Genomic DNA, 57,671 nt, shown 5'->3' with positions numbered 1-57,671 from the left:
CACCTGCACAGCAAGGACGGCAGCGCCTGTCACCTGCTATTGCGACAAGGCCAACACTGCCACACCCGGCTGAGCTGGCACCCTGCTTTGGCCGAATTGCGACTGGACACCCGTCACAGCGGCAGTGCAGAAGGTCGTATCAGCCGCGCCCCCCTGCCAACTGGCAACCGCTTGCAACTGCATCTGCTGCTGGATCGCAGCACGCTGGAAATATTTGCTGCCGACGGCACGGTGGTGATGTCGGCCTGCATCTTCCCCGATGCCGACGCCCAGGGCATCAGCCTGCAGGCAGAAGGCGACATCCATATCGAACAACTGGCGTTCTGGCCACTCGGTGCCATGCCGGTACGCATGGCCACAAGCAAAGAAAGCCTGACAATATGACGCTCCCGCACTATCTGGTGTTTGGTGAAGCGCTCACCGACTTCATCCTGCAAGACGATGGCCGCTGGCAAGACTATCCGGGTGGTTCCTGCTGGAACGTGGCCCGCGTGGCGGCACGGCTGGGTGCCCAGGCAGCCTTTGCCGGGGCAGTCAGCCAGGACCGTTTTGGCGATGCCCTGTGGCAAGGCGCGCAAGCAGCTGGCCTGGACATGCGCTATACCCAGCAACTGCCCTACCCGCCGCTGCTGGCCATGGTGCCATCCACCCGGCCACCACAGTATTTTTTCATCGGCGACAACAGTGCCGACCTGCACTTCGACCCCGCCCACCTGCCTGCGAGTTGGGAGCAGTCGGTACGCATTGCGCATTTTGGCTGCATCAGCCTGGCACGCGAACCGCTGGCCAGTCGGCTGGTGCAGCTGGCCAGACAATTGGCGGCCCAAGGTTGCCGGATTGCCTTTGACCCCAACTTCCGCAACAGCATGCACACACCCGGCTACCGGGCCCACTTCAACGCCATGCTATGCCTGGCTGATTACATCAAGGTGGCGGACGATGACCTGTTCGGCCTGTATCCCGAACTGGACAAGCAGGCCGCGCTGGCCACCTTGCGCCGACAGGCCCCGCAAGCCAGCATTTTGTTCACCCGGGGTGCCGACGGCATGACACTGTTTGCCGATGGCCAACAGTACCAACAGGCCGCCCTGCCCGTTGCCGTGGCCGACACCGTAGGCTGCGGCGACACGGCCATGGGCAGCTGGATGACGCACTTGCTGCACCAGCCGGAGGCCACGCCGCAAGACTTGCTGCGCTTTGTTGCCGCCGCCGCAGCCTGCACCGCCAGACAGCATGGAGCGCATGCGCCCACGCCAGATGAAGTGGCGCAGCTATTGGCTGAACACTCTGGCTGAGCCGTACGCACCCGCAATCTGCCGCAATCAATAAAAAAGGCCATGCATTGCATGGCCTTTTCATGTTCAGCACACCCTCAGTGATGCTCACCCGCACGCTGGCGGTTTACCTCGCACGGGGTTCCGGCGGTGCAGAAAGCATCATTGGCATTGCGCTGGGCATGTTGCTGGGTTGTCTGGTTTTGCGCCGGAGTATCGGAAGCAAAGACCTGGCTGCTGCATGCCAGCAGCAGGATGGGGGCGATGAATTTGTGCATGGTTATTTCCTTTCGATTGATTGTTTATGGCTTGGTTGCTTATTGCTTGGTTGCTGTTGACTTTGAGACGCTGTCATCCCAGCTGCCGCCCAGCGCACGGATCAGGCTGAGCGAGGCCAGGTAGCGGTCCTGACGAATGCTCAAGGCCTGACGCCGGATGCTCAGCTCGCTGCGCTGGGCGTCCAGCAGTTCCAGCTGACCGGTCTGGCCGTTGCGATAGCGCGAGTCGGCCAGCGCACTGGCGCGGGCTGCACTGTTTACCGCCTGCTGCTGGGCCGCTTCCTGCTGCGCCAGCAGGCGGATGTCGCTGAGCGAGTCCTCCACCTCGGCCAGCGACTGCAAGATGCTGTGACGGTAATCCGCCATCGCCACATCCATATCGGCACGGGCCGAACCCAGCAGCGCCTGACGGCGGCCACCGTCAAACAGCGGTAGTGACAACAAGCCCTCTACCGACCAGGCACGGGCCGACCAGCGGAAGATGTCGCGCAGTTGCGAACTGGCATAGCCACCAGCCGAGGTGAGCGTCAGGTCCGGAAACCAGGCGGCTTGCGCCACGCCAACCCGGGTCTGGGCGGCCAGCAGCTTGCGCTGGGCAGCTGCCACATCGGGACGACGCGCCAGCATGGCGGATGGCAAACCGGCAGGCACCTGCGGCAGGCTGGCAGTCCAGCTGCTTTCGTCCAGCTTGAAACCGGATGCAGGCTGGCCGGTCAGCACCGCCAGCGCGTTTTCCAGCTGGGCACGCTGACGGTCCAGCGCAATGGCCTGGGCGCGAGTGGCTTCGCTGTCAGCTTCGATGCGCGCCAGCGACAGGCCGGACTCCTCTCCGGCCTGATAACGCTGGCCAGTCAGCTGTGCGGTGCGGGCATAAGACTGCACGGTACTCTGCAGCAGCTGGCGTTGCTGGTCGAGCAGGCGCAGGCTGAAGTAGCTTTGCGCCACCTGACTGGCAATCAGCAAACGACTGCCCTGCAGCAGGGCGGCACTGGCTTCGGCATCCAGCGCGGCGGCGCGACTGGCCCCGGACAGGCGTCCGGCAAGGTCGATTTCATAGCTGAAATTCGCGCCGACGCTGGTCAGCTTGACCGGCGTGGTGTTGCTGCTGTTCAGCAAGCTGGTACCGGACGGCCCAGCACCGGCCTGGGTGCCACGTGCGCTGCCGACATTCACGCCCAGTTGCGGCATGCGGTCGGCATCGGCCACGCCCAGTGCGGCACGGGCCTGTTGCAGACGGGCCGCCGCTGTGGCGAGGTCGGTATTGTGTTGCAGCGCGCTGTCGATCAGCCGGTTCAGCGTGCTGTCCTGATAAGCCAGCCACCAGTCGCCACGGGTGGCAGCATCGGCGGGAGCCGCCAGCGTCCAGCTGCCGTCGGCCAGTGTGGCCACGGGCGGGTTCTTGTAGCTGGCCGGGGTGGCCGGCAGCTGGCTGCCATCGATGGCGGGCGGCGTGGCGCAGGCGCTCAACGCAGCCGCCAGCAACAGGCCCAGGGTGATTCTGTTGATCATCTATCCGCTTCCTTATTCGACATGGTGTTGCTGGGCAGCCGGGTGTAATGCGTGGCCGTGCTCATGCCCCATGGGTGGCTGGGCGATCGGGTCCAGATGCGGTACCTCGCCGTGCAGCTTCAGCGGCTTGTTGCCGGACAGGCGGCGCATCAGCACATAGAACACCGGAGTGAGGAACAGCCCGAACACCGTGACGCCTATCATCCCGCTGAACACCGCCACGCCCATGGCATTGCGCATTTCCGCCCCGGCGCCTTGCGCCAGTACCAGCGGCAGCACGCCCATGATGAAGGCCATCGAGGTCATCAGGATGGGACGCAAGCGCAGGCGGCTGGCTTCAATCGCTGCCTGCAGCGGACTGCGACCGGCAAACTCCAGCTCGCGGGCAAACTCGACAATCAGGATGGCGTTCTTGGCGCTCAGGCCCACCAGCACCACCAGGCCGATCTGGGTAAACACATTGTTGTCGCCGTGACTCAGCCACACCCCGGCCATGGCCGCCAGCAAGGCCATCGGCACGATCAGGATGATGGCCAGCGGCAAGGCCAGGCTTTCGTACTGCGCCGCCAACACCAGGAACACCAGCAGAATGGCGATGGGGAATACCCAGCTGCCGGAATTGCCCGCCAGGATTTCCTGATAGGTCAGCTCGGTCCATTCATAGCCAATGCCCGGCGGCAGGGTTTGTGCGGCGACGCGTGCCACGGCTGCTTGTGCCTGTCCGCTGGAATAGCCGGGCGCGGCACTGCCGTTGATGTCAGCCGCCAAAAAGCCGTTGTAGCGCATCGCGCGTTCCGGTCCGAAGCTGGGCTTGACCTTGAGCAGGGCCGACAGCGGCACCATGCTGCCGTTGGCCGAGCGGACCTGCAGCTGGCCTACGTCTTCCGGCCGCGCACGGAAGTTGGCATCCGCCTGCACGCGCACGGTGTAGGTGCGGCCAAACTTGTTGAAGTCGTTGACGTACAGGCTGCCCAGATAAATCTGCATGGTGTTGAACACGTCGGTCACCTTCACCCCCAGCTGCTGGGCCTTGCTGCGGTCCAGGTCCGCCAGCAGTTGCGGCACGTTCAGCTGATAGCTGGTATACAGCCCGGCCAGTTCCGGCGCCTTGGCCGCACCGGCCATGAAGGCCTTCACTGCCTTGTCCATCGCCTCGTAACCCAGGCCACCACGGTCTTCCAGTTGCAGCTTGAAACCCCCGGTAGTGCCCAGCCCCTGTACCGGCGGCGGCGGGAACATCACCACAAAAGCGTCCTGCAGCTTGCCGAACTCGGCATTCATCGCCCCGGCAATGGCATTGGCGCTCATGGCCTTGCCGCGCCGCTCCTCGAAGGGCTTGAGGGTGACAAACACGATGCCGGAGTTGGCGCTGTTGGTGAAACCGTTGATCGACAGGCCGGGGAAGGCAATGGCGTGTTCCACGCCCGGTATCTTCAGCGCGATGTCGCTCATGCGCTGAATCACCGCATCGGTACGGTCCAGCGTGGCACCGTCCGGCAACTGGGCGAAGCCGATCAGGTATTGCTTGTCCTGCGCTGGCACAAAGCCGCCCGGAATGCTATGGAACAGCCCGGCCGTCAGCGCCGCCAGCCCGGCATAAATGGCCAGCATGACAAACTTGCGGCTGATGGCCTGCTTCACGCCCTGGCTGTAACGGGTGGCACCTCGGTTAAACAGGCTGTTGAAGCGGTCGAAGAAGCCACCCAGCCAGCGGTCCATCTGGCGGGTCAGCCAGTCTTGCGGCGCATCGTGGCGTTGCAGCAGCAAGGCCGCCAGTGCCGGTGACAGCGTCAGCGAGTTGATGGCGGAAATCACCGTGGAAATGGCAATGGTCAGCGCAAATTGCTTGTAGAACATGCCGCTCAGGCCGCCAATAAAGGCCAGCGGCACGAATACCGCCACCAGCACCAGCGCAATGGCGATGATGGGGCCGGATACTTCACGCATGGCGCGGTAGGATGCGGCACGCGGGTCCAGCCCGGCCTCGATATTGCGTTCGACGTTTTCCACCACCACGATGGCGTCATCCACCACGATGCCGATGGCCAGCACCAGACCAAACAAGGACAGGGTGTTGATGGTGAAGCCGAAGCCGTGCATGACCGCGAAAGTACCGACAATGGACACCGGCACCGCCAACAGCGGAATCAGCGAGGCGCGCCAGGTTTGCAGGAACAGGATCACCACCAGCACCACCAGTGCAATGGCTTCCAGCAGGGTATGCACAACGGACTCAATCGACGCGCGCACAAACTGGGTGGGGTCGTAGTCGATGGCGTAGTCCACCCCTTCCGGCATGGATTTCTTCAGCTCGGCCATGGTGGCGCGCACCTGATCGGAAATCTGCAAGGCATTGGATCCCGGCGCTTGCGATACCGGAATGGCTACCGCCGCCTTGTTGTCCAGCGTGGAATGCAGCGCGTATTCCGAAGCGCCCAGCTCGATACGGCCCAGGTCTCGCAAGCGCGTCACCGCACCGTCGGCACCGGTCTTGACGATGATGTCGCCGAATTCCTGCTCGGTTTGCAGGCTGCCCTGTGCGTTGATGGGGAATTGCAGCTGAATGCCCTTGGCACTGGGCGAAGCGCCGATGCTGCCAGCCGCGGCCTGTACGTTCTGTTCACGGATGGCAGTCACCACCTCGCTGGCCGACAAGCCATGCATGGCCACTTTTTGCGGGTCAAGCCAGATGCGCATGGAGTAGTCACCCGCACCGTACAAGCCCACCTGTCCCACCCCGCTGATGCGTGCCAGCCGGTCACGCACATTCAAAATGGCGTAGTTGCGCAGATAGGTCATGTCGTAGCGGCCATTGGGCGACAGCAAATGCACCACCAGCGTCAGGTCCGGGCTGCTCTTGATTGTGGTCAGGCCCAGGCGGCGCACGTCTTCCGGCAAGCGCGGTTCGGCCTGCGCCACACGGTTTTGCACCAGTTGCTGCGCCTTGTCCGGGTCGGTGCCGATCTGGAAAGTCACCGTCAGCGTCATCAGGCCGTCGGTGGTGGCCTGGCTGCTCATGTACAGCATGCCTTCAGTGCCGTTGATGGCTTCTTCCAGCGGTGTGGCCACCGATTCGGCAATCACCTTGGGGTTGGCACCGGGAAACTGCGCCCGCACGATGATTTGCGGTGGCACCACTTCCGGGTATTCCGAAATCGGCAACACCCGCAAGGACAGCAGGCCCGCCAGGAAAATCAGCAGCGACAGCACCCCGGCAAAAATCGGGCGGTCGATGAAGAATTTGGATAGGTTCATGAATGTCTTTCGCGTGGGAATCAGCTATTGGCCGCAGCAGTGGCCGGGGGCTGCATCGGCACCATGTGCGGGGCTACCGGCGCGCCGGGCTGCACTTTCTGCAGGCCGTCCACAATCACTTTCTCACCGGCATGCAGGCCCGTCGTGACAATGCGCAGGCCATCGACACTGGCGCCCAGCTGCACCTGGCGGTAGCGTGCCTTGCTGTCCTTGTCGACCACCATGACAAAACGCTTGTCCTGATCGGTGCCGATGGCCTGCTCGTTCAGCAGCAGCGCCGGATGACGCTTGGCCTGTCCCAGCCGGATGCGCACGAACTGGCCGGGAAGCAGCACGCCGTCGCGGTTGTCCACCGTGGCGCGCAGCTTGACCGTGCCGCTCTTGCCATCCACCTGGTTGTCCACCAGTTGCAACTTGGCCGGGAAGGTCTGCGCGGTGCTGGTGGCAACCTGCAGCGGAATGTCACCCAGCCGCGCACGCGCGCCACCGGCATCCGGCAGCTCGGCCAGCGCCTTGTTCACGGTTTCCTCGTCGGCATCAAAGCTGGCATATACCGGGTTCACCGACACCAGGGTGGTGAGCACTGGTGAATCCGGCCCGGCCGAAACCAGGTTGCCGGTGGTCACCAGCAGCTTGCCCACCCGGCCGGACACCGGCGCGCGGATGGCGGTGTAGCCCAGGTTCAGCCGTGCCGTCTGCAAGGCGGCCTGGGCGGCTTTCAGGCTGGCATCGGCGGCGCGGGCGGCGTTGTTGCGCTCGTCGGCATCGCGCTGGGCAATGGCGTGGTCGGCCAGCATGCGGCTGGCGCGTTCCTGCTCGCTGCGGGCGAATACCAGCTGGGACTGGGCGGCGGCCACCTGGGCGGCTGCGCGATCCACATCAGCCTGATACGGTGCGGGGTCGATAGTCACCAACAGGTCGCCCGCCTTCACCAGCGCCCCTTCACGAAAATGCACGGACTGGATGGCCCCCGCCACGCGCGAACGCAGCTCCACCCGTTCCACCGCCTCCAGACGGCCGGAAAAGTCTTGCCAGGTGCTGACATCTTGCGAAACCAGCACGGCGGCGGAAACAGGGACAGCCTGACTGGCGGCTGGCGGGGCATCCGCGCGTACGGCCTGACTGTGCAGGCCCAGCCAGGTTGCGGTGCCAAGTGCAGCCAGCACGGCAAAGGAAATAGCAGTCACGGCCAGCGGTCGCCGGCCCTTGATCGGTGGGTTCATGTGTTTGGTTCCGTAAGGTCAGCACAGATGGCCAGCGCGGGGCGCATGACCGGACAGGTAAGGCGATGCAGCGCCTGTGCCAGCGGGTGGCTGCGGCGCTGTCTTGTTGTCGGGTGCAGCGTTGTCACCAGCCAGCGCATGCCAGCCGGGTATTCATTGCCTGATCAGGGACGCAAATGTATCAGCTACCATTTTGCTGAACTAGATGCAATTTCATGCATGCCATTGTGAAATATACTCATCAATATCGGCACAAGGCATGCAGGGGGATGTCTCAACGGGGAGGTTTCACGCCTGGTTGGGGTGGTAGCGCAAGGCGTCCACCAGCAGCATCAGTGCACGGGAAGACTGGCGACGGCTGGGGTAGTAGAGATGAAAACCGGGGAACACCGCACACCAGGGTTGCAAGACTTCCTGCAGGCGGCCATCGGCGAGATAAGGCTGCACATAATCGCGGGCAGTGTAGGCAATGCCCATGCCGGACAAGGCGGCATTGAGCATCTGCGGCAGGGTGTTGATGATGAGCTGCCCACCCACGCGGATGGAAAACTTGTGCGCGCCCTGCTCGAACTCCCAGGCGTACAAGCCACCATAGGTGGGCAGGCGCATGCTGATGCAGTTGTGCTCGGTCAGCTCACGCGGGTGGGCGGGCACGCCGTGGCGGGCAAAATAGTCCGGCGTAGCCACCACGGTAGTCTGGATATCCGGGCTGATGCGCACGGCAATCATGTCGCGCGCCACCTGGTCACCAAAGCGGATACCAGCATCAAAGCGCTGCGCCACGATGTCGGTGAGACCGTAGTCGATGGACAGCTCCACCTGCACATCCGGGTAGTCCGGCAATAGCTGCGCCAGCTTGGGCAGCAGGTAGTGCTCGGCGGCAAAGTCAGTCGCGGTAATGCGGATGCTGCCCGCTGGTTTGTCGCGCTGCTCGCGCAGTACCGACAGCTCGGCTTCTATCTCGTCCAGCCGGGGGGCAAAAATGGCCAGCACCTGCTCGCCCGCCGTGGTCAGCGCCACACTGCGCGTGGTGCGGGTGACCAGCCGCATACCCATGCTCTCCTCCAGCCCACGCATGGTGTGGCTTACCGCCGAGGGCGATACCCCCAGCTTGGCAGCGGCACGGGTAAAGCTGCCCTCGCGGGCGACAACAACAAAAGTACGCAGGTCGTTCAGGTTTTCGCGGGCCATTGCTGAAAATATCTCAATCGGACTGGCGCATTATTTTGCAAGATGGCGCAATGCGCCAGCACAATCTGCCACCGCCAGCCACGGCAGGACTGTTTTGCCCGGCAAGCAGCAACCGCAGCCGGCCAGACCATTAGCGCAACACATCTTTCGCAGGCCGCGCAGCACACTTGCACCTGACCAGCCCGCACGGATAGAATGAGTAATTACTCACTTACTTACCCCGCCCAATGGCCCTCCCCCGCAGCGAAGAAAAACGCATTGCCCTGCTGGAATCTGCCGCCGACATCATGGCTGCGCAGGGGCTGGGTGCGTCCACTGCGTCGATTGCCCGTGGTGCTGGCGTGGCCGAAGGTACGCTGTTCCGCTATTTCGCCACCAAGGATGTGCTGTACAACGCGCTCTACATCCACCTGAAGCTGGATCTGGCTGCAGCGCTGCGCCAGCACATGGCTGCACATGACAGTGTGGAAGATCAGGTGCATGCGCTATGGGATGCCTACATCGACTGGGGTGTAAGCAATCTGTCCTTTTTCAAAACGCTGAACCAGCTGGTGGTCTCGGACAAGGTCACCGACGAAACCCGTTGCACGGTGGCAAGCCAGCTGTCCGACATCAAATGTGTCGCCCAGGCCTGCTCCGACAACAACGGCCTCTCCGCCCTGCCCGGCGGCTTTGCCGATGCAGTGTTCATGGCGCTGGCAGAAACCACCATCCAGTTTGTGGTGCGCGACCCAGCCAATGGCCAGGCCTACAAGAGCGCCGGCTTCCGGGTGTTCTGGTCGGGCTCGGTACGCTGACAATTGCGCCGATTTTTTTGCTCAATTAATGAGTGAGTACTCACAACAGGACTATGCCATGCACTATACGCGACTGGGCCTTGGCGGCCCCACCCTTTCCCGTCTGGCCGGCGCAGCCCTGCAAACAGATCCGGCCGGCCCCGACATGGCGCAGAACCTTGCGCGCCACGTCGGCCAGGCACTGGATGCAGGCATCAATCTGTTCGATGCCTCCAGCAGCATGGATGGCATGGCGGAATCCTTGCTGGCCAACGCCTTGGGCAAACGGCGCGCCGAAGTGCTGATCAGCAGCCGGCTTGGCGCACGGCGCACCGCCCCTCACAGCCATCCCGGCCTGTCGCGCAGTGATATGGTGTGGTCTGTCGAGCAAAGCCTGAAACGGCTGGGTACGGACTGGCTGGACCTGTGCGTGGTACCGCATGAAGACCCGTACACCCCACTGGAGGAAACCCTGCAAGCACTGGACGACATGGTGCGGGCAGGCAAGGTGCGCTACCTGGGCTTTGCCAACTGGCCCGCCTGGAAGGCTGCCAAAGCACTGGAATTACAACAGCGTCATGGCTGGGCGCCCTTCTGTTTTGGCGAAATGCACTACGCGCTGAATACCCGCAGCCCGGAACGGGAAGCCATTCCCATGCTGCAAAGCTATGGCCTGGGCCTGATTGCCAAGGCGCAGCCGAGCGGCCTGCAAGCAAGTCAAGGCCAGACAGGCTGCCCAACGCTGACAGACAGCCCGCGCAGCAATCACCGGCTTGCCGAGCTGTTGCGTGACATTGCCGATGGCCATCAGGCCAGCACCACGCAGATTGCGCTGGCCTGGCTGCTGGCCCGCGAGCCGGTTTGCAGCATCGTGCCGGGGTTCAACAGTGCAATGTCACAAAGGGACGCGTTGCACGCCACCACCTTGCAGCTGTCCGCCACCGAATTGCTGCTACTGGATGCCGCCAGCGCCCCGACGCCCTTGTTGCCGGACTGGTTTGTCGAGCAGGAGCACATGCCGACAGCACCAGCCGCACTGGAAAAAAGCTGCGCCTGAAGCCGCGGCGCTCCCTGTCACCCAGCCCCGAAAGACAAGCCCATGCCCACCCGGACGACAGAAGACGGCAGCCTGCTGCGTGATGGCCGCTACCGCAATGCCCAGCCACGCCGCGCTGGCGGGCTGTGGAACACGCTGCGCATCATGCTGCGCTTTTTTACCGACAAATCACCGCATGCGGTACCGGCCCAGCCCATCCAGCCGCTGCCCTTGAGCCCGAAACAGTTGGCAGACGCGCCAGACCACAGCCTGTGGCGGCTGGGGCATTCCACCCTGCTGTTCAAGCTGGATGGTGCTTTCCTGCTGACCGACCCGGTGTTCGCCCAGCGCGCCTCGCCCTTTTCCTTTATCGGCCCCAAGCGCTTCCATGCGCCGCCCATCGCACTGCATGACTTGCCGCAACTGGACGTGGTGATCATCTCCCACGACCACTACGATCATCTGGACCGCGCCAGCGTGCTGGCCTTGCAACACAAAACCCGTTTGTTCGTCACCCCGCTGGGTGTGGGCCAGCGCCTGCAAGCCTGGGGCATTCCGGCAGAAAAAATCCGCCAGCTGGACTGGTGGCAAGGCGAGGCTGCCGGGCCGCTGCACATCACCGCCACCCCGGCCCAGCACTTTTCCGGGCGCAGCCTGACGGACGGCAACCGCACGCTGTGGGCGTCATGGGTGATACGCAGCAGCCAGAGCCGGATATTTTTCAGTGGGGACAGCGGCTACTTCGACGGCTTCCGCCAAATCGGCCAGCGCCATGGCCCTTTCGACCTCACCCTGCTGGAGAACGGTGCCTACAACGAAGACTGGGCGGATGTACACATGCACCCCGAGCAAACCCTGCAAGCCCATCTCGACCTGCGTGGCAAGGTGCTGATTCCCATCCACAACGGTACCTTCGATTTGGCATTGCATGGCTGGACCGAGCCGCTGGAGCGCATCAGCACCCTGGCCGTACAGCACGATGTCCGCCTCTGCACCCCACGCTTTGGCGAGCGGCTGGACATTCTGCATCCGGCCCAGACGCAACCGTGGTGGCGTCAGACTGAAACCGGCAGACCACGCCTTGGCGCAATAGCCCACCCCGACCCGCTACCGGAAGCAGACTAAGCAGCGCCAATACCAACCCGGCTGCCGGACAAGACAAAACGTCCCGCTCGCGCCCATGCGCGAGGGGACGTTTACATTTACGGGTACAGAATCAGAATTCCTGCACGGTCGGACGCAATACCACTTCGTTGATGGCTACATCCGCCGGTTGTTCAATGACGTAGGCAATAGCGCGGGCCACCGAATCGGCCGGGATGGCCTCTTGCTGATAAAACGCCTCGATTTCCTCACGGCTGGCCGGGTCGCTGGAGCCAAACTTCAGCTCACTCTCCACCGCTCCCGGCTCGATGGAGGTCACTCTCACCTTGCCCGCCAGCTCCTGACGCAGGCCATCGGAAATGGCACGCACGGCAAACTTGGTGCCGGAATACACCGTACCGCCCGGCGCAAACACCTTGATGCCAGCCACCGAGGACAGGTTGATCACATGGCCGCTGCCCTGCTGCTCGAACAGGGGCAGAACGGCGGCGATGCCATACAGCACGCCTTTGATATTGATGTCTATCATGCGGTCCCATTCGTCGCTGCGCAGTTGCGACATGGGGGCAATGGCCATCAAACCGGCATTGTTGATCATCACATCAATACGGCCAAAGGCAGCGCGCCCGGCCTCCACCAGCGCCTGTACATCCTCCTTGCGGGTGACATCAGTCACCGCATGCACTGCCTCGCCACCAGCCTGGCGGATCTCCTCCACCAGAGCCTGCAGGCGATCGCCCCGGCGTGCGCCCAGTACCACCCGCGCACCCAGCGCCACCAGATGACGGGCCGTGGCTTCGCCCAGCCCGCTGCTGGCACCGGTAATCACCACAACTTTTCCTGCGATTCCATTCGACATTGCTTGCTCCATGTGATGGCGGGCCTGTCCGCCTTGCAGAGCAGTATCCAACAGCAGAAAAAACCAATAAATGAAATTGTTCGCACTTTATAATTTCAAAAAATGGAATAAATCAGCGACGGGAACCAAACCATGTTGAACCGGCTGGAAATGCTGCGCATTTTTTGCGTGGCCGCAGAATGCAACAGCTTCAAGGAAGCAGCACAGCAACTGGGCAGCTCGCCACAGGCAGTCACCCGCGCCATCAAGGAGCTGGAACAGCTATTGGGCGAAGTACTGTTCTACCGCAATACCCGTCATATCCGCATTACCGGCTTTGGTGCCAGCCTGGCTGTGCGTGCCAGACACACCGTGCGGGAAATGGACCAACTGTTCCGGCATCAAGGCCCGCAGATGGCTGATGAAATCAGCGGCTTGGTGCGGATAACCGCCCCGGCCGCCATTGGCGATGCCTATCTGACACCGGCGCTGGCCAGCCTGCTGCCATTGCACCCCGGCTTGCGGGTGGATTTGCGCCTGTCCGACGTGTTGAGCAATGCGGTGGACGAGCAGATTGATATCGGCATCCGGGTGGGTTTCATGCGTGACAGCCGGGTGATTGCCCGCGCCGTGTGTCCGGTGCCGTTTCATATCGTGGCCAGTCCGGCCTTGCTGGCGCGTTGTGGCACCCCCACCACGCTGGCCGAACTGGAAGCGCTGCCGGTAACGGTCAGCCTGGACCCGAATACCGGCAAACCCTGGCCGTGGTTTCTGGCTGATGAACAACAGTGGCAGCCGCCTGCCCCGGTATTCATGGCCAGCGATACCCGGGCCGAATGCCAGGCGGTGCTCGGCGGTATCGGTTTTGGCCAGCTGGCCGGTTTCATGGCCGGTCCGCTCATGGCCAGCGGCCAGCTGCAAGCGGTATTACCACAGCTGGCCCCCACGCCCTGGCAGCTCTATTTATACCGGCCACAGCGCGGCCCGGTACCCGCCCGTATCCGCGCAGTATTCGACCACTTGTTGCAACACTTCAGTCAGGCGGGGTTTTTCTGCTGAATCCTTAGCTGCACACACCCTGCTGCTGACTCAACAAGACAAAGGCGCAGCCGGAACCCGTCCGGGCTGCGCCGCTTTGCCTCACACCATTCTTATTACTGCTGTTTGCGATCCTGCTCGTACTCTCCCCACATGGCATTCAGAATGCCCAGTGATACGGCAAAACCGATACCCAATACCCAAGCGAAGTACCACATCCTGCTCTCCTCTCAATACGCGCTGTGATTGTTTTCCCGCACATAAGCGGCGGTCACCTTGCCGCCCATCACCTTGTAGGCCCAGCGGGTGTACACAATGATCAAGGGCATGAAGATCAGCGTAGCCACCAGCATCAACTGCAGCGTCAGCTGGCTGGACACGCTGTCCCACACCGTCAGGCTGGACGCCGGATGGCTGGACGATGGCATCACGAAGGGGAACATGCTGATGCCTGCCGTGCCAATTACCCCGGCCAACCCTGTGGCTGAGGCCCAGAAGGCAGCAAAACTTCGGCCATTACGCAGCAACAGCATGGCAGCAATACAGCCCAGATAGCCGGTGGCCGGCAGCAGCATGGTGAGGGGCCAACGCTGGTAATTGCCCAGCCAGGCCCCGGCCACACGGCTGACAGTTTTGGCCAGCGGGTCCGGCAGCTCATTGGCTTGTACGGCCGAGCTGATGACATAGCCGTCAATCCCCAGCGCCAGCCAGATGCCGGCCAGGGTGAAACCGGCCAGCCAGACCAGCCCCGTCACCCGCACCCAGCGCTGCGCACGCTGCTGGATCTCCCCTTCGGTAAGGTGGGCCAGATACACCCCGCCGTGAAAGCTGATCATGGCACTGGACACCACGCCGCACAGCAAGGCAAACGGGTTGAGCAAGCCCCAGAAGCTGCCGTCGTAGGTGGACAACAGATTGTTGTCGAAGTGAAAGGGCACACCTTGCAGCAAATTGCCAAAGGCCACGCCAAAGATCAGCGGCGGCACCGTCCCGCCGACAAACAAGCCCCAGTCCCATACCGAACGCCAGGTCGGGTTGTCTATCTTGCTGCGGTAGTCAAAGCCTACAGGGCGGAAAAACAGCGCCCACAACACCAGCAGCATGGCCCAGTAAAACCCGGAGAACGCCGTGGCATACACCAGCGGCCAGGCGGCAAAAATGGCCCCGCCACCAGTGATGAACCATACCTGGTTGCCGTCCCAGTGCGGGCCGACGGTGTTGATCACCACCCGCCGTTCGGTATCGTCCTTGCCGACAAAGGGCAGCAGCGTGCCCACCCCCATATCGTGACCATCCATGATGGCAAAACCGACCAGCAAAACGCCAACCAGCAGCCACCAGATCACCTTCAGACTTGCATAATCCAGCATGATTATTCCTTTGTGCTGTGCACGAAGCAGCACAACAACCCTGCCGCAATAGCGCAGCAGATGTGTTGTCAGCCGATATCAGTGAGCGGTTTCATGGTCGTAGCGACCCGTACCCAGGCTACCCGGCCCCTGACGGGCAAAACGCACCATCAGCATCATCTCCACCACCAGCAGCACGGTGTAGAAACCGACAAAACCGGCCAGCGAACCGTACAGCGACTCCACCGACAGCGTGGATACCGACAGCCGGGTGGGCAGCACGCCGTAGATGGTCCACGGCTGGCGGCCGTATTCCGCCACCACCCAGCCCAGCTCGCAGGACAGCCACGGCAGTGGCAAGCAGCACAAGGCCAGCTTCAGCAGGCGCGGACGGTGCTGGAAATCGCCCTTGAGCGAAGCCCAGAACGACCAGCCGAACAGCAGCAACATGGCCATGCCCATGCCCACCATCAGGCGGAAGGACCAGAACATCGGCGCTACCCGCGGAATGGTGTCGCGCGCGGCGGCGTCTATCATCTGCGGCGTGGCGGTGGCCACATCGGCGGTGTATTTCTTCAGCAACAGGCCAAAGCCCAGATCCTGCTTGTGTGCCTCCAGCACCTTGCTTGCCGCACTGTCGTTACGATCACGCCGCAGGCTTTCCAGCGCCTGCACCGCCAGCATGCCGGACTGAATGCGCAGCCGGTTTTGCGCCATGATTTCGTGGATGCCGGGAATCTGCTTGCCGACCGAGCGGGTGCCAATCAAGCCCATCACCCAGGGAATACTCAGCTGCCAGTCGTTTTCCATGCGCTTTTCATTCGGCCAGGCCAGCAGGTTGAACGACGCCGGGGCCGGTTCGGTATGCCACATGGCCTCGATGGCGGCCAGCTTGGTCTGTTGCGCCTCGCCCACCGTGTAGCCCGACTCATCACCCAGCACGATGACCGAACAGATACTGGCAAAGCCAAAAGCTGCGGCAATGCGGAAGCTCTTGCGGGCAAACTCCACATTGCGCCCGCGCAGCAGATACCAGCTGGAAATGGACAGCACGAACATGGCCCCGGTGACATAACCGGCACTGACGGTATGCACGAACTTGGCCTGGGCATCCGGGTTGAACAGCAGCGCGGCAAAGTCGGTCATTTCCATGCGCATGGTCTGGTAGCTGAATTCCGCGCCCACCGGGTTCTGCATCCAGCCATTGGCAATCAGGATCCACAGCGCCGACAGATTGGTACCGATGGCCATCAGGATGGTCACCAGCAAATGCTGCTTGCGCGACAGGCGGTTCCAGCCAAAAAAGAACAAGCCTATCATGGTGGATTCCAGAAAGAAGGCCATCAGGCCTTCAATCGCCAGCGGTGCGCCAAAGATGTCCCCCACATAGTGCGAGTAATACGCCCAGTTGGTACCGAACTGGAATTCCATGGTGATGCCGGTGGTCACCCCCAGCGCAAAGTTGATGCCAAACAGCTTGCCCCAGAAACGGGTCATGTCCTGATACACCTGCTTGCCGGTCATCACCCATACCGCCTCCATGATGACCAGCATCCACACCATGCCGATGGTGAGCGGCACAAACAGAAAGTGGTAAAGCGCCGTCACGGCGAACTGCAGTCGCGATAAATCGACGACATTATCTAGCATTGTTTTTCTCCAGTTGTTGGCTGCCCGCTGCCGGATTAAGCACCTTGCCGGCGACTGCATCGGCATCCACCGTGACACGGTAAGGCGCGATGAATGCCTTCCAGATAATCAGCAGCAGCACGACCTTGATACCGATGATCCAGGCCAGCTCACGGCTCAGCTTGCTTGATGTCTTGTTCATGGGCTGATTCCCGTTATCAGGGTAAACAGAGCCACACCAGCCACTCTGGCAAGGCCCACCCTGCATGGCAGTACTGATTGCAAGTGCCATGCCAGCGGCCAAAGGGTGAAAATTCGCTGTATTGACGGCATTTTCCGGGCTAACATGACATTTTCGTCATGTCATTAACGTCACCATGTCACCACTCGCCGCAGAAGCCAGCCTGGACACCATCAGCCGCATGCTGGATGAACTGGACGAGCCTCGCATCGTCATCACTGAACAGTTTGAAATCCTGCATGCCAACCCGGCATATCAAGCCCTGTATGGCCAGGTAGTCGGCCAGCGTTGTCATGCGGCATCCCATGGCTATCAGCGGCCATGCAATGAAGAAGGCGAATCCTGCCCGCTGCAAATGACACTGAACAGCGGCCAGCCGGAACGGGTGCTGCACATTCATCGCACCGCGCATGGTGAAGAGCATGTGGATGTGGAACTGATGCCGCTGGCCGACATCAGCGGCCACCGCCATTTGTTCATCGAGAAAATGCAGCACCTGCCGCAAGCCAGCAGCCAGCCGGTGCCGGACAAGATGGTGGGACGCAGCCCGGCATTTCGCAGCATGCTGCTATTGGCCCAACGGGCAGCGCCATCGCACGCGGCGGTGTTACTGATTGGCGAATCCGGCACCGGCAAGGAAGGCCTGGCCCGTGCCATCCACAATAGTGGCGGCGATGCCAAACGCCCTTTTATTGCGGTGGACTGCGCCAGCCTGACCGAGACCCTGCTGGAAAGTGAATTGTTCGGTTATGAGAAAGGTGCGTTTACCGGTGCACAGCAGCGCAAGCAGGGTCTGGTGGAAGCGGCCGACGGCGGCACGCTGTTTCTGGATGAAATCGGCGACTTGCCCTTGTCGCAGCAGGTGAAATTACTGCGTTTGCTGGAAAGTGGCAGCTTCCGCCGGGTGGGGGGCATCCACAGCATTCCCGCCAATTTCCGCCTGATTGCCGCCACCCATCGCGATCTGGCGCATATGGTAGCCGCAGGGAGCTTCCGCGCCGACCTTTACTACCGGCTGGCCGTGTTTCCCATCCGCCTGCCGCCGCTGCGCGAGCGGCGCGAGGACATTCCGCTGCTGGCCGCCGCCCTGCTGGAGCGTGTGGCGCCGGGCCGCCAGCTGCAACTGGACAGCGCGGCCCGGCAATGGCTGGTAGAGCAAACCTTCCCCGGCAATATCCGCGAACTGCGCAACCTGCTGGAACGCGCCAGCCTGCTGAGCGATGGCGAGCAGATCAGCCGCGAGCACCTGAGTGCACCGTCCGGCCTGCAAAGCGACAACATGCCCTTGCCCGCGGCACCGGCACCGATGCAGCCCTTCCAGTGCGACCTGCTGCCGCTGGCTGAAGTGCAGGCACGCTATCTGCAATGGGCGGTCAGCCACAGCCAGCTGGGCCGCAAGGAACTGGCGGCCCGCCTGCAAGTGACCGAACGCACGCTATACCGCCAGTTGGCAGCGCTGGAAAAGAAAACCCCCACCTGACAGGCGGGGGCAAAGAGAATGCAACCTTGGTGAAGCAGTCTCAAGCAATCTTTGTTCCAGCAGGCCGAAGCAGCACACGGTTCAGTAGCGCGAGACACAGCTGCCCGGCACAACAAGCAGCCAGACCATCAGCAGCAGCCAGCAGCCTGGCATGCCCAAATCAAAATGGCAGCATCCTTTTGATTACATTGCGTTTTTCCATCATGAAATGCGCTACACCACCGGCAATATGCAGGCCAATCAGCATGGCCAGCAGATAAGCGCTTATCGAGTGTGCCTCGCCAAACAAGGACGACAGCGCGCGATTTTTCTCCAGCAGCACTGGCAGCTCCACCGTATCAAACAGCACCAGCACATGGCCGGCCGCATTGGTTTTCAACCAGCCCAGCAAGGGCACCAGCACCATACCGGCATACAGCAAGGTGTGTACCAGTTTCTCCACCCGGTACTGCAAGCTGGCAGGAGCATTCACCGAAGCCGGTATCTTGCTCCGGTAGGCAAAGCGGCAAAACAGGCGCAAGGCTGAAAATGCCAGCACCAGCACGCCGATGGAACGATGCAGGTCCAGCAGCTCGGTCGCATCATCCAGCAGCCAGCCGCTGACCAGATTGGCAGCAATCCCAGCCGCAATCAGCCAGTGCGCCAGGATAATCAGCAAGGGGTAGCGCTTGGCCGTGTTCACGGCAAGGCCTGCGGAAGCGGATAGTTCTCCGGACATTTCCATCGACATTCTCCTTTTTAATTCAGATAGTTATGGTATTTTTTCTTGATCGGATTGGCATCACTCAAAGCGGATTTGGCTCCCGCCAGATTATTCGCCTTAATTTGCGTATCAACCGCAGCAAACTGAAATTGCAGTTTCTGCATACCTTCCTTGTACAAGGCAGGATCAGCTCGCCAGGTCTGCTCGCCGGCCAGCTTGGCATCGTTCTGCAAACGGGAAAAATTCTGGGAAAACTCAGGCATGGATTTGCTGGCCATTGCCTGCTGCATGGCCACTTTCATGTCTTTCATCAGTTTCTTCACTTCACCGGCTTGTGCAGCAGACGCCAGAGAGAAAGACAACAAGGCAATGGACAGCACGGCACAGGTTTTTTGCATGAAACGAGACATTACTTACCCCTTCTGGATGGATGGACCCATCTTAAAAGGCAGTGCTTAACGCAAACTTAAAGCAGCGCGATAGCCAAAAATCACGTCAAACCGACACCTGCCATCAGGCAGCAAGTCCCAGGCAACCTGGCTGCAAAGCGTGGGCGCACCCTGATGCGCTTGCAGCGCAAACCTAGCATAGGTGAATATGCGTATCGTTCATTCATGACGTATTCATTAGAATCATGCAGTTTCACCAACAGATGGCCTGCACCACAAGTGCCTGCTGTCAAACCCGCCGGGCACGCTACCTTGCCTATCGCATAGCATCAGCATCTGCCGCAGCATTCCGCGCGCACCACCGTCAGCCACCCTGCCGGTGCGCAAGCCGCTTTCACACAGCAACAATGGATTGAACCCACATGCTTCTGAACTCTGCTCTCGGTCACAATAAAAACCAGAAAACAGTCAACAGCTGGCTGGAGCGGCTACCAAGAGGCAATCTGCGTGGCAGTGGCGAACAACTGATCGAGATTCACGGCTTTATCTGCCAGAACGTGTCACACCCCGCGCAACGGCTGGACCTGCAACAGCAGCTGTTCGATCACGTTTGCCGCTGGCTGCACGAACTGGAAATCCAGTTCAGTGAAAATGCCTGCAACCACCCTACCCTGCGCCTGGCTCGCATGGGCAGCAAGGTTTTGCAGCACCTGCTGGAACCGCTGCTGCAAGACCTGCGCAGCACACTGAGCAGCCGTCCGCTGCTGACCTGGCGCAGACGCGCCCTGCAACAACTGACACTGGCACTATGCGTGGCACGCCGCTATGCCTGCTTCGCCCTGCGTTGTCATGTGGAATTGAATGGCAGCTTCTGGCTGGCTACCCACTACCTGTACTACAACGCCAGCCAGCACAACTGGTTGCAGCATCAGCTACCCGATGGCCAGAACATCCTGCACAGCTACCACCAGCTCCAGCTGATGGGCATTGCCGATGGCAAGAACCTGAGCCCGGGTGAAATCGAAGCGGCCCTGCTATGGACCGAACGCCTGGCAGACAAAATCACCCTGCAAGCATTGCCTGCAGCTGACACAGCCAGTGCCGGGCAGCAGTACTTGCTGGACCTGACCCGTGGTGCCCCGCCGCAACGCCTGCTGGACACAGACGCACTACCGCAACACGAACACTGCCTGTCCTGCGACCTGAGTGCCGCGATTGATGCACTCAAGGCACACACCGGTCACGGCAGCATTCCCGGCTGCGATGCCTTGTCGGTCATCGTTGCGCAACGGCTGATGGAAACTTGGCAATCGCCACGCCGTCGTCGTCACCAGCGAAAGGCCGTGATGCAATCCATGGCACTGATCGCGCAAATGCGCTCCATCCGCCAGATACTGGGTGGCGGAGCCACCCGCCCGGACATGCAAACCAGGCGGCGCGACCGCACGCCCCCTTCCCAGATTTCCATTTTCCAGGCCATCAACAAGAGCGAAAGCGGCTTGCTGCTACGCGGCGATCCGGGCTACCAATCACTGAAAATCGGCGAACTGCTGCTGATTGCCGACAAGCAGGCACTCCGCACTCCATCGCTATATACCGTGCGCTGGACTGCGGTGTCCGAACATGCCAACGAAGTTTCCTGCGGAGCCGAACTGATAGGCAGCGACCCGGAAGCAGTCGATGTCATCCCGCTGGCAGCCGGTCAGCACGTCAGCTATCAACCAGCGTTGCGCCTGCCTGCTGCCGATGGCGATAACAATGCCGACCTGCTCATCATCCCCGGACACTCCTTGCTGCGCGGCAAGGAATTCCGCCTGCGCGACCAGCGGGGTGAACACCGGGTGAAAGTGACACGCATGCACATGAATACCGGCCTGTATCAGGCCATGGAATACCAGTTGGCAAGCTAACAGCCACTTACAGCAACCCAGCTGCGGGGTTACGCTTCCTTGCCTTACCTATATATACCGCCTGCGCCAGCGCGCCTTGTCTAAGCGACGCGACACTATTTTGTTAGCCGCACCAGGCGCAAAGTCCGCCAGCAAAAGCTGCTCGCCGTACGCCCTGTACGGCATCTGGCGGCGCAGCTTGGCCCGGCAACACGACAAGCCTGTTCGCCGCACAGACTTAAGCAGCCCACAGCAGCAAACCACCAGTCACCAGCAGGCACGCAGCGGATAGCCACCAACACGCAGCGCCCTCGATGGAAGCGCGTCTCCCCTGCTAGCAGGCTTGCAACAGGGCCGAACTTTCCCCGCCGGGCAATCTCCAATCACGCCATCCACCCATCAGGCCCTGCCGTATAATGAGCCGCCCGCCAGCGCCTGCCAGCACAGCAAGCCCGGCGGGCTACAAAACCAAGGAGTACCCACCCGCATGTGGAACAGATTCACCAACCTGGGCGACCTCGCCGTCATGCTGCCGTTGGCCGTCACCATTGCCGTCTGGCTGGCTGCCCAGAAGCACTTCTCCAGCAGCCTGCGCTGGCTACTGGCCTTCGGCAGCGCCGGGCTGCTGGTCGCCATCAGCAAAATCGCCTTCATTGGCTGGGGCATAGGCAGCCGCGATTTCGACTTTACCGGCATCAGCGGCCACACCATGCTGGCCACCGCCACCCTGCCGGTACTGCTATTCCTGCTCAGCCGCGCCTGGCTACCCCGCTACAGCACCATGGCACTGGCTATCGGCTGGCTGGGCGGCGCAGCTATTGGCTACTCACGGCTGGAAGTCCATGCCCATTCCTTATCAGAAGTGGTACTGGGTTTTGCCTGTGGTTTGCTGGCCAGCAGCTGGTTTGCCAGCAAAACAGCGGAGCGCTATAGCCCGAAGGCGGCGTGGTACTTACTAGGCCTTGCACTTATCGTGTTTAACCTGCAATTTGGCAACAAGGCTCCGGGGCAGGACTTAATAACCAGACTGGCATTAATTTTGTCCAGCCATGACATCCCATACACAAGGGGTTCTTATTAGCAATACAATTTTGATAAAAGTTGACAAAACAAAAATACAAGATAGAAAATAAGTAAAGTGTGCAATAACCTAGCATATATTTAAGCACAAATTCAAAATGACATTGTCTTTTTAAACACATAAATAGAAAATTTTCGGTGCAACTTAACTCTAACAAAACTAATTCTATAAACGTGATTATGGAACAAAAATGATTCCTAAAATTATTCACCAAACATCGAAAGAATTTACTTGGGAAGAAAGGAAACTAACAAGCAGGTCAAAAAAAATAATGCCAGATTTCGAATTCAAGTTATGGTCCGATGAAGAAAATCTGAATTTGGTAAATAAGCATTTCCCTCAATACCTCCAAGCTTACCAAAATGCATGGCACGGTGTTATCAGGGCTGATATCGCGCGCTGCCTATACCTTCATGAGTTTGGCGGAATTTATTGCGACACAGACTATAAATTCTTCAAACCAATAGATAACGATTTTCTTGCAGAAAATTGCATCCTGGGGATTGAAGAAGAATTTGACAAAGGACTTAATACAACAAAATATGGCAACGCATTTATGGCATCCGAAAAAGGATTTCATTTATGGTTACCATTTGTCAAAAGTGCATTCGAACGACTGCAAAATGGAGAAAAGAACATTCTCTTCATTGCAGGCCCACACGCACTAAGCATCTACCTTAAGAATAACAATCAATATAATCAACAAATCAAACCATATCAGCAAAGCTCGATTTATCCTGACTTTAAATACTTAAAAACCAGTTTCCATAAAACAGATAAAACAATAGGAGGTCACCTCTGCTGGGGTGGCTGGAGAAACAAACCATTTTTTTCTCAGCTAAAATGTCGGGCCAGGCGGCTTATATCCTCAATAGTTTAAGTAAGAAACACACCATACTCAAAAATAGCATGGTAGTAATGACACCTTTCGATAGTAAATATTTTATCAACAAAAAAGAAAGTTGCACATTTTACGTGTTTGCACATTAAATACATATTAACTATGCGACATAAAGAAATAGATGGCATTCGCGGATGGGCAGCCTTGCTGGTCGTCGCGTTTCACTTATTCCAGGAGACATTGGGAATTATTTTCCCAATTTTTCATAGTGCCTGGTTTAATTTTATATTCGATGGCCATCTCATGGTTCTAATATTCTTTATTTTATCCGGCGATGCGTTGTCAATATCATTTTTTTCAACTTCGAAACCAAATGGAACAGTAAGAATACTACTTTCCCGCTACCTGCGCCTTACCTTCCCGATCCTAATATCCTGCCTTTTAACCTACCTACTAATGACAGTTCATTTAACATACAATATTCAGGCCAGTAGAATTGTACAAAGAGAGGACTGGCTAGGATCATTCTTAAATTTCGACCCCAGCTTTATTAACTTTGCCAAATACTCTCTTGCAGATGTATACTTTAATCACAGGACAGAAAATTCATACAATCCATTCCTGTGGACAATGTCAGTTGAAATGCTTGGTTCTATTATTATCTTCCTTAACATATTCATACTACCACACACAAAATATAATTTTAAAATAATAATAACTCAAATAATATTCTTTTGGATTTCAGCTCCGTACCTATCTTTATTTATAGCCGGTTTTTTCTTTGGAAATTTAAGGCAAAATAACTATTTTGAACATCTCAAAAAAAGCAAAAAAAATTGGATCTTTACAGTGTCATTCATAGTGTTGGCAATATTCATATCCTATGCAAGAAGTTTAAAAGGAGGGATAGAGCTGCATGGACACGTACTACATTTCAGTGGCATAGCAGACTTTGAGCAACTAAATGTTTTATGGGCTATTGCGTTTACATTTCTTTGCTACTCAAGCAACACATTACTACACTTCTTCAAGTCCACACTATCCCAATTCTTAGGGAAAATATCATTTCCAATTTACATTATACAATTTCCAATTATAGCCTCATTTACTTGCGCTGGAATACTTTACGCTCACCAAAATGGATTGAGTGATAAATTTTACCTAGTAATTTCATTCATTTCGCTTCTTATTTACGTTGTGATTTCACTACTATTCAAAAAAGTTGAAAACATATATCTTAATAAATTAAATACATATACGACTAAACTTTTGAAAGAAGATGCAGTATGAAGTTTACAATTACAATATAAATTCAACACTTTTACATTGAACGGGCTTTGTTCCACAAATCAGGGCTTTCGCCTGTCCGGTAGAATGACAGCTTGAGCAAGTCCCTTCCATCCAACTACCAAACCAACAAGTGGCAGACCTAGAAGCAACAAGGACAACTCTTTCACTGGCCCGACATAAGGACGAGCTGCAGGCTGCGACCACCGGCAAAACGGAGCGACAGCCAACTTTCGCAGATGCTGCAATCCAGTTCTGTCTCACCATCAATTGCCCATTCGGCCTGGTGCTACACCAGACCACGGGCATGATTGTGAGCATCTTGCGCAAAGCAGGACTTGACTAGACCATCCCCAACTTAAGCACAATTTCCCGCTGTCAGAAGGACCTGCAAATGCGCATTCCGGTACAAAAAAAGTTGCCTACATCTGCTGGTGGACAGCTCGAGAGTCAAGATAATGAGCAAAGGCGAGTGGAAAGTGGAAAAGCATGGCTCTGATTAGCGCCACCAGTGGCGCAAGCTATACCGGTGAATTGATGCGCAAACGCTCGAAATCCAGGCAATCGAAGTTACCGATAATCGTACCGATGATGCGCCATGATGTTGTCGGAGTTGCTGTCCCAGATTCCAGAGGTACAAGAACTGGCGGCAGTGAAGACGGTTGGGGCGCATGACACACGTCTGCGACACACAGCGATAGCAGCGCGTGGGGCTGCGAACATCATTCCACCACGGCGAAACGGCCGATTCTGGAATGGGAGTTCACTGAACAATCAGACTTGCAATGAGTCACTACGCTCGGTGAAATATCTAGGCGCACGCTCAAAAAAAGTGGAGTGGCTACCATCGTCACAGCTTGGTCGAACGAAGATTCACTACTTCAAAATACTTCCAGACCGGGTTAAGTCACGGGACTTCGACCGGCAGGTCGCGGAGTTTCAAATCCGTGCAGTGTTCTTTAGCTCTTTACAACCTTGGGCACGCCGAAAACTGTCCTCATGGGATAATGCCGCCTGAGGATTGAGATAGCTCGGCTTTCAGCTAATTTCTACAACAAGGCCACTTGAGAGTAAGAGCGTGCTCATGCCTTCATTCTACCGGACAAAAAGCCCATTCAGTCTGAATAGTTTGGTGAAATTTTACGCATCATAGCCTTAACAATACCGAAAGACTCATTCAGATCATTACGCGCGACAAAAAACAGCGAAACCATATATACAAAAACACAAAGAACAACAGAAATTAACAGCTGAACAAAGGGACTGAAACCTCCGAAGAAAGGTGACCCAAGCGAACCTGCCAAGTACATTATTGAAGCTGAAAATCCAGCTGGAACCAGCGCAAATAAAACAATCAAATAATCAACTCTAGACAAACGCGCCAACAAAAACAGATAAATTGGGAATGTTAAAAGATAAGGCAATGCGAATGCTGCTGCAAAGTGAATCGGTAACTTGTACTCATAAATCATATAAGAAAATGCAACTATAAATAGCACATTAAGCAGAGAGATATAAAAACTCCACAGTGGTCTTTGTTTTACAACAAAAACATTATCACAAAACAAAGACAATGTAATAGCCATCCCACCAAGAGATAACCACGAAAGAGCAGAAGCAGACGACTCCCACTTGGCACCAAATGCCAAGTGTATTAGCTGATTAGAATACAAGGAAACACCCGCATAAACAGGTAGGGAAATCATTGCAAGAATACGAACAACCTTGACAATAGCCTGCTTAAATCTAGCCTCATCCTCCTGAGTTTCAGCAAGAACTGAGAAAGTTACAGGCTTCAGCGGATCAGCAAGGGCAAGCTGCACTGCGAGCCGTATTCGTTTTGCAACACTAAAATAGCCAGCAACAGGCGCCCCGTAAAACCAGGAGACAAGAACCACATCACAGTTTGTAGTAATTGAATACAAAATAGTATTCGGTGCCATTCTACATAGGGTCTTTACAATATCGCTAGCTGTCGAACGGCAAAATTGGAAACTCGGCTTCCACGGAGTAACTAACCAAAGCAACGATAACGAGACAAAAGAACCCACAAGTTGTTGTGCCACTAGTGAATAAACACCAAAACCTCGCACAGCAAACACCAAACCGACAATACCACCAACAATAGAACCGGAAATTCCACGTAAAGCCATGGATTTTGTAAGAAAATTGCGAGTCAGCCAAGCCTCATGGGTGCGTGAAAGTCCCATAAAAAAAAGAACAAAACACATGGGTCTTAATACAGCAATCAATCCAGGCGCGTTCAAAATCAACGCAATCAGTGGCGCAGAGAAATAAACCACAGCAGCAGCACCGAGACTGATTAACATGGACAGCCAAAATGTTGTTGTATACACCAGGTCATTATGCTTTGGTAGTCTCATTGCAACAATTGTTACATTGTAAACCAGAACACTTTGAAGGCTAAGAACAACCAAAAATGAAAGTGTTATTAAGCCAAAGTCATGCGGACTGACATAATGTGCCATAACAATAAATATACAAAATGAAATAAGCTGAACACCAACAGACTCAATAGTGTTCCACATACCACTATTTGCAGCTTTTACGGCAAGTTCCATCAATCCGATCCAGAGAAGTTTAATAAATTAAAGTGCAGTGTCAGAAAATTCATCTGGATTTAGAATCCGCAACAGTACTTCACTCCACGTCAGGATATTTTCATCACCAACATGCTTAGCTGACAATCCATTAGAAACAGCATTTTTAATTGAAGCAGCATCGTCTGGTTCATAACCAAAACGTAGGGACTTACCTCCTTCGACAACGGTAGGACAGATTGCTGGCAAGCCATAAAAACCATATTGCATGAGCTTCATTGAAGTATCTGTTAAATACGGAGCAACCATATCCGCCTGATAAGGCGCAACACCTGCATCGGCATACTTGATATAGGGTAATGTATCCGCAAACGGCATCTCACCGTAAACAGTCACATTGGGAAATTCGCTTAAGGCTTCAGCACGTGGCCCACCACCAATAATATGAAACTGCACATCAGGGAAGGCAGGCGCAGCTATCTGGAAAAAACCGGGGTCAAACAACATGTTACCGACGGAAACAATATTTTTTCCCGCCTTATACGGAGAACCTTTGTCCGTTGCCAGTGCCTGCTTTTCAATACCATGTGGAATAAAATGAACCTTGTCCGACAACGGGAATTCCGATTTGAGTATTCTGGAAGGGATACGAATTCCATCATATGATGGATAATCACGCTGTAATGCACGTACAGCAAAAGCCGGCGTATTGATAGCCCACAAAGGGTCGGAACAGATATAAATGACTTTGACGGATGGATTCAGTTTTTTGATAAGTGGAAAAAATATTTCCGGGCCACCAGATTCTAAAATGATTACCGATGACTCACACACCCACTGTTTGAAAATCTCTGGCGCGGATGCCAGGTAAAGCTTGAAAAACAGATTCATGGCCGGCTCTAACAACGGTGAACTACGCACCGGATGCAGCAGTGTTTTCCATAAATAACAATCGACACCGTCGATATTTTCAACCTGATTTGCGCGATTCCACAAAACCAGGCGCTGATCTTTTTTCAGCTTGGCCAGATGACTGAATGAACTGGAAAAAAACCGTGTGGGTCCTAACTTTGCCATTTCTTCGGCAATAAAATGGACATTTGCTTTGCGTTTGGAACGATAATCGTGACGAGAAATCATCAAGAAGGAAGAAGATGGCATGGTTTTCATTCAAGAGTCTGGCAAATTTTGGGGAAAGTACTTGCACTGCAGGAGTTCTCAGCAACAAATGGCTATTCATAACGCTGATGATAAATAGCACAGCCTGTTCATTAAACCCAAGAAATAACTACCAATTTTAACAGTAAGTCAGGACATGGAATAGTATGGTCAAGTGATATTGACCATTTAAAATTAAAGGAAAACAGAAAAGCCAACCTTCGTAAAATTAACTCCAGACATTTATAAGAATTTTTTATAAAACTCACCAAGAAATGATAAGAATTTCAAACAAGCCTCCACTACATGCTCACAGTCGGCAGCATATCTAGCCATGTAAAGCGCAAGCAATCACACAGTCAACAAAGGCCCAGAAATGTCATTGTGTTGCAAAACAGTTGCATTGCAACAAAAAATTGCTATCAGCAAATTTATCATGCCAATGATTCATCAATAAGATCAAACAATGGCAAGGCAGCATCGTCAAATGCTATTTTCAAACAAAGAAAACGGCGAACCAACAACAACTTATTGATAAAAACACCACAATTAAACATACTTTTTTACCATTTCTTACAAGTCATCTATTGTTCTTAGCTATTTTCTATTACCACTACTTGTGTATGCACCCACTTCTTCATACCATGCGCTACCATACTTGTTGCGCTTTACAACTGTTTAAAAGTATTAAGCAACAAATCGCAGACTCTTTGGCAAGCCGTTGTTTCTAAATATAAAAAATGCTCCAATCATCGCAGTGGTTATAAACATTTCCTTACAAGACAAGCAAGACCATCTCCGCTAAATTACGGCTTGGCACCCTAGAGGCGTCACGGGAACATCCATACATGCAGTTTAACCATGACAGCAATCAAGCAGTCAGCCGCATTTGCGGATGGTAAGCACACAACCAAGGAAACATTATGGCCACACTGAAAATCGCGCTGGCAAGCACGCTCCTGGCTATGGGACTGGCTGCGGGCAATGCAAATGCAGCACTCAGCTTTTCGACCGACATCAGCAACAGCAGCAGTTTTTCGAACAGCACCAGCTTCAGTATCAACAATACGAGCAAAGTTTCTGCCGTTAGCACCTTGATAGGCAGCCCGCTGTTCGACGACAGCTACCTCAAAGATGTTACCGTCAGCCTGGTAGCACTTAGCAATAATGCCGTCCTGGCCACCAAGACTGTCAGCTTTGCTAACGGTGCAACTACTTTCTTTTCACAAATCGATTTCAGCAAGCTGCTGCTGACCAAAGGTAACTATTCCTTGAACTTCAGTGGTGACAGCTACACACCGTTTAACGGCACACTCACCCAGAACATTTATGTTGCCGCAGTACCCGAACCCGAATCCATTGCCATGATGGGCTTGGGCCTGGGTGCTTTGTTGCTGCGTCTGAAGCGCAAGAAAGCAGGCAACGCCGCCATGATGCCTGCCTGATTCAATCTTGCTGTCAAAAAAAACAGGGCCAACAACGTTGGCCCTGTTTTTTTGCAAGTCCGGCTTGCCCTAACACCGGGGAAAGCACATTTGCACTTTCCCACCGGCTCCACCTAGTATTTGTACTGCAGCTGTAACGATAGCATTCTGTCAACAAATGCAAAGCCATCCAGATTCGATTTTCTGTTCTGCCGACTCACACTGGTATCCATGGACAGTTTATTGGTGAATGCATACAGCCAGCCAGCCGAAAATTCGTTTAGTGTGTCATAACGGGTGGAATTGGAGAAATTGTCGTATGTCCGCGCCGTATGCTGACCAGACAAACGCATGGTTATCTTCTCGGTCATCAGCCAGTTAGACTGCAATCTAATACCACGTTCGTAATTTGGGTTGCGGTCATCGTTAAACACGCCCGGATGAGAAATCCAGAAACTGCCTATAAAAGACAACTTGCTAGTGGGTTGCCAGCTGAACCCGGCATTGATGTCTTCACCACTAACCTGAGATACGGCACCACGGCGCTTGGTATGATCCATGCCCAGTGAAACTGCAGATTTTTCGGTAATTTGCCAGGTAATATCACCACCCAGCGTCTGATAGTCGTAACCCAGCCTGCTAGCTAGGCTTAATGAATCATCCCTTAGGTAATCCCGCCGGCCATCAATGAAATAGAGCCTGACCGAGGAGTTTCTAGCAGTTTGATACTTGAAACTAGCCGTCAGATTATCATCATCATAATCCAGCAGCTTTTGTGACTCCATGCTGTTACGCTGGCTATCTACCCCGGCTGCCAGTTCGAAAGAATAATTCTTATCAATCAAATAACCAGCAGCAGCCTTGCCACCGTAAGCAGTGAGAAAGTTTTTTTGCGGCAGTGTGGATTGGTCAATCAAGGTATGATCGTAATGGCCGGACAACTGAGTATAAATTTTTCCGTCACCATAAATACCATTCCAATTGGCATTGCTGTGCAAATCCGTATGATTCAGATCATCCCGGTGCGTATAAAACTGACGCTCCGCACTCCCCTGTACCGATAAATTCTGCTGGCTGAATTTGTTAGCATAGCCAGCAGTTACTCCAACACTCTTTATCTGATCGGACTGTGCGGACTCGGCACGCTGTAAATTACTATCCCATACGTCTTTAACATAAGGTGAAAAAACATAGGGCGTGTCAGGAACAGCATTATTGGAAGAATTCCCAACATCAGCCAAAACCGGTGTAGATATAAAAACAAGGCTTGCAAATGCAGCACAGCCAAACACGGAATGATTATTCACCGAATCACCTCAACCGGAAACAGTCGCATTTTTTGCGAAAAACGGAACCGCATATTTCGACAACCTGGACTTCACTAACCTGCACAGTGGCATTTCTATATAGATAGAAAAAATAACCGGCAGCACAATGCAGAGAATAGCACAGATAGCAAACATGGTAACTGTATTACTATTAGCTACAATTTTTAAAAAGAAATAAATCACAACATCATGCAAGAGATAAATACTAAAACTAGCCGCACCAATCACTTTCAAAATACGACCGGAAAAGATAGCCTCTGACGTACGGGTTGAATGTGAAATCAAGAAAATGCTTAATCCAATCAGAAATGCAAAGTCAAGCCTATTATAAAACATCAAGTAATTCACACCACTATGGTATACATACAAAAAAACCAAAGGAATACACGTTGCTTGCAAGATTCCAATCAATAATTTGTACTTTTTCAACAATTCTGGCTTTAGATTAAACGCACCAAAACAAGAACCAACAAGAAAAAGATGCAATTTTGAAGAAAGAAGAAGTCCAGGGGAAACCACCCTGAAACAAATCATGACAATTGAAACCAAGACAAATAAAATCATGAAAACAAATCTTCCGCTCAAAAATGCTGAAAAAGCAAACCAGAAGAAAACAAAAAAAACATAATATTGAACTTCAGGTGAGATAGACCAGAAAACACTGACTGATCCGCCAAAGAAAATATGTCTTAGCAAATTATGCGCATCCATTGAATATACGAAATCTGGAAGTATCGTATTGGAAAGCACATAACTAAAGAAAACGATCAACCAGTATGCAGGAGCAATCCGGGAGAAACGTGCAATCGTATAGGAGACAACATTCTTTCGATTCCAATGCCGTGAAAAATACAGATGAGACATTAAAAAGCCGCTGAGTGTAAAAAAAACGCCAACCCCGAACTCACTAAACGGTAAAGATATTAAAATAGAAAGCACTGGAAATGAAAGAGCAAGATGAGTAATCACCACAAAAATGCAAGCAATCGCTCGAATACCATTTAGCGGAGCAACACCATGATCTGAACTAGTTTTCAGAAATAAATACGACATTGGTTTACCCCAAACACTTGATAAGATTACAACCAGCCAATACTACAAGCTGTCAAATTAATAATGTAAGTATTAAAATACAAAGCTCAGCAAGTTCGAATATGTACGACTAACAATTAATGCTTACCAGCTATTCAATTGCTAAATATTTTTTTGCTTATAACACTTATAAAGGAAAAAAATTATTTCCAGCGAATATCGACGCAGCAACCTCTTCGGCTCCTGGCATAAACGAAATAACCACTCACCGCGCAAGTTCCTTACCCACACGGGGGCTCGCTTCACTTTCCCAGCCATGAAATCCAGCAACGCACCTACAGCAAATACCACCCGTACTTGCAGTTTTTCCCGGTTATCAAGTATCCATTGCTCCTGGCGAGGATTACCCATTGCCACCAGCAATACATCTACCTGCAGGCTATTGATACGCTGGATTAATGCATCCTGGTCTGCCATGCCGGAAAATCCATCACAGCAGCCAACAACATCATGCATACCCATTGATTCAATTTTCTGACCGGCCTGTTCTGCAATGCCGGGTTCGGCACCCAGCAGGAAAATCCTGTACGGCTTACTGGCATGGGACAGGAAATACGGCAGGAAATCGGTACCATTCAGATTATGTGGAAATACCGGCTTCCCCAACATGCGGCAGGCAATATTCAGCGCCACACCATCATTCAGCAGCAACACACGGTCGTCAGCCAGTGCTTGCTTTATATCTGTGCATTTGACAACGGAATTGGCATTGGCAAAAAATACATTTTGCGGCCGGCCTGCATCAGCGTGCATGCGCTGCTCAATAAAGCTGACTGCTTGTTGCGGAGTGGGTGAATAGATATCAAAGCCCGCCAGCCTCTGACAAAACCATTGCTGTGCTTTCAAGTCTGCTGTATTCATACTTTATTAATCTTCTATACTGGTACTGCATCAATCACCAAGATATTTGCGGAGCACAGTCATCTGTACAGTATCGATACCGGACTGCGGCTGTACGCTAAACGGATAATTACTGCCTATCCATCTGCCTGCTGTCCAGTAAGCCCAGCCTTGCCATACTGACTTGTCTTTAACGCCATCCAGCATGACACGCAAATCAGTCAGGCAATCCTCATTAGCAGCAACACCAAATTCACCAAGAAACAGTTTTTGCCGGTGTTCTCGCGCCCATTGCGTCAGGCTTGCAAATACCTTCTTTAAACGCTCAGGTTCCACACAAGTCGAATGTGTGCCGGACGAATCGGCATCGGCATATTGGTGTACCTCCAGTACCATCCGGCCTAGTGGGTCGCGAATATTCGCCAAGGCAAGCGCATTCACTGCACCGCCGCTACCGGCAAACCAGTCATGTACGCCACTCCAGCGCCCTCCAGGCACCAATACCAGATTACTAACCCCGGCAGTTCTTAGGGTTTGCAGTACGCGGTTGGCAATCAGTGCCCACTGATCTACCGGTACAACATGTGGCTCGTTCATCAAACCAAACGCCACATATTTATCGTCTTTGAAATAGGCAGCCGTTCTGCGCCAAAAGTCGACAAATGCAGTTACCGGTATTTGCTCTGTTCCAATAGCACTCCCGCGGTAACTACCATAATTATGTACATCCAGCACAATACATAGGCCATATTTTCTAGCCGTCTCCACCACCTGCTGGATATGCTTCATTTCCTGTTGGTTCAACGGGCTATTCAGCTCCGGCTGCATTCGTTCCCACAGTACCGGCAATCGGATAGCTGTTGCTCCCGCATTAGCAAAATAAGCCAGATCCTGCTCGGCCGGATAGACATATTCCTTGAACAATATTCCTGGGACCTTACTGCTATTGTACTCAGCCCCGGACAGGTTCACGCCCTTAAGATTCGACGACGAACAATCCGCAAATACAGGCGAAATCATCAATGACAGCAAAACAGCAGATAAAAATCTCAACATGAAATTGCCCTCATCAACGAATAACAGCATCGTAGATAGACTGGTATCTCTGTGCAGCCGATTGCCAGCCATAACGTACCGAGAATTGCATCAGTGCTGCACGCTGTGCGGCATAGTTCTGGGCATGGTGCGCATGGGTCTTGAGAATGGCCTGGCTATCTTGCTGACTATCCTGTGTACACATCAACACCATGCCGGACTCACGCTCCAGACGCTTGAAGGGAGGAATGCCGGACAAGATAGGTAGCAGGCCTGCACTCATGGCTTCAATCGGAGCCATGCCGAAACCCTCATGCTCCGACAGACAGATAAAATAACTGGCACGGCCAATGGCTTCGGCAAGAGCCCCATCAGAGGGATTGGCAATAATGCTGACCTGCTCTGCCACAGCAAAATCAATGGCTTTTTGCTGTAACTGCTGCTGTGTGTAATCGTATTCTCGACCAGCAATAATCAATTTCCATTCCGGATCTTGCTTCAGCAAGCGGGCAAAGAGTGCAAGAGTCGGCTCAAGGCCTTTATTGGCAGACCAGCGACCAAAATAAATCATGGTCTTGCACACCTGCCCTGCTGCACGGCCAGCGTATTTCTCTACATTCACGCCATTCTCGATGACATGCAGGCGATCTGGAGGTGTAATCCGGGAAAATATCTGGCCATCATTTTCGCTGGTACCAATAATGGCATCATAAGCTCTGACCGAACAGCGCGTGATGGAGTTGAAGTATATTTTTTTTAGTCGGCTGGCAAACTGCGTATGGAAAAAGCCACCGTGTGTAGATAACAACAACGGCTTTTTATGCAAAAACCGTGTCAGCGCCAGATAATCAAAAAAGAAATCAACGCCATGTACATGTACAACATCAGCAGCATCCAACTGGCTGAGCACCGAGCATGCTATCGGGTAGCGGTCTGACCCCCGGTACGGGATTCTGCTTATTTTAATACCATCCAGTTCCCCGCTCGTTTCCAGTCGTCCTGAATCGCCACGGAACAAACGATCCAGCGTAACAATACGCGGATTGTGATTACCGGTGTTTTTTTGATGAAAAGCAATATTTCTGACAACATCTTCCATCCCACCCATGGATGGATAGTACTGACGCACAATATGGACAATGTTCAGATTTTTATTAGACATGGAATAAATACACTCAAAATTGTTCTGTAGCGAAATCAACTGTTCATGCTGCGGCTTGCGGCTTGAACATGACGAGCATCCACCACACTGCCAAGCAAAAGCCAGGCGAGACCGGCTGTTTTTAATGCAAATAAGGAGGTACCGCTAACTGTCAAAATCAGGCAGGAATAAACACACAAACACACCCGGAAACGCCGCCCTGTATCCGTGTGGACAGGCAACAGCCAGATGGAAAACCACAACAGGCTGGCTAATAACAAGCCAAACCTTGATAAAACATAGGCATAACCCATATCGCCAAAATTGATTGCCGGGCCAGTCAAGCCAAACAACATGGGCAGGTCAAATTGCAACAGCGACAGACCGGAATGTATCAGGCGGGAGGAAAAATTGTCCCCTGTCACATGTGGGAAAGCTGCCGCCATTACACAAATGACTAACAAACAAATAAAGGGAAAAACAATAAAAAGCTTATCCAGGCTGACAGGGAAAAAACGGATCAGCAGCAGAAATAAAATCATCATCATGCCAAAACGCGAATCCGCTAGTGCAATCATCATTGCGCTGGCTGCCAGAAAGGCAAACATCTTTTTCTTTTCCAGCCAGGGTTTGCTCATCCCCCAGGCAGCAATGATAACGGCAAAGTTACCAAGCGATACTGGCTCCAGAAATACCGAAGAAATCCGGTGATTGCCAAACACCATCGGCAAAATGGTACGGCCAATCCCTGCAGGGCGAAAACCATTCAGCTGTAGCTTCTGCCCCGTATACATGGCAGAGCTTTCACTGATAGAGCCTGTGCTGGCGTAATAGGAAAATACATTAAAAAAATTGGTATAGCTGCTAAGAAACAGCCATTCAAACACACCGACTGCTAATACGATACCAATCAACACCCAAAGCGCTCTATCTATCCAGCCTTTATCCTTGACATTCCGCCCCACCGTGACAAACAGAACCGGAATAATCAAATCCCGTATCGATTTGAAATCAATCCCACCCCAAAATAGCCCGGCAAATGACAGAAAAACCAATGCCACCAGAAATAAGCCAAGAGCACCAAGCGGGATAAAACGGAAGAACAACGGCAAGCAGGCCAGATAAATCATAAGCTCAAGCAAACCGATATGAATGGTTTTGATCTGAAAACCATGAGTATGAATAAAGCAGGCTAGCAAATGATAAACACAACTGGCCACCATGATGAACAGTATTTGCCGCCTCTCCTTCAATAGCTGTGCAGCATCTGCCACATTAAACCCAGACAACGGGAGTGAAGAATTGCTTGATTGCATCTGCATTATTCTTTCTGTTGTGTTCAGATACCGAAATATCGTTCCCGCTTGTCTGACGCTATGGCCTGATACAACTGGGAAGTGAAACTGGCCAATATCTGATCAGCCGCAGTATCATTTTCCACATCAACTGTTGAAACCCGCATCAATACCCCATCCGGAATTTTTCCCTGCAAACCATATTGCATCTGTGTCCATTTTCGCTGCCATCCCGGTGATATTTGCTTGCCCGACATCACCACCCAATAAGCAATATTCTCATGGCGACTGATACGATCGGCTGTCAGCCGGTGCATCAGCAACTGTCCCTGTCCGATAGCAAGCAATGACTCAGGTTGGCGTTGCAAGGCGAAGCCCTGCGCGGCATAACAGAATTCCGGCCGATGGACCTGGCTGGAGTCATCACGCTGATCCTGACCATACGCAATGGAAAGCATCACACGCCTACCAGCCTTATCGATATAGGTTTTGGCCAGAACCTGAGAGTAGATACTGGCCAGTTTCTTTAACACCACAGGATCGGGCAGGACTGGTGTGATATCAGGGTCAACCCGCCACTCACCAAAACGGGAGGGGACATCCGCTTCCAGTTTTATAGGAGGCTGCGTTTTCGCCAAGTATTGATCGGGCTGGTAAACAATAGACAAGATGAATGCTGCACTCATCAAACCGAACAATACCAATGCCATCAAACCGGATAATTGATTTTTAGGCATGAGTACCCGCCGGGAATATTCTGGATAGCAGTCCATCCATCACAAACAACAAAAGCAAGGCAAAACCAAATAATAACAACCCTGCAAATTGATGCATGAAACCTTGTCCAGCGGCATCACCAAGATGATACGTAATCAGGATCAAAACAATTACACGGATAACATTTGCCAGGAATGCAATCGGAACAATTGCAAAACCTAGTAAAACATTGCGCAGCCGGCTACCAATCGGATTCAGGTACATATACAGAATGCCAATAGATTCCAACGTGAACAGGGTATTCAGCCCGGCGCATGCGTCGGCAACCAGTATTTGATACTGCCCGACGGAAAGCACCACACCGGAACGTGCTATCGGGTAAGCTGCCAAACTCAGAATTCCGCCAGCCACCTGGGAAACCAATATTTTCATGGGTAGCGTCACCGCCTGTACCAGAATTCCAGGCAAGGGAACCATGAACAACATGAAAATTAATGGGAAAGCCAGTTTCCGCAAGCTTCGCCAACCAGACATCATCAAAGTCAAAGCTGCCAGCAGCAGAACCAGAGAGAAAACCTCAAGGGTATCAATTGCTTGAGAATGACCTACAAAATAAAAAATCAATGAAATCAGAAAGAAAAACATTCCTGTAACCGTAGCGGAACGACTTCGCTCCACTACAAGTTGCGGAATATTTTTCCATACCAGATACCATGCCACCAGGCAGATGACAGGCCCATGACCTTGTTCATCTCGCCACCACACCGTATTGGCCAGATTCCAGTACACAGGCACCATCAACAACACAAAACCAGATAGCACTAAAATCAGCGATGGATTATTCCACACTGTGCGCAATACTGATTTCAATCTGTTTTCCATGCAACTCAGTATCAGAACTGATTAAACACACTACCAACAACGGCAGCACCCACCTGGGAGATATCTGCAGCCAGTTGTTTCAAGCGTGTCACTTCTGTCACGTGCTCGCGAGCTACCAGCACTGCGCCGCCTGCATGAGAAGCAATTGCCTGGGCATCGGCATACATGGCTGCGGCGGGTGTATCAATAATGACAACATCAAAAGACTGTTTGGCCCATGCTATCAGCTGGCTACCAAAGCACTTGGCAATCAGCTCCTGTGGATTAGGGGGAATCGGGCCAGCGGGTAGAACTGTCAGACCCAGCAAACCGGTAATCTTATTGGAAACCTCATCCGCACTCGCCCTGCCCACAAGCAAAGTAGACAAGCCTTTGTCGTTTTCAATACCAAACAGCGCATGTAGCTGCGGATTACGCATATCCGCATCCACCAGCAGGGTTTTTTCGCCAAGCTGTGAAAAAACGACAGCGAGATTTGCAGCCAGAAAACTGCGGCCATCACCGCGCTGATCACCAACAACGCACAAAAACCGCTTGTCTTCCGCAGAAAACCAGCGGATCAACAACTGGCTGCGCAACGCACGCATGGATTCGGCCACCGGGCTGAATGGGTTAAATGCAGCGATGATATCCTTGCTCACCCGGGAGTCAGCTCCCTGGATATATGAATAATCATACTGATCAGACAGAGCAAACTGAATATCTTCATCTGTCAAAATACCAAGAGAAATTGCCGCCTCGCCAAATCTCACTTTATGTTCGCGTTGATACCGTAGAATCTTTTCGGCATTTTCCATGGAAAGTCGGCCACTATCCAGCAAAATGGCGCCAATCGAGCGGCCACGTACATTCATGTTTGCTTCTACTTGCTTGTTCATTATTATTCCTTGCTTAGCCTGACTATTCATGCATCAACGGAAGCCAGGGATGCTGAGGCGGCGCTTTGCTGGTGCTGTCGACTGAATGGTTGCCAGAACCGGAATGCCAACCAGGTCATGAATATCCGCAGCGGTATGAATCCGGCGACGGAACGCTTCTGACAAGACAACATAGGCAATACCAGAGAAGACACCCAGAACAATGCCAAGAAGTGTATTCAGATAAATATTGGGAAATGATGGATTCAAAGGCTCAGAAGCCATTTTCAAAATAGTCACATTGGTCTGGTTGCTACTACTTTGCAAGCTGGTTTGCGCCAGACGTTGCAAGGCACCATCGTAGCTGCGCTGTGCGTTCTCCACATCATGCGCCAGGATATCGGCCTTACTACGGTGCGATTTCAACTGCATTACTTTGCGCTTTTGATCCTCCATCGCTTTCAACAAGGCACTTTGACGCGAGGCGGCATTGCCAGCGGCATCTTTCAAACCTTGGCCATATGTCTTGATCTGGGAATCCAGCTGACTATGCAATTCATCCAGTTGTGCCTTCAGCTGTTGATAAAGCGGATGGTTAGGTCCAGAACGCGTTGCGATGTCCTTGAATTCGGATTCTTTTTGCGCAATCTGAATTTTCAGTTGTTGCACCAGTGAGTTATTCAATACATCAGGTGCCACACCGTTTTGACTACGCGCTCTGGAGTGCGCATCAGCAGCAGCTGCCTGGGCATCTACAACTTGGGAGGACAAGTCATTCAGATGTTGGGTTTCCACGTCCACACGTTCATCCGTGTCAACGATGCCCTCTTTGGACTGATAATCAGCCAGTGCTTGCTGAGCCTTTTCAACCTTCTTTTGCAAGCCATTTAATTGCGCTTCAAAAAACTGACTATTTGCCAGCGCCGCAGACATTCTAGAGTCCGCCACCAACTGCACATAAGCTTCCGAAAATGCATTAGCAACGGTCGCACTGTACTTTGAATCGCCCGACTTGTAACGAATGGTCAATACTGCATTATCGCCTGTTTGTACAACATCAAGCGAAGTAAGCAAGCCAGCAGCCAGCCAATCTCTAAAGCTGCCACGTCCAGCACCCACCGTCTGAAATTTTTCCTTCAGCGCAGGATTTGATTCCAGCTTTAGCTTGTCAACCACAATCAGGGCAGCTCTTTGACTTTGAATCATCTCTGCCTGCGTTGACATATAACCGGAAATTGCATTCATTGTTGTCGACAAACCGGTGACCGGATCCATATTTGTCGTATCAACTGCAATAACGGATTCAGCAGTGTACTTTGCTGGCAAGATGAAACTAATCAAAAAAACACCGAGCGCTATGCAAGCTGCGATCAAGGCTGCTTTCTTTCGACCCGCATAAATAATTTGCAGCAATTGTGTAATTGTCATTCCCAACTCCATCAGGGACTTGCCCCTTTAATCCTCTAATTTAAAAGAGACTTTCCTTGACCAGCAGTACATCATCCGGTTGTAGCAAATCGTTCAATGAAGCTCGTATTTCTTCGGTGCTACCATCTGGCTTCTTGCGGAAGATAGTAAACTTCTTTGTCTCTGCTTTGGGTGTAAAACTGCCACTTGCAGAAATGGCCTGCATGACATTCATGGATGCATCCAGCCGGAACATGCCAGGCTTCTGCACTTCGCCATACACATAAAACTGTGGTGCTTTCGGTACATAAATAACATCACCATGTTGTACTTGCAGGGTTGGTTTGCCTGTTGCGGTCTTATCCAGCAGATCACTTAATGAATAATCCTTCTTGACCTGCACGCCTGCATTATCTTGTCGAATCAATACCACACGATCCCCACCGGTAGGTGCTATACCGCCTGCGATGGCGATAGCCTCTGGCAAGGTAGTAATACTATCCAGCAAAATTCGACCAGGGTGATTGACTTCGCCAACCACAGAAATCTTCTGACTCCTGTACTGGGTGACCAGCAGAGTCACATTCGGATTCTTGACAAACCCTCCTGCTGACAATTTTTCTGCAATAAGTTTTTCGACTTCAGAAAAAGTCATCCCACTGATTGTAATTTGCCCAATCAGTGGAAAGGTTACTTTCCCATCACTACTAATTTGTGTTTCCGTAGTCAAATCTGGCAGATTATAGACAGTAATTTTCACTGCATCCCCTGGGCCAAGCGGGAGGTTTTCCGCCGCAATTGCTTTTACACAAAGCATTGACACAAGAAGAATCATCGCAACTTTAAATATTGCTTTCATCCCGTTACCTTTCTGTTTTTATTGCACTTCTACTCAGTGCAAACTGCCATATTCTATTTACCAACCGTAGCTGATGAGTCAACATACTCAATCTTTGCTTGCTTCCGGTAGTCTTTTAATTCCGTATCAATTTTTTCACGAACTCGCTCAGCACCGATTTTACTTTTTATCAAATCAATTGACTGAGCAAAATCCAACGGTGTAATCTGTCGCGACATCAACTGATCCAGCTCATATCCGGCCTGTGTACGAATAACTTTTATATCGCCAACTTTCATCTTGGTTAATTGCGCAAGCATTTCACTTGGCAATAGCTCAGTACTGACTTCAATATCTCTCTCATCAAACTTGACAGCTGCATCAGCAAGTACTTTTTGCGTCTGCTCAATCGTAGTCGACTTTTCCAGGTCTGCCGAAAATGAATCAAAGTTCTTTACATTCGAAAAGAGAAATGCGTGAAACTTGTATTTAGTGCGATTCGAAAACTGCTCTGCATGCTGTTCATAATACTTTTTGACATCAGCAAGTTCAGGAGCACTTACTCCCTTGACAATACGAGCGATTGAGTCTTGCGAATAAATTTGCCGCTTGCTCATTTCCACTTGCATCAAGACATTAGGATCCTGATCAACCTTGTTTTTAATCGCCTGATTAATCAGCAATTGCTGATTAATCAAATCATCAAGCACATCTTTCTTATTGGGCGTCTTACCTTCTGCACTCAGCTTGGCCATAAGATAGTTAAGTTGATGCACAGTAATCTCAACACCATCCACCTTGGCCACCACCTGCGTAGCATCATTTTGGTGAGACTGATTACAAGCTGACAGCAAAGGAACAGCCATCAGTACACACATACCCCACCATGAACTTTTAAACATTGACACCTCGCATTAAAACGCCGACTTATCATTAAAAACCATCGTTATTGTTTTAATGATAATCTTGACATCAAGCCATAGCGACCAGCATCGCAAATAATCCAAATCATATGCAACGCGATTTTCCATTTTATCCAGCGTATCAGTCTCACCACGATATCCATTTACCTGAGCCCAGCCGGTAATACCCGGCCTAGCCTTGTGCCGTATCATGTAACCTTTAATCAGTTTTCGATATTGTTCATTATGAGCATTTGCGTGTGGACGCGGCCCCACCACACTCATACGCCCTTGCAGCACATTGATGAATTGGGGCAACTCATCAAGGGATGTCTTTCGCAAGAACCCGCCAATTTTCGTCAAGCGTGAATCATTACGTTTTGCCTGGGTTACCACGCTGCCATTTTCTTGCACCGTCATCGAGCGGAACTTGTAAACCTCAATAGATTCACCATTCAAACCATATCTCTTTTGTTTGAATATGACAGGGCCTCTTGATGTCAACTTCACTGCAACTGCGATACCAAGCAGCACAGGCCACAACATCAGGAGGGCAGCACTTGCAAACACGATATCGAATAATCGCTTGACCATACCGGAGACGCCCAGAAATGGTGTTTCGCAAACCGCCAGCACGGGAACATTACCGACATGATCAAGTTCTGCCTGAATAATAAGGTCAAAAATGAACATATCCGGCACGAAGTAGATTGAAGCCGTGGTATCTCTCAACTCATCCAGGATAGCCAATACCCGTGGCTGTGATGCCATAGGCAATGTGATATAAATCGCATGCACATTGTGCTTTCGCACGTAATCTGCAAGCTGAGCAATCCCGCCTAGTAGTTCATTTTTCTCAATACCAGTTCTGGCAACCGGTCTGTCATCAAAAAAACCAAGCGACTTTACTTTCATCCAAGGCTGCGACTTAAACTCTTGTGCAAGCAATTTACCAGACTCTGTCGCACCAATTATCACGGCTTTTTTTGCTTTGCCGCTCAAGGCATCCGCATCAAGAAAAAATTTAGATACCAAACCATGTGCAACGAATAGAAGCAGAGGCGTAATGAATGCCCACTCAATCAAAAACGCTCTATTGACCAGACTCCACAAACCCGCAGCATAAACAAGGCCAAGAGCAGCCCCTACGACAAGAAACCAGCCGAGTACAAGCCCGGCAATATCTTTAGCTGAAGTATTTTTATTGGGTAGAAAAAGCCCAGACCCATCAAGAATATAATTTGTCAACAGATAGACAACAGCCGCTGACGCAAAATGTGGCAGTGCAACTCTGCCATAATGCATCTTGCAAAGTGCCAAATAAAAAATGACAACGATTAGCGGATCTATGATGGACTTGAAAAGCGTTGCCGTAGGAGAAACCTTGGCCAAGAAACCGAACCGTCCCCACGCCGCCGTCTGGATACCAGTTGCTTGACGCTCTGCACGTGGCAGTACAGAAGACGGTTGACCATAATCCACAGGCTGGTTTGTTGCCATATTGTTATCTCAAAATCACCCAAATTGGTTTGCAAGCCGCTCACAGCATCAAACGGCATAATATGATGCAAATAGTTCCAATTTTATGATTATGTAATTACATCTGTAAAGCGTATTTTTATTTTAAACTAAACTGTCCTGTTAAATTTTCTTTAAAATAAATGCATTTTTATCATGCTATGGTTAAAATTACGTAAAGCTACGTAGATACTTCTTGCTTTTTCAGCGTGCAGGATGCGTGAAAAATCTTTGCTTTAAATATTTATTTATATTTGATCGGCGTTTATTAAAGATATATCTTTAAATCCCAGCAAAATATAAATCCGCACCTTGCAAAATTATCACTTTGTTATTTTTTGCCAAACCACTCCCCCAACATGCTTTTGATGACCGCCGCATTAAAGCGCGGCATGCGCCCGTCCGCCCAATCCTGACGTCCCAGGTGGTAGTTGAAGCGTTCAAACTGGGCCGGCTGCCCCAGTGCGTTATTACGGGAATACAGCGTTACCCACGGATCACCTTCCCGCCAGGCAATGGCCACCGGCACACCCTCCACTTCGCCCGACCACAGCTGGTCGCTTTCACAAAAGTGAACATCATCCAGCAGTACCATATTGACGATGGGGGCCAGGCCGCCGCGCTGGGCATAAAAGCGGCGCAAGTGTCGACACAACCTTTCCTTGCTGCCCACCGGCGCGTGCGCACCGCGCAGCAAGAAGTAATTGCAGCTGCAACTCATGCTGCCCGGGTCAACCCGGTAACATTTTCCTGGCGTGATGCTGCTATGCATGATGACAGCGGGGAAGTCCAGCGGAGGAAAGGTAAGACGATCACGCACAAAAGGGCCGCCACTGCGGGCTGCCACCTCATCCCCACCGCGACGCGGCTGAGATGGAGGCGGCAGCTGGATTTCGACAGAGCGCGGCAATGTCACATCCTGCAGCCCGCTTTTGTCTGCCCAGGCACCCCCCAGCCACGAGGCAATTCCTGCGATGACAAAGCCCGACACCACTAATACCAGCATGCTCAGCCACATACTCCCCCCCGCAAACACATTTTCATTGTTATTGACTGCCTTGCTCCGCCAGACGGCACCTGACTCCTGCCCCAGCGCACCTGCCTTCAAGCCAGGCAATGCATATGTTGTAGTTTATCCAACGCTTGTTTACTAATTTCTGCCGCATGCCTTGGCCATGAAAAAACCGGCCAGTGGCCGGTTTTCCTGATCTGATCTTGCTATTCAAAGCATAGCTTCAGCGCGATTTGACAAAGGGCACGCCAATGGCCTTGGGCGCTACGGCGCGACCGACAAAGCCAGCCAGCAGCAACACAGTCAGCACATAGGGAATGACCTGAATGGCCTGCGACGGAATCTGGCCAATCACAGGCAAATCCACCCCTTCCAGCCGGATTTGCAGCGCGTCGGCAAAGGCAAACAGCAGGCAGCCCGATACCGCAGGCAGCGGTCGCCACTTACCGAAGATCAGTGCCGCCAATGCCAGAAAGCCCTTGCCAGCTGTCATCTCCTTGATAAAGGAGCCGGTCTGGTACACCGACAGGAAAGTACCGGCCATGCCGCACAGCACACCACCCCAGAACAGCGCGATGTAACGCACCCGCGCTACAGAAACACCAGCGGTATCTGCCGCATGCGGGTTTTCGCCCACCGCGCGCAGACGCAGACCAAAGCGGCTGCGGTATACCACCCAGCTCACCAGCGGAATGATGATAATGGTGAGGTAAACCAGCACGCTGTGACCGGACAAGAGCTTGCTATACAGCTGACCGATAACAGGCACATTCGACAAGGCATCGGCAAACGGCAGGGTAATGTCATGAAAGCGCGAGTCATCATCCAGCTGCGGCGTATTACCACCTTGCTGGAACCAGGCGAGGGCCAGCACCGGCGTGATGCCGGAGGCAATGGTATTGATGGCCATGCCGGAAATCAGCTGGTTGCCGTTATAAGTCACCGAGACAAAGGCATGCACCATGGCCATGCTGACTGCCGCCATCACCCCGGCCAACAGGCCCAGCCAGGGCGAGTGGGTGACAAAGGCCGCCGCACCAGAGGCAAACGCCGCCACCAGCATCTTGCCTTCCAGGCCGATGTCCACTACACCGGAACGTTCAGAGAACATGCCTGCCAAGGCCGCCAGCACCAGCGGCGTGGCAACCCGAATGGTCGAATCAAGCAGACTGAGCCATTGCTCCATCACTTATCCTCCTTGCGTTTGAACAGCCCGGCGATGAAGGGCTCGAACAGGTTTTCCAGCGCACCGCAAAACAGAATGATCAAACCTTGAATGAAGATGATCATCTCGCGGGTAATCACCGGCTTTTCAAACGACAGCTCCAGTCCACCCTGGGTCAGGCCGCCAAACAGCAAGGCAGACAGGATGATACCTACCGGGTGGTTACGCCCCATCAGCGCCACGGCAATGCCGACAAAGCCCACACCATTGGTAAAGGACACATTCATGCGGTGAGTGGAACCCAGCAACTCGTTGATGGCCGCAAAGCCGGACAAGGCACCGGAGATGCACATGGCCAGCATGATGGTTTTGCTGACATTGATCCCGGCATAGCGCGCCGCGCTTTCGTTCACGCCGACGGTGCGCAACTGGAAGCCCCAGCGGCTATGCCACACCAGCAGGTAGAACAGCACGCAGGCCAGCAAGGCCATGATGAAGGTGAGGTTGAGCGGGGTATTGGGCAGTGCGATACCCACACCGGCAGCCAGCTGATGCAGGGCAGGAATCCACGCAGCCTGACCAAATTCACGCGTGGTCGGGTTTTGCGAACCGGCTTCAATCAGGTGGTGGCTAATCAGGTACAACATCAGCGAATAGGCAATGAAGTTGAACATGATGGTGGTCACCACAATGTGGCTGCCACGCTTGGCCTGTAACCAGCCAGGAATAAAGGCCCAGGCCGCACCAAAGCCCATGGCCGCCAGAATGCACAAGGGCACCAGCACCAAGGGTGGCAGGGTGTGGTCAAACGCCAGCACCACCAGCGTCACCCCCAGCCCGGCCAGATAGGCCTGCCCTTCTCCACCGATATTGAACAGCCCGGCATGAAAGGCCGTCGCCACAGCCAAACCGGTAAAAATGAAACCGGTGGTATAGAACAGCGTGTAGCCTATGCCCTCACCACTGCCAAAAGCGCCGCTGACCAGCAGTTGCAGACATTCCCACGGGTCTTCGCCAATCAGCCAGGTGACAAAACCTGTCACCAGCAAGGCCGCCAGCAGATTAAGTACCGGCAACACGCTTAACTGCGCCCAGCGCGGCAAGGTGGACGGTTGTCCGAATTTCACTGTTTATGCCCCCCCATCAACAAGCCCAGCGATAATGTGTCGGCTTCTTTGGCCGCCACTTCGCCACTGATCTGACCGCCCGCCATCACCAGGATGCGGTCGGACAAGGCCAGAATTTCTTCCAGTTCCACCGACACCAGCAAGATGGCCTTGCCGGCATCGCGCAATTCCACCAGGCGGCGGTGGATGAACTCGATGGCACCGATATCCACCCCCCGCGTAGGCTGACCAATCAACAACAAGTCAGGGTTAGCGTGGATTTCACGTGCCAGCACCACTTTTTGCTGATTGCCGCCGGACAGCAGGCCCACGCGCAGCTGGGCATTGTCCGGACGGATATCAAACTGGCGGATGAAATCGCGGGTACGCGCCAGCAATGCCTGGCGAGAAAACAAGCCACGTCGGCTGATGGTTTTATCGTTGTGATAACCCAGGATGGCGTTCTCGAACATGGGGAAGGATTTCACCAGCCCCTCGCGCGAACGGTCTTCCGGCACATGGGCAATACCCTTCTGACGATACAACGCCGCACGCGGCTGGCTGGATTTTTCCAGCAGCAAGTCCTGGTCGTGGTAACGGACTTCACCACTGCTGGGCTCCACCATGCCGGCCAGCACTTCCAGCAGTTCGGATTGGCCATTGCCGGACACCCCGGCAATGCCAACGATCTCACCGGCCCGCACCTGGAAATTCAGCCCATCCAGCAGCTTGACGCCACGGGCATCGGTCAGGTTCAGGTCGCGGACCTCCAGTACCGCTGCGCCAGGCAAGCGCTCGGCCTTGTCCACCTTCAGCGACACCTTCCGCCCCACCATCAGGTCGGCCAGCTTTTCCTTATCAACCTCGGCAGTGCGTACATTCCCCACCACGGTACCGGCGCGCATCACCGTCACCGCATCGGTGATGTCCATCACCTCGCGCAGTTTGTGGGTGATCAGGATTACTGTCTTGCCCTGCTCGCGCAGCGCCCGCAGGATGCAGAACAAATGATCCGCCTCTTGCGGCGTCAGCACCGCAGTGGGCTCATCCAGAATCAGCACATCGGCACCGCGATAGAGCGCCTTGAGAATTTCCACCCGCTGTTGCAGGCCCACGCCCAGCTCGCCCACCAGGGCGTCCGGGTCCACTTCCAGCGAATAATCGCGATTGAGTTGCAGCAAATGCGCCCGCGCCTGCTCCATGCCCTGCTTGAGCAGCAGGCCGCCTTCGGCCCCCAGCACAATGTTTTCCAGCACGGTAAAGGTATCCACCAGCATGAAGTGCTGATGCACCATGCCGATACCCAGCCGGATGGCCTCCTGGCTATTGCGAATACGCACTTCTTGGCCATTCACCCGGATGCTGCCGCCGTCTGCCTGGTAATAACCGTACAGAATGCTCATCAGCGTGGATTTGCCCGCGCCGTTTTCACCGATGATGCCGTGAATGGAGCCCTTGGCGATGTGCATCGTTACATCGCGATTGGCCTGCACCGCACCAAAGCGCTTGCTGATGCCAGCCAGTTCGATGGCGAAATCAGTCATGCCTGTATTTCCCCGCATGCAATGAATCCCGGCCGGGCCACAAGAACCAAACAGGCACGAGAGCCGAAGCCATCGTGCCTGCAGTCCTCCCGGGCCGCGGCCGGGAAAAGAATCATCTAAAGACTTACTTCACCGGGCAGCTATTGTTGGTGCGATAGTCCACCACGCTGAGCTTGCCGCTGATGATGTCCTTCTTGGCCGCGCCAATCTTCTTTTCCATATCCGCGGAAATCAGCTTGCGGTTGTTGGCATCCAGCGCCCAGTCCACGCCACCTTCCTTCAGGCCCATTACCTTCACTTCCGGCTTCCAGCTGCCATCCTTGGCGGATTTGAAGGTGTCGTACACGGCATTGTCCACGCGCTTCACCATGGAAGTCAGCACAAAACCCGGGTACAGGTGGTTCTGGTTGCTGTCCACGCCAATGGACAGCTTGTTGGCGGTCTTGGCGGCCTGCAGCACGCCCAGGCCAGTACCACCGGCGGCGGCAAACACGACATCCACGCCACGGTCAAACTGGCTCTTGGCCAGTTCGGTGCCACGTGCCGGGTCGTTGAAGGCCTGCGGGGTGGTGCCGGTCATGTTCTGGATGACTTCGGTTTTCTTGCTGGCGTACTTGGCACCCTGCACATAGCCACAGCCAAAAGCGCGGATCAGCGGCACGTCCATGCCACCGATATAACCCACCTTGCCGGACTTGGACGCCAGGGCAGCGGCCATACCTACCAGGAAGGAGCCTTCCTGTTCCTTGAACACGATGCTCTGTACGTTCGGACCCTTGGCCACCGAGTCAATAATGGTGAACTTCACCTTGGGGAATTCCTTGGCCACGGTTTCCACCGCCTGGGTGAAGGAGAAGCCCACGGAGACGATCAGGTCGGCATCCTTGCGTGCCAGGTTGCGCAGCAGCTGTTCTTTCTGCGCTTCGGAGGCGATGGTGCCTTCGCGGTAGCTGATCTTGAATTCCTTCTTGAAACGCTCGGCGCCATTGAAGGCCGCCTCGTTGAAGCTCTTGTCGAACTTGCCAGCCTGGTCGTAAATCACTGCCGGGCTGAAATCCTTGGCAAAGCTGGTGCCAGCCAGTACAGACAGGGCCACGGCAAGGCTTGCACGTTTCAATTGAATGGTCATATCAGGAACTCTTGGTTTTGTTGGTCAACATGCCTGTGCGGCACAGGCCGGCAGAGGCAAATTCGGAAAGCCCCACCTTCCGCATTGGCTATTTTGCACACATCACCCTGTTGTAGCTAAACCGAAATCAGCCAACAAGGCGGTATTTCAATCTGATGGGCGCGGCGAATTGTAATGAGGGGGAAATTGACTGTAAACATTTTCCTCTCTACTTTGAAATACCCTGTCGCAAAGCTGGATGTTGTGCGCAACAAAACCACACCATGCTGCGCTCTACGCCATAAAACACATGCCAACATGCCATGACAAAACAGAAAATATGACAACTTGACCCGGGCGGCGCAAGATTGCGCTGCATTTTCCCGACGTCTTGCTGTGTCAAATCAACCACGCCATTGTCAGTCACATATCCAAGCGAGGCGCAAAGCCCTACAATCGCCGCCTTCGCATCGTCAACACTGCCATGCTACCCATCCTCTACCGCGATCAGCAGCTGATCGCCATCCACAAGCCCTCCAACTTGCTGGTGCACCGCTCCGAGCTGGACCGCCACGAAACCCGCTTCGCCATCCAGCTGCTGCGCGACCAGATCGGCCAGCGCGTGTACCCTGTGCACCGGCTGGACAAGGGCACATCCGGCGTGTTGTTGTTTGCCCTGGACAAGGACAGTGCGCGAGAGATGAGCTGGCAATTCGAAAGACAGGAAGTCAGCAAACGTTATCTGGCCGTGGTGCGCGGCCATCCGGCCGAATCCGGCCATATCGACCACGCCCTCAGCCGCCGGGTGGACGACCTTGCCTGGCTCGGAGAAAAGGTACAGCCGGGCCCGCAAGATGCACAAACCGACTACCGCCGCCTGGCTACCATCGAGCTACCCATCGCAGTAGACCGCTATCCCAGCAGCCGCTATGCGCTGATGGAGCTGTCGCCACTCACCGGCCGTCGCCACCAGTTGCGTCGCCACATGAAGCACATCGCCCACCCCATTATTGGCGATGCCACCCACGGCAAAGGTGTGCATAACCGCATGTTTGCCGAGCACTTTGACAGCCAGCGCATGCTGCTGGCCTGCATGGAAATGCAGATTACCCACCCAGAGACCGGTGCAGCCATCACCCTGACTTGCCCGTTGGCGGAAGACTTTGCCAGTGTGGTACGGGCACTGGGCTGGGAGCAGGCCATCCCCGCCCACTGGCTGCCCGCCGTCTGATGTGCGGTCAAATCCGCTACAATGCCGCCATTGTCTTAGAAAGCTGATGCATGCTGAGTTATCGCCACGCCTTTCACGCCGGCAACCACGCCGACGTGCTCAAGCACCTGATTGAAATTGCTGTACTGGACTACCTGGGCCAGAAAGACAAACCCTACTGGTATATCGACACCCATGCCGGTGCCGGTGGTTACGCGCTGCATGAAGGTTATGCTGCCAAGAATGCCGAATACCTGAGCGGTATTGCCCGCCTGTGGGAGCGTACCGACCTGCCACCAGCAGTGGCGGCCTATGTGGACGTAGTGCGCGAGATGAACCCGGATGGGGAGCTGCGCTATTACCCCGGCTCGCCCTGGTGCGCCGCCGCCGTGATGCCGCCAAGCGACAAGCTGCGCCTGTTCGAGCTGCACCCGACTGATTTCCAGCTGCTGGAGCAGAACTTTGGCGGCCATCCACGCCGCACCCAGCTGCAGCAAGCCAACGGCTTTGAAGGCATCAAGGCCATCCTGCCACCGCCGCCACGCCGTGGCCTGGTACTGATAGACCCACCGTATGAAGACAAGCGCGACTACCAGCATGTGGTAACGGCGCTGAAAGAAGGCCTGAAGCGCTTTGCCACCGGGGTGTACGCAGTGTGGTACCCCTGCCTGCAACGCGCTGAAATGAAAGAGCTACCCAAAGAGCTGAAAAAACTGCCCGCCAAAAGCTGGCTGCGCGCCGAGCTGCATGTGCAAGCACCGTCGGCAGACGGCTTTGGCATGTACGGCAGCGGCATGTTCCTGCTTAACCCGCCGTGGACCCTGCCCGCCATGCTCAAGGAAGTCCTGCCTTATCTGGTTGAGCATCTGGGTCAGGACGCCAAGGCCAGCTTCATTCTGGAAACCGGCGGCGATTTGTAAACCACCGCTCATTCGATTGCACAGTGCCACCCTGCGAGGTGGCATTTTTCATGCCGCAACCTGCAGACGTAAAAAAGCCGACCACAAGGTCGGCTTTTGTCTGACAAACAGGCTGGATTATTTCAGCAGCCTGCTGATGTCCTTGGCTTCCCAGTGCGGGAAATGCTTGCGCACCAGCTGGTTGAACTCCAGCTCGAAAGCACGCAGACGCGCCAGTTCGTCACTCACCGGCTCGGCTGTGGATTCGGCTGCCGCCGTCACCATGCCCGCCGCCGCAGTGGCATTGGACAGACGGTCGATAATGATGAAGCTGCCGGTGCCACGGCACTGGGCGTAGGCATCAAACACCACCGGTGCGTTAAGCTCCACGCGGCACAGGGCAATTTCATTCAGTGCCAGTTGCGGGGCATCAAACTGCTGCAGTGAGTTGACATCAACACGGTGCTCGATGGCAGCCACACGACCGCTCACCACCTTGCCGGCCAGCTTGAAACCGTACTCCTTGCCCACCACCAGCGGTGCTTCGGCCATCCACACCACGTGGGCGTCAAATGCCTGCGCCACATTGGGCTGCACCTCGCCGGCACGCACAATCATGTCGCCGCGGGAGATGTCGATTTCATCTTCCAATGTCAGGGTAATGGCCTGGCCGACAAAGGCCGACGGCTGATTGCCTTCAAAGGTAACCACTTCCTTCACCTTGCTACGCTTGCCGGATGGCAGGGCCACAATCGCGTCACCCGGCTTCACCTCACCGGCCACCACCGTGCCGCAGAAACCGCGGAAGTCCAGATTCGGGCGGTTGACGTACTGCACCGGCAGACGGAAGGCTTCCAGCGCCACGTCGTGGCTCACCTGCACACTCTCCAGCAGCTCCATCAGGGTAGCACCCTGATACCAGCCCATGTTTTCGCTACGCGTTACCACATTGTCGCCACGCAGGGCGGAAATCGGCACAAAGCGGATATCCGGAATGGTCAGGTGTTCGGAGAAGGCCAGATATTCTTCACGGATGCGGTCGTACACTTGCTGGCTGTGCTCCACCAGGTCCATCTTGTTGATGGCCACAATCACGTGCTTGATACCCAGCAGGCTGACAATGAAGCTGTGACGGCGGGTCTGGGTTTGCACACCACGACGCGCGTCAATCAGAATCACCGCCAGATTGCAGGTGGACGCGCCGGTGGCCATGTTACGCGTGTACTGCTCGTGCCCCGGGCAGTCGGCAATGATGAACTTGCGCTTTTCGGTACTGAAGTAGCGATAGGCCACGTCGATGGTGATGCCTTGCTCACGTTCGGCCTGCAAACCATCCACCAGCAAGGCTAGGTCGATTTCCTGGTCGGTGGTGTTGTACTTTTTCGAGTCACGCTCGATTGCCGCCAGCTGGTCTTCGAAAATCAGCTTGGAGTCATGCAGCAGGCGGCCAATCAGCGTGGATTTGCCGTCGTCGACATTGCCACAGGTGATGAAGCGCAGCATGTCCTTGTTTTCATGCTGCTTCAGGTATTCCAGGATATCGCTGGCAATCAGCTCGGACTGGTGAGACATGATCGTTCTTTCCGCTGTAGCCCACCGCCAGGGCGATGAGCATCAATTCTTCAGAGTGGTGACTGGATGGAGCCGGGCTTAGAAATAACCTTCCATCTTCTTCTTTTCCATCGAGCCGGCCTGATCATGGTCGATCAGACGGCCCTGACGCTCACTGGTGGTGGTCAGCAGCATTTCCTGGATGACCTCCGGCAGCGTGGCGGCAGTGGACTCCACCGCGCCAGTCAGCGGGTAACAGCCCAGGGTGCGGAAGCGCACTTGCTTCTTGGTGATGCTGGCTTTTTGTTCCGGCGTCAGGTATTGCAGAATGCGGTCGTCATCAATCATCACCAGCGTGCCATTGAGGTTGACTACTTCACGCTCGGCGGCGAAATACAGCGGCACGATGTCGATGTTTTCCAAATAGATGTACTGCCAGATATCCAGCTCGGTCCAGTTGGACAGCGGGAACACGCGAATGCTCTCACCCTTGTCGATCTTGCTGTTGTAGATGTTCCAGAGTTCCGGACGCTGGTTTTTCGGGTCCCAGCGATGGTTCTTGTCGCGGAAGGAATACACGCGCTCCTTGGCGCGGGACTTTTCTTCGTCACGGCGCGCGCCACCAAAGGCCGCATCAAAACCGTATTTGTTCAGCGCTTGCTTCAGGCCTTCGGTCTTCATCACATCGGTGTGCTTGGCACTGCCGACGGTGAAGGGATTAACGTTAGCCTTCACGCCCTCTTCATTCACATGCACGATCAGGTCCCAGCCTTCGGCTGCCTGCTTGTCGCGCAGGGCGTACATGTCCTTGAACTTCCAGGTGGTGTCCACATGCATCAGCGGGAACGGCGGCTTGCCCGGCGCAAAAGCCTTGCGCGCCAAGTGCAGCATCACGGCAGAATCCTTGCCGATACTGTACAACATGACCGGATTTTCAAATTCCGCGGCCACTTCACGGATGATGTGGATCGACTCGGCTTCCAGCTGCTTGAGATGAGTCAGCTTTTGTTGACTGATGTTCATGATTCCCGCCTGTTCCTGGGCTGTCTGCACTCTTGGCGAGCACAGCATGATGGTTTGCTTGACGTCCAATGTACCGGAAGCACTGCTTTTTTCCAAAATCAGTTGGATATATCAATATGCACTATCTAAGTGAAAATTCAGTCCAAAGAGCAATAACGCAATGCGGATTAAGCCATGCTGTGCAGCCTGTTTCGCCATATAGTGACAAGCAGGGAGAACACATCATGAACCGCGACAACAATAATGCGGAATACCAGGTCAACCGCCGCATACCCTGCCCAGATGGCAGCGTGCTATTACTGTGCAGCATGGAGGGCCAGCGCTACCTGCTGGACCCTATGACAACGCCCGACAGCCACCCGGCACCTGTACACGGCCTGCTTGCCCACAACAACACGACAACTGTACTGGGTGAGCAGCCATACAGCTGTTACCTGATGGGTGAAAGCCGACTGCTCAGCGACACACTGGCCAGCCGCCCCGATGACCGCACGGCAGCCGGCTTGCTGTGCGACTGCATGGAAGCGCTGCTACACCTGCAACGGCACCAACTGACACTGGCTCAGTTGGATGCAGAACACATCTTGCTCGATTCACAAGGGCAAGCCTGCCTGCTCGCCGGACAAACCTTCCCGGCAACTGAGGAAGCAAGCCTGCAAAACAATGTACGACAGGCTGGACGGCTGTTTTACCGCTTGCTCACCGGTCGGCCGCATGGCAACTTGCCACTGCAGCAGTTACGGCCGGATCTGGACCCGGAACTGCTGCAACTCTGTCAAACACTGCTCGACTGCCATACGCCAGCCAGCAGTACCAGCCGGGCGGCACTGGCTCAGTTACAGGATTGGCTGGTGCGGCAACAGCGCTTTGTTCGCAGCGAAGGCAACCAGCAAGCCGCATTGCAGCAACTGCTGCAGCGCATGCGTCACAACCCGGACTTCCCCGCCCTGTCACAGGCCATCAATGCCATCAACCACATCGGTAATGCCGACAGCGAACGACTGCAAGTGCTGGCGGAAATCATCCTCAAGGATTTTTCACTCACCAATAAGCTATTACGCGTGGTCAATACCGCCAACTTCAGCCAGTTTGGCGGAGCGGTAAGTACCATTTCGCGCGCCATCGTCATTCTCGGCTTTGATACCATTCGCAACCTGGCACTGACATTGCTGCTGTTTGAACACATGCACAACCGCAGTCACGCGCAGGAAGTGCGCGACGTCGCCGCCAGCGCCCTGTTTTGCGGGCTACTGGCCCGCAGCCTGGCCCGACACAGCCGCATGCAAGAGGCAGAGGAAGCCCTGATTTGCGGAATGTTTCAGCAGTTGGGTGAATTGCTGTGTGTGTACTACTTCCGCAATGAATATCATCTGATCCACAAGAAAATCGACACCGGCAGCAACGCGGCACAGGCCGTACAACATACGCTAGGCATCTCCTATGCCGCACTCGGCTCCAGCACTGCCGAGGCCTGGAGCTTTCCCGAGCGCATCGTCAGCAGTCTGGAACCTTATCCGCCAGGACCGGTGCGACCACCTCAACACAATGCAGCCAGACTGCGCATGCTGGGCAACCTGGCACAAGAACTCACCCAGCTCCTTGCCACACCAAGCACCGCAAACACCACGCATGCGCAGCAACTACTCAACCGCTATACACGAGCCCTGCCGCTGGAAATAAACAGCCTGCATGCTGTCATTGCCGAAACCCAGACAGAATTTGCCAACACGCTGCATGAATGGAGCAATGATGCGAATGTGCAAGGCAAAGCCAGGCAGCTGAAAACCGCCGCACTTGGCAGCCATGCAAACAACAAGCCAGACGCACCGGTCGCCGAGCTGGAAACCAGCTATATCACCTCCGCACCAGCTACCACCTCGCTCTTGTCCAGTGGCATACAGGAAGTGACATCCACCTTGTTGGGCAATTACCAGCTGAACGATCTGTTGCGGATGATTCTGGAAATCATGTACCGCGCGGTGGGTTTCGATCACGTGGTGCTTTGCACCAAGGACCCGCGCCACAATGTGCTGCACGCTCGCTTCGGCTTTGGCGAAAACACTGCCGCCCTATTACCGGTTTTCAAGGTGGACCTGCAACAACAGGACAATGCTTTTTGCATCGCCATGGAGCGTAATGTCGATATTTTCATCGAGGACGCCAATGCAATCGCCATCAGTAGTCATATTCCAATGTGGTATCGTCAACTCAATCTTGCCCAGACGTTTATCATCTTTCCCCTTGTGCTGGAAAAGAGGAAAATAGGCTTCCTTTACGGCGACAAAAAGCAGGCACACAGCCTGCCTTTGCAGCCAGATGAACTGAATCTCCTCAAGACGCTACGCAACCAGGCCTTGCTGGCCATTCGCCAACAGCAGAACTGAACCCAGTCAGAGAAACCGCTTGCCTTCATCAATCCCGACCACCACAGCACTGACCCGCAGAAGTCTGCTGCAACGCGGGCTAACCATTGCGGGTGCCGGGCTGCTGCAAGCCTGCGGCACCACAACGCAACCCACCACCATCAAAACCACCATGCCCATGCAAAACCATGAAATTGCGTTACTTGCCTGCTCCGGAACACTGCCCAACGCCTTGCAGCGTCAGCACGGCGTGGAGCGATTGCAGCAAGCCGGGTTTAGCGTCAGCAACCGTAGTGCCATTGATCGCCAGTACCAGCGCTTTGCCGGTACGGATCAACAGCGCTTACAAGACCTCAATCAGCTGTCACAGCGACAAGACATGCCGCGCATGCTGCTGGCGGGCCGTGGTGGATATGGCGCTTGCCGCCTGTTGCAGGACATTGATTACCAGCGACTGTGCCCCATGCTCAAGGAAGCAGGTACCCAGATCATGGGCTATAGCGACTTCACCGCCATTCAGCTTGCCTTGCTAGCCAAAGGAGGTGTTGGCAGCTTCGCCGGCCCCATGCTGTACAGCGACTTTGGTGGCCGCAAACTCAGCCCGATGACCATGCAGCATTTCATTCAGGCCACAACAACCGAAAACTGGACCGTCACCATCACCACGCCACAAGCAGCAACAGCAAGCGGTGAAGGCATATTCTGGGGCGGCAACCTTAGCGTACTGTCCAGCTTGATCGGCACCCCGTTCCTGCCAAACATCCAAGGGGGGCTATTGTTTCTGGAGGATGTGGGTGAACAGCCCTACCGACTGGAGCGCATGCTGCAGCAGCTCTACCTGGCCGGCATCCTGCAACGCCAAAAAGCCATTTTCCTGGGTGATTTCGCCATGGGCCGCATCGTGGATGCCTACGACGCTGGCTACACGCTGGACACTGTGATTGCTCAAATACGCAGCCAGCTAAAGATTCCCGTTTTCACAGGCATACCCTTCGGACACATTCACGACAAAACCACCCTGCCTCTGGGCTACCCTGCCCGCTTTACCGCCAGCGAATCAGGTCTGACACTCGCTTTCAGTCACTACCCGGTACAGCCTGCAGCCGGGCTCACGCTGGAACGACTACTGACGGAAAGCTAAGTCAAGAAACAAAAAGCCACCCAACGGTGGCTTTTTGTTTGGCTTTATTGCTTGGCCCCATGCGGCACCTGGATATCCGGTTCGCGGGATAACAGCAGTATTCGCTACCAAGGCATGCGCAGTGAGATAGCAAGCATGAGCGC

At 54.0% G+C, this 57,671-nt stretch carries 50 protein-coding genes and 1 pseudogene (1 of these 51 running past the window's edge); 17 read left to right on the top strand and 34 right to left on the bottom strand.

The genetic code is table 11. From position 1 onward, the window contains the following. Both HWX34_RS16170 and HWX34_RS16165 read left to right on the top strand, forming a co-directional pair. A protein-coding gene (locus tag HWX34_RS16170; RefSeq protein ID WP_178973209.1) for a sucrose-6-phosphate hydrolase crosses the window boundary here: on the top strand, positions 1 to 384 show its final stretch. The gene continues 1,044 nt to the left of window position 1, outside the view; 384 of the gene's 1,428 nt are visible here — the last part of the coding sequence; its start codon lies beyond the left edge, outside the window; its stop codon occupies positions 382 to 384. Further along, entirely contained in the window at positions 381 to 1,295 is a 915-nt protein-coding gene (locus tag HWX34_RS16165; RefSeq protein ID WP_178973208.1) for a carbohydrate kinase, read from the top strand. The genes HWX34_RS16170 and HWX34_RS16165 overlap by 4 nt, the downstream gene beginning before the upstream one ends. 77 nt (positions 1,296 to 1,372) lie before the next feature. On the opposite strand, the gene HWX34_RS16160 is transcribed toward HWX34_RS16165, so the two are convergent. The 5 genes from HWX34_RS16160 to HWX34_RS16140 form a co-directional block, all read right to left on the bottom strand. Further along, positions 1,373 to 1,552, bottom strand: a complete 180-nt coding sequence (locus HWX34_RS16160) for a hypothetical protein (protein ID WP_178973207.1) — start codon at positions 1,550 to 1,552, stop codon at positions 1,373 to 1,375. Between the two features lie 39 nt (positions 1,553 to 1,591). Continuing rightward, complete coding sequence (locus HWX34_RS16155) at positions 1,592 to 3,061, bottom strand: efflux transporter outer membrane subunit (protein WP_178973206.1); 1,470 nt, start codon at positions 3,059 to 3,061, stop codon at positions 1,592 to 1,594. 12 nt (positions 3,062 to 3,073) lie between these two features. Continuing rightward, positions 3,074 to 6,316, bottom strand: coding sequence for an efflux RND transporter permease subunit (locus HWX34_RS16150; RefSeq protein ID WP_178973205.1), 3,243 nt, complete (start codon positions 6,314 to 6,316; stop codon positions 3,074 to 3,076). A 20-nt stretch (positions 6,317 to 6,336) separates the two neighbouring features. Continuing rightward, positions 6,337 to 7,539 (bottom strand): efflux RND transporter periplasmic adaptor subunit, encoded by a 1,203-nt coding sequence (locus tag HWX34_RS16145; protein ID WP_178973204.1) that lies wholly within the window; start codon positions 7,537 to 7,539, stop codon positions 6,337 to 6,339. A gap of 288 nt (positions 7,540 to 7,827) precedes the next feature. Next, the gene (locus HWX34_RS16140) at positions 7,828 to 8,730 is read right to left on the bottom strand and encodes a LysR family transcriptional regulator (RefSeq protein WP_178973203.1); all 903 of its coding nucleotides are present in this window, start codon (positions 8,728 to 8,730) and stop codon (positions 7,828 to 7,830) included. A gap of 227 nt (positions 8,731 to 8,957) precedes the next feature. Between HWX34_RS16140 and HWX34_RS16135 the strand changes: the two genes are divergently transcribed. From HWX34_RS16135 to HWX34_RS16125, 3 genes are read left to right on the top strand one after another with little or no spacing between them, the layout of a single operon-like run. After that, complete coding sequence (locus tag HWX34_RS16135) at positions 8,958 to 9,527, top strand: TetR/AcrR family transcriptional regulator (protein ID WP_178973202.1); 570 nt, start codon at positions 8,958 to 8,960, stop codon at positions 9,525 to 9,527. 58 nt (positions 9,528 to 9,585) lie between these two features. Then, positions 9,586 to 10,563 carry an aldo/keto reductase gene (locus HWX34_RS16130; RefSeq protein WP_178973201.1) on the top strand — a complete coding sequence of 326 codons (978 nt, stop codon included), beginning with the start codon at positions 9,586 to 9,588 and terminating at the stop codon, positions 10,561 to 10,563. Between the two features lie 42 nt (positions 10,564 to 10,605). Continuing rightward, positions 10,606 to 11,667, top strand: coding sequence for an MBL fold metallo-hydrolase (locus HWX34_RS16125; RefSeq protein ID WP_178973200.1), 1,062 nt, complete (start codon positions 10,606 to 10,608; stop codon positions 11,665 to 11,667). Positions 11,668 to 11,758: 91 nt separating this feature from the next. On the opposite strand, the gene HWX34_RS16120 is transcribed toward HWX34_RS16125, so the two are convergent. After that, entirely contained in the window at positions 11,759 to 12,505 is a 747-nt protein-coding gene (locus HWX34_RS16120; protein WP_178973199.1) for an SDR family oxidoreductase, read from the bottom strand. 132 nt (positions 12,506 to 12,637) lie between these two features. On the opposite strand from HWX34_RS16120, the gene HWX34_RS16115 reads away from it, so the two are divergent. Then, positions 12,638 to 13,543 carry a LysR family transcriptional regulator gene (locus HWX34_RS16115; RefSeq protein WP_178973198.1) on the top strand — a complete coding sequence of 302 codons (906 nt, stop codon included), beginning with the start codon at positions 12,638 to 12,640 and terminating at the stop codon, positions 13,541 to 13,543. A 95-nt stretch (positions 13,544 to 13,638) separates the two neighbouring features. On the opposite strand, the gene cydX is transcribed toward HWX34_RS16115, so the two are convergent. From cydX to cydP, 4 genes are all read right to left on the bottom strand, one after another. Beyond that, positions 13,639 to 13,740: a cytochrome bd-I oxidase subunit CydX gene (cydX, locus tag HWX34_RS16110; RefSeq protein ID WP_131361055.1), complete on the bottom strand. Its 102-nt coding sequence runs from the start codon at positions 13,738 to 13,740 to the stop codon at positions 13,639 to 13,641. Between the two features lie 12 nt (positions 13,741 to 13,752). After that, positions 13,753 to 14,892 carry a cytochrome d ubiquinol oxidase subunit II gene (gene cydB / locus HWX34_RS16105; protein WP_178973197.1) on the bottom strand — a complete coding sequence of 380 codons (1,140 nt, stop codon included), beginning with the start codon at positions 14,890 to 14,892 and terminating at the stop codon, positions 13,753 to 13,755. A gap of 78 nt (positions 14,893 to 14,970) precedes the next feature. Then, positions 14,971 to 16,521, bottom strand: a complete 1,551-nt coding sequence (locus HWX34_RS16100; protein WP_178973196.1) for a cytochrome ubiquinol oxidase subunit I — start codon at positions 16,519 to 16,521, stop codon at positions 14,971 to 14,973. Then, a complete protein-coding gene (cydP, locus tag HWX34_RS16095; RefSeq protein ID WP_178973195.1) occupies positions 16,511 to 16,702 on the bottom strand; it encodes a cytochrome oxidase putative small subunit CydP in 192 nt (63 codons plus the stop codon). The genes HWX34_RS16100 and cydP overlap by 11 nt, the downstream gene beginning before the upstream one ends. Before the next feature lie 175 nt (positions 16,703 to 16,877). Between cydP and HWX34_RS16090 the strand changes: the two genes are divergently transcribed. Next, positions 16,878 to 18,221, top strand: a complete 1,344-nt coding sequence (locus tag HWX34_RS16090; protein ID WP_178973194.1) for a sigma-54-dependent Fis family transcriptional regulator — start codon at positions 16,878 to 16,880, stop codon at positions 18,219 to 18,221. A gap of 160 nt (positions 18,222 to 18,381) precedes the next feature. On the opposite strand, the gene HWX34_RS16085 is transcribed toward HWX34_RS16090, so the two are convergent. Then, positions 18,382 to 18,945 (bottom strand): cytochrome b, encoded by a 564-nt coding sequence (locus tag HWX34_RS16085; protein ID WP_218645220.1) that lies wholly within the window; start codon positions 18,943 to 18,945, stop codon positions 18,382 to 18,384. A 14-nt stretch (positions 18,946 to 18,959) separates the two neighbouring features. Next, positions 18,960 to 19,304 carry a cytochrome b562 gene (locus tag HWX34_RS16080; RefSeq protein WP_178973193.1) on the bottom strand — a complete coding sequence of 115 codons (345 nt, stop codon included), beginning with the start codon at positions 19,302 to 19,304 and terminating at the stop codon, positions 18,960 to 18,962. Positions 19,305 to 19,735: 431 nt separating this feature from the next. On the opposite strand from HWX34_RS16080, the gene HWX34_RS16075 reads away from it, so the two are divergent. The 5 genes and pseudogenes from HWX34_RS16075 to HWX34_RS16055 all read left to right on the top strand — a co-directional run bounded on the left by HWX34_RS16075 (position 19,736) and on the right by HWX34_RS16055 (position 25,419). Then, positions 19,736 to 21,223: a hypothetical protein gene (locus HWX34_RS16075; protein ID WP_178973192.1), complete on the top strand. Its 1,488-nt coding sequence runs from the start codon at positions 19,736 to 19,738 to the stop codon at positions 21,221 to 21,223. 466 nt (positions 21,224 to 21,689) lie between these two features. After that, positions 21,690 to 22,283, top strand: coding sequence for a phosphatase PAP2 family protein (locus HWX34_RS16070; RefSeq protein WP_178973191.1), 594 nt, complete (start codon positions 21,690 to 21,692; stop codon positions 22,281 to 22,283). A 190-nt stretch (positions 22,284 to 22,473) separates the two neighbouring features. Next, complete coding sequence (locus tag HWX34_RS16065) at positions 22,474 to 23,163, top strand: glycosyltransferase family 32 protein (RefSeq protein ID WP_178973190.1); 690 nt, start codon at positions 22,474 to 22,476, stop codon at positions 23,161 to 23,163. 123 nt (positions 23,164 to 23,286) lie between these two features. Then, positions 23,287 to 24,414, top strand: a complete 1,128-nt coding sequence (locus tag HWX34_RS16060; protein WP_178973189.1) for an acyltransferase — start codon at positions 23,287 to 23,289, stop codon at positions 24,412 to 24,414. Positions 24,415 to 24,506: 92 nt separating this feature from the next. Continuing rightward, a pseudogene (locus HWX34_RS16055) lies at positions 24,507 to 25,419 on the top strand (IS5 family transposase). A gap of 107 nt (positions 25,420 to 25,526) precedes the next feature. Here the strand turns inward: HWX34_RS16055 and HWX34_RS16050 are convergent. After that, positions 25,527 to 26,993 (bottom strand): oligosaccharide flippase family protein, encoded by a 1,467-nt coding sequence (locus HWX34_RS16050; protein ID WP_178973188.1) that lies wholly within the window; start codon positions 26,991 to 26,993, stop codon positions 25,527 to 25,529. 27 nt (positions 26,994 to 27,020) lie between these two features. Next, positions 27,021 to 28,133, bottom strand: coding sequence for a glycosyltransferase (locus HWX34_RS16045; RefSeq protein WP_178973187.1), 1,113 nt, complete (start codon positions 28,131 to 28,133; stop codon positions 27,021 to 27,023). Between the two features lie 920 nt (positions 28,134 to 29,053). Between HWX34_RS16045 and HWX34_RS16040 the strand changes: the two genes are divergently transcribed. Then, entirely contained in the window at positions 29,054 to 29,575 is a 522-nt protein-coding gene (locus HWX34_RS16040) for an FxDxF family PEP-CTERM protein (RefSeq protein ID WP_178973186.1), read from the top strand. Positions 29,576 to 29,688: 113 nt separating this feature from the next. On the opposite strand, the gene HWX34_RS16035 is transcribed toward HWX34_RS16040, so the two are convergent. From HWX34_RS16035 to HWX34_RS15950, 18 genes are all read right to left on the bottom strand, one after another. Next, positions 29,689 to 30,861 (bottom strand): hypothetical protein, encoded by a 1,173-nt coding sequence (locus HWX34_RS16035; protein WP_178973185.1) that lies wholly within the window; start codon positions 30,859 to 30,861, stop codon positions 29,689 to 29,691. Positions 30,862 to 30,870: 9 nt separating this feature from the next. Then, positions 30,871 to 31,935, bottom strand: coding sequence for an acyltransferase (locus HWX34_RS16030; protein ID WP_178973184.1), 1,065 nt, complete (start codon positions 31,933 to 31,935; stop codon positions 30,871 to 30,873). 141 nt (positions 31,936 to 32,076) lie between these two features. Next, the gene (locus HWX34_RS16025; RefSeq protein WP_178973183.1) at positions 32,077 to 32,835 is read right to left on the bottom strand and encodes a WecB/TagA/CpsF family glycosyltransferase; all 759 of its coding nucleotides are present in this window, start codon (positions 32,833 to 32,835) and stop codon (positions 32,077 to 32,079) included. 30 nt (positions 32,836 to 32,865) lie between these two features. Further along, the gene (locus HWX34_RS16020) at positions 32,866 to 33,900 is read right to left on the bottom strand and encodes a glycoside hydrolase family 5 protein (protein ID WP_178973182.1); all 1,035 of its coding nucleotides are present in this window, start codon (positions 33,898 to 33,900) and stop codon (positions 32,866 to 32,868) included. Beyond that, a complete protein-coding gene (locus HWX34_RS16015) occupies positions 33,884 to 35,011 on the bottom strand; it encodes a glycosyltransferase family 4 protein (RefSeq protein ID WP_178973181.1) in 1,128 nt (375 codons plus the stop codon). The genes HWX34_RS16020 and HWX34_RS16015 overlap by 17 nt, the downstream gene beginning before the upstream one ends. Before the next feature lie 35 nt (positions 35,012 to 35,046). Continuing rightward, the gene (locus tag HWX34_RS16010) at positions 35,047 to 36,306 is read right to left on the bottom strand and encodes a hypothetical protein (RefSeq protein WP_178973180.1); all 1,260 of its coding nucleotides are present in this window, start codon (positions 36,304 to 36,306) and stop codon (positions 35,047 to 35,049) included. Positions 36,307 to 36,329: 23 nt separating this feature from the next. Then, the gene (epsI, locus tag HWX34_RS16005; protein ID WP_178973179.1) at positions 36,330 to 37,022 is read right to left on the bottom strand and encodes an exosortase-associated protein EpsI, B-type; all 693 of its coding nucleotides are present in this window, start codon (positions 37,020 to 37,022) and stop codon (positions 36,330 to 36,332) included. Next, positions 37,015 to 37,884: an exosortase B gene (gene xrtB, locus HWX34_RS16000; RefSeq protein WP_178973178.1), complete on the bottom strand. Its 870-nt coding sequence runs from the start codon at positions 37,882 to 37,884 to the stop codon at positions 37,015 to 37,017. The genes epsI and xrtB overlap by 8 nt, the downstream gene beginning before the upstream one ends. A gap of 11 nt (positions 37,885 to 37,895) precedes the next feature. After that, complete coding sequence (gene epsG / locus HWX34_RS15995) at positions 37,896 to 38,762, bottom strand: chain length determinant protein tyrosine kinase EpsG (RefSeq protein ID WP_178973177.1); 867 nt, start codon at positions 38,760 to 38,762, stop codon at positions 37,896 to 37,898. A gap of 33 nt (positions 38,763 to 38,795) precedes the next feature. Next, complete coding sequence (gene epsF, locus HWX34_RS15990) at positions 38,796 to 40,169, bottom strand: chain length determinant protein EpsF (RefSeq protein WP_178973176.1); 1,374 nt, start codon at positions 40,167 to 40,169, stop codon at positions 38,796 to 38,798. A 40-nt stretch (positions 40,170 to 40,209) separates the two neighbouring features. Next, entirely contained in the window at positions 40,210 to 41,007 is a 798-nt protein-coding gene (locus HWX34_RS15985; protein WP_178973175.1) for a polysaccharide biosynthesis/export family protein, read from the bottom strand. Between the two features lie 53 nt (positions 41,008 to 41,060). Beyond that, on the bottom strand, positions 41,061 to 41,852 hold the full coding sequence (locus tag HWX34_RS15980; RefSeq protein WP_178973174.1) for an EpsD family peptidyl-prolyl cis-trans isomerase: 792 nt from the start codon (positions 41,850 to 41,852) through the stop codon (positions 41,061 to 41,063). Between the two features lie 48 nt (positions 41,853 to 41,900). Continuing rightward, positions 41,901 to 43,388, bottom strand: a complete 1,488-nt coding sequence (locus HWX34_RS15975; RefSeq protein ID WP_178973173.1) for an undecaprenyl-phosphate glucose phosphotransferase — start codon at positions 43,386 to 43,388, stop codon at positions 41,901 to 41,903. Between the two features lie 349 nt (positions 43,389 to 43,737). After that, a complete protein-coding gene (locus HWX34_RS15970; RefSeq protein WP_178973172.1) occupies positions 43,738 to 44,412 on the bottom strand; it encodes a hypothetical protein in 675 nt (224 codons plus the stop codon). Between the two features lie 229 nt (positions 44,413 to 44,641). Continuing rightward, positions 44,642 to 45,604 carry an ABC transporter permease gene (locus tag HWX34_RS15965; protein WP_178973171.1) on the bottom strand — a complete coding sequence of 321 codons (963 nt, stop codon included), beginning with the start codon at positions 45,602 to 45,604 and terminating at the stop codon, positions 44,642 to 44,644. Then, entirely contained in the window at positions 45,604 to 46,710 is a 1,107-nt protein-coding gene (locus tag HWX34_RS15960) for an ABC transporter permease (protein ID WP_178973170.1), read from the bottom strand. The genes HWX34_RS15965 and HWX34_RS15960 overlap by 1 nt, the downstream gene beginning before the upstream one ends. After that, positions 46,707 to 48,233 (bottom strand): ABC transporter ATP-binding protein, encoded by a 1,527-nt coding sequence (locus tag HWX34_RS15955; protein WP_178973169.1) that lies wholly within the window; start codon positions 48,231 to 48,233, stop codon positions 46,707 to 46,709. Before HWX34_RS15955 ends, HWX34_RS15960 begins: the two co-directional genes overlap by 4 nt. Positions 48,234 to 48,357: 124 nt before the next feature. After that, on the bottom strand, positions 48,358 to 49,362 hold the full coding sequence (locus HWX34_RS15950; protein ID WP_178973168.1) for a BMP family protein: 1,005 nt from the start codon (positions 49,360 to 49,362) through the stop codon (positions 48,358 to 48,360). A gap of 463 nt (positions 49,363 to 49,825) precedes the next feature. On the opposite strand from HWX34_RS15950, the gene HWX34_RS15945 reads away from it, so the two are divergent. After that, a complete protein-coding gene (locus HWX34_RS15945) occupies positions 49,826 to 50,572 on the top strand; it encodes a tRNA pseudouridine(65) synthase TruC (RefSeq protein WP_178973167.1) in 747 nt (248 codons plus the stop codon). 50 nt (positions 50,573 to 50,622) lie between these two features. Continuing rightward, positions 50,623 to 51,471 (top strand): 23S rRNA (adenine(2030)-N(6))-methyltransferase RlmJ, encoded by an 849-nt coding sequence (locus tag HWX34_RS15940; RefSeq protein ID WP_178973166.1) that lies wholly within the window; start codon positions 50,623 to 50,625, stop codon positions 51,469 to 51,471. 117 nt (positions 51,472 to 51,588) lie between these two features. Here the strand turns inward: HWX34_RS15940 and cysN are convergent, their stop codons facing one another. Continuing rightward, positions 51,589 to 53,022, bottom strand: a complete 1,434-nt coding sequence (gene cysN, locus HWX34_RS15935; RefSeq protein WP_178973165.1) for a sulfate adenylyltransferase subunit CysN — start codon at positions 53,020 to 53,022, stop codon at positions 51,589 to 51,591. Positions 53,023 to 53,100: 78 nt separating this feature from the next. Beyond that, a complete protein-coding gene (gene cysD, locus HWX34_RS15930) occupies positions 53,101 to 54,024 on the bottom strand; it encodes a sulfate adenylyltransferase subunit CysD (RefSeq protein WP_089084156.1) in 924 nt (307 codons plus the stop codon). 224 nt (positions 54,025 to 54,248) lie between these two features. Here cysD and HWX34_RS15925 point away from each other — a divergent pair, with 224 nt between their 5' ends. Together HWX34_RS15925 and HWX34_RS15920 are read left to right on the top strand one after the other, a co-directional pair. Further along, positions 54,249 to 56,408, top strand: coding sequence for an HDOD domain-containing protein (locus HWX34_RS15925; RefSeq protein ID WP_178973164.1), 2,160 nt, complete (start codon positions 54,249 to 54,251; stop codon positions 56,406 to 56,408). A gap of 19 nt (positions 56,409 to 56,427) precedes the next feature. Next, entirely contained in the window at positions 56,428 to 57,528 is a 1,101-nt protein-coding gene (locus tag HWX34_RS15920; RefSeq protein WP_255497171.1) for an LD-carboxypeptidase, read from the top strand. Positions 57,529 to 57,671 lie beyond the last annotated feature (143 nt).

This window comes from Aquitalea sp. LB_tupeE (assembly GCF_013391415.1).
Taxonomy (GTDB): domain Bacteria; phylum Pseudomonadota; class Gammaproteobacteria; order Burkholderiales; family Chromobacteriaceae; genus Aquitalea.
The sequence above is the reverse complement of the archived record's forward strand: the minus strand, read 5'-3'. Positions and strand labels throughout refer to the sequence as shown.

Excerpts from the sequence above, each read along its gene's own strand:
- HWX34_RS16165 (WP_178973208.1), top strand. The coding sequence starts at position 381 with ATGACGCTCCCGCACTATCTGGTGTTTGGTGAAGCGCTCACCGACTTC.
- HWX34_RS16160 (WP_178973207.1), bottom strand. The coding sequence starts at position 1,552 with ATGCACAAATTCATCGCCCCCATCCTGCTGCTGGCATGCAGCAGCCAG.
- HWX34_RS16155 (WP_178973206.1), bottom strand. The coding sequence starts at position 3,061 with ATGATCAACAGAATCACCCTGGGCCTGTTGCTGGCGGCTGCGTTGAGC.
- HWX34_RS16150 (WP_178973205.1), bottom strand. The coding sequence starts at position 6,316 with ATGAACCTATCCAAATTCTTCATCGACCGCCCGATTTTTGCCGGGGTG.
- HWX34_RS16145 (WP_178973204.1), bottom strand. The coding sequence starts at position 7,539 with ATGAACCCACCGATCAAGGGCCGGCGACCGCTGGCCGTGACTGCTATT.
- HWX34_RS16140 (WP_178973203.1), bottom strand. The coding sequence starts at position 8,730 with ATGGCCCGCGAAAACCTGAACGACCTGCGTACTTTTGTTGTTGTCGCC.
- HWX34_RS16135 (WP_178973202.1), top strand. The coding sequence starts at position 8,958 with ATGGCCCTCCCCCGCAGCGAAGAAAAACGCATTGCCCTGCTGGAATCT.
- HWX34_RS16130 (WP_178973201.1), top strand. The coding sequence starts at position 9,586 with ATGCACTATACGCGACTGGGCCTTGGCGGCCCCACCCTTTCCCGTCTG.
- HWX34_RS16125 (WP_178973200.1), top strand. The coding sequence starts at position 10,606 with ATGCCCACCCGGACGACAGAAGACGGCAGCCTGCTGCGTGATGGCCGC.
- HWX34_RS16120 (WP_178973199.1), bottom strand. The coding sequence starts at position 12,505 with ATGTCGAATGGAATCGCAGGAAAAGTTGTGGTGATTACCGGTGCCAGC.
- HWX34_RS16115 (WP_178973198.1), top strand. The coding sequence starts at position 12,638 with ATGTTGAACCGGCTGGAAATGCTGCGCATTTTTTGCGTGGCCGCAGAA.
- cydX (WP_131361055.1), bottom strand. The coding sequence starts at position 13,740 with ATGTGGTACTTCGCTTGGGTATTGGGTATCGGTTTTGCCGTATCACTG.
- cydB (WP_178973197.1), bottom strand. The coding sequence starts at position 14,892 with ATGCTGGATTATGCAAGTCTGAAGGTGATCTGGTGGCTGCTGGTTGGC.
- HWX34_RS16100 (WP_178973196.1), bottom strand. The coding sequence starts at position 16,521 with ATGCTAGATAATGTCGTCGATTTATCGCGACTGCAGTTCGCCGTGACG.
- cydP (WP_178973195.1), bottom strand. The coding sequence starts at position 16,702 with ATGAACAAGACATCAAGCAAGCTGAGCCGTGAGCTGGCCTGGATCATC.
- HWX34_RS16090 (WP_178973194.1), top strand. The coding sequence starts at position 16,878 with ATGTCACCACTCGCCGCAGAAGCCAGCCTGGACACCATCAGCCGCATG.
- HWX34_RS16085 (WP_218645220.1), bottom strand. The coding sequence starts at position 18,945 with ATGGAAATGTCCGGAGAACTATCCGCTTCCGCAGGCCTTGCCGTGAAC.
- HWX34_RS16075 (WP_178973192.1), top strand. The coding sequence starts at position 19,736 with ATGCTTCTGAACTCTGCTCTCGGTCACAATAAAAACCAGAAAACAGTC.
- HWX34_RS16070 (WP_178973191.1), top strand. The coding sequence starts at position 21,690 with ATGTGGAACAGATTCACCAACCTGGGCGACCTCGCCGTCATGCTGCCG.
- HWX34_RS16065 (WP_178973190.1), top strand. The coding sequence starts at position 22,474 with ATGATTCCTAAAATTATTCACCAAACATCGAAAGAATTTACTTGGGAA.
- HWX34_RS16060 (WP_178973189.1), top strand. The coding sequence starts at position 23,287 with ATGCGACATAAAGAAATAGATGGCATTCGCGGATGGGCAGCCTTGCTG.
- HWX34_RS16050 (WP_178973188.1), bottom strand. The coding sequence starts at position 26,993 with ATGGAACTTGCCGTAAAAGCTGCAAATAGTGGTATGTGGAACACTATT.
- HWX34_RS16045 (WP_178973187.1), bottom strand. The coding sequence starts at position 28,133 with ATGCCATCTTCTTCCTTCTTGATGATTTCTCGTCACGATTATCGTTCC.
- HWX34_RS16040 (WP_178973186.1), top strand. The coding sequence starts at position 29,054 with ATGGCCACACTGAAAATCGCGCTGGCAAGCACGCTCCTGGCTATGGGA.
- HWX34_RS16030 (WP_178973184.1), bottom strand. The coding sequence starts at position 31,935 with ATGTCGTATTTATTTCTGAAAACTAGTTCAGATCATGGTGTTGCTCCG.
- HWX34_RS16025 (WP_178973183.1), bottom strand. The coding sequence starts at position 32,835 with ATGAATACAGCAGACTTGAAAGCACAGCAATGGTTTTGTCAGAGGCTG.
- HWX34_RS16020 (WP_178973182.1), bottom strand. The coding sequence starts at position 33,900 with ATGCTGTTATTCGTTGATGAGGGCAATTTCATGTTGAGATTTTTATCT.
- HWX34_RS16015 (WP_178973181.1), bottom strand. The coding sequence starts at position 35,011 with ATGTCTAATAAAAATCTGAACATTGTCCATATTGTGCGTCAGTACTAT.
- HWX34_RS16010 (WP_178973180.1), bottom strand. The coding sequence starts at position 36,306 with ATGCAATCAAGCAATTCTTCACTCCCGTTGTCTGGGTTTAATGTGGCA.
- epsI (WP_178973179.1), bottom strand. The coding sequence starts at position 37,022 with ATGCCTAAAAATCAATTATCCGGTTTGATGGCATTGGTATTGTTCGGT.
- xrtB (WP_178973178.1), bottom strand. The coding sequence starts at position 37,884 with ATGGAAAACAGATTGAAATCAGTATTGCGCACAGTGTGGAATAATCCA.
- epsG (WP_178973177.1), bottom strand. The coding sequence starts at position 38,762 with ATGAACAAGCAAGTAGAAGCAAACATGAATGTACGTGGCCGCTCGATT.
- epsF (WP_178973176.1), bottom strand. The coding sequence starts at position 40,169 with ATGACAATTACACAATTGCTGCAAATTATTTATGCGGGTCGAAAGAAA.
- HWX34_RS15985 (WP_178973175.1), bottom strand. The coding sequence starts at position 41,007 with ATGAAAGCAATATTTAAAGTTGCGATGATTCTTCTTGTGTCAATGCTT.
- HWX34_RS15980 (WP_178973174.1), bottom strand. The coding sequence starts at position 41,852 with ATGGCTGTTCCTTTGCTGTCAGCTTGTAATCAGTCTCACCAAAATGAT.
- HWX34_RS15975 (WP_178973173.1), bottom strand. The coding sequence starts at position 43,388 with ATGGCAACAAACCAGCCTGTGGATTATGGTCAACCGTCTTCTGTACTG.
- HWX34_RS15970 (WP_178973172.1), bottom strand. The coding sequence starts at position 44,412 with ATGCTGGTATTAGTGGTGTCGGGCTTTGTCATCGCAGGAATTGCCTCG.
- HWX34_RS15965 (WP_178973171.1), bottom strand. The coding sequence starts at position 45,604 with ATGGAGCAATGGCTCAGTCTGCTTGATTCGACCATTCGGGTTGCCACG.
- HWX34_RS15955 (WP_178973169.1), bottom strand. The coding sequence starts at position 48,233 with ATGACTGATTTCGCCATCGAACTGGCTGGCATCAGCAAGCGCTTTGGT.
- HWX34_RS15950 (WP_178973168.1), bottom strand. The coding sequence starts at position 49,362 with ATGACCATTCAATTGAAACGTGCAAGCCTTGCCGTGGCCCTGTCTGTA.
- HWX34_RS15945 (WP_178973167.1), top strand. The coding sequence starts at position 49,826 with ATGCTACCCATCCTCTACCGCGATCAGCAGCTGATCGCCATCCACAAG.
- HWX34_RS15940 (WP_178973166.1), top strand. The coding sequence starts at position 50,623 with ATGCTGAGTTATCGCCACGCCTTTCACGCCGGCAACCACGCCGACGTG.
- cysN (WP_178973165.1), bottom strand. The coding sequence starts at position 53,022 with ATGTCTCACCAGTCCGAGCTGATTGCCAGCGATATCCTGGAATACCTG.
- cysD (WP_089084156.1), bottom strand. The coding sequence starts at position 54,024 with ATGAACATCAGTCAACAAAAGCTGACTCATCTCAAGCAGCTGGAAGCC.
- HWX34_RS15925 (WP_178973164.1), top strand. The coding sequence starts at position 54,249 with ATGAACCGCGACAACAATAATGCGGAATACCAGGTCAACCGCCGCATA.